The sequence below is a fragment of the Dactylosporangium sp. NPDC051541 genome (genome assembly GCF_044454505.1).
Classification (GTDB): Bacteria; Actinomycetota; Actinomycetes; order Mycobacteriales; family Micromonosporaceae; genus Dactylosporangium.
The window spans coordinates 919199-976869 of sequence record NZ_JBITDU010000002.1; the positions used below are offsets into that span (position 1 = coordinate 919199).

Consider the following 57671-nt stretch of genomic DNA (forward strand, 5'->3'; position numbering starts at 1 on the left):
CGGCGTGACCCGCACCGGCCCGAGCACCGCGACGTCGTCGCGCAGGATCGCCAGGTGGGTCGCGGCGAGCATCGCGCCCGGCTCGACCCCCAGCTCCTCCAGCAGCGCGGTCCGGCCGGCGGCGTAGGCGGCCAGGGCATCGGCCCGGCGGCCCAGCCGGTACAGCACGGTCATGAGCTGGGCCAGGAACCGCTCCCGGGCCGGGTACCGGGCGACCAGCGGCGCGAGCTCGACCGCGAGGCCGTCCAGCCGGTCGGCGGCCAGCGCGGCCGTGAACCGCTCCTCGAGCACGTCGAAGCGCAGCTCGTCGAGGTGGGCGGCGGTGCCCCGGAAGTAGCGGTTGTCGGTGCCGCCGAACGCCGCGCCCCGCCACAGCGCCAGGGCGCGGTCGAACGCGTCGATCGCCTCGGCCGGCCGGTCCGCCGCGAGGGCCTGCCGCCCGGCCCCGGCCAGCCCGAGGAACGCCTGGTGGTCGAGGGCGCCGTCGGGTGGCCGGGCCGCGTAGCCGGCGCCGGTGGTCACGATGGACGGCTCGGCGCCGTGCGGGCGCAGGGCCCGGCGCAGCTGCGAGACGTACGTCTGGATGAGCGCCCGCGCGCTCGGCGGCGGCTCGTCGCTCCAGACGGCGTCGACCAGGCGGTCCGGCGGGACCGTGCGGCCGCGCTCGGCGAGCAGGGCCCCGAGCAGGTAGCGCGGCTTGGGCCCGCCGAGGTCGACCGGGCCGACGTCGTTCCAGACCTCGATCGGTCCGAGTATTCGGTACTCCAGCATGCTGTCCCCGTCGCATCCCCGTCACACGATGTTTTGTCGCGAGCCTGGCACCGCTGGGTATAGGTTCGTCATAGGTCGATGCCCGCCGATATGACGCGGGCGCGCACCACACGGGGAGCACGGTTACGCGATGGCGGACATTCCAGTCTTCGGGCTGCTCGGGCCCCTGACCGTGACGGTCGGCGGGCAGCCCATCACGATCGCCGGGCAGCACACGCGGGTCCTGCTGGCGGCGCTGCTGCTGCACCGCGACCAGGTCGTGGGCGTCGACGCGCTGATCGACGTCTTGTGGGGCGACGCGCCCCCGCGCACGGCCCGGGTCCAGGTCCGCAACCGCACGGCCGGGTTGCGCCAGGCCTTCGCCCGGCACGGCATCGCCGACGTCATCAGCACCCGCGGCAGCGGCTACGTCATCCCGGCCGACCGGGCCGAGCTGGACCTGGACCGCTTCGACGAGCTGCTGACCACGGTGGGTGACGACGACGTGGCCGTGCGGGCCCTCGACGCGGCCCTGGCCCTGTGGCGGGGCCCGGCGCTGGACGGCCTGACCGGCTCCGGCCTGCTCAGCGCGGCCGAGCGGCTCGACGAGCGGCGCACGGACGCGCGGATCCGCCGGGCCGGGCTGCTGCTCGGGCTGGGCCGGGCCCCGGAGGTCATCGGCGAGCTCACCGAGCTGGCCGGCCGGCACCCGTGGGACGAACGGGTCGCGGGCCAGCTGATGACCGCGCTGCGGCTGACCGGCCGGCAGGGCGAGGCCCTGCTCGCGTTCGACCGGCTGCGGCTCGCCCTCGCCGACGAGCTCGGCGTCGACCCCGGCGCGGCCCTGACCGAGCTGCGCAACGAGATCCTGCGGTCCGGCCGCCCCCGCCCGGCCGGCCGCCTGGTCCCCCGCGAGCTGCCCCGGGACATCGCCGCGTTCATCGGCCGCACGGACGCGCTGCACCAGCTCGACGCCGCCCTCGCGGCCGACGGCGCGACCCCGCGGATCACGGTCCTGGAGGGCACGGCCGGGGTCGGCAAGACCACCCTGGCCGTGCACTGGGCGCACCGGGTCGCCAAACGCTTCGACGACGGCCACCTGTACCTCGACCTCGGCGGTTTCGCACCGGGCGGGACAGCGGTCGGCCCGGCGCAGGCGGTCCGGCGCCTGCTGGAGTCGCTGCGTGGCCCGGCGGCCAGACTGCCGTCGGAGCTCGAGGGGCAGATTTCGCTGTACCGCAGCATCATGGCCGAGCGCCGCATGCTGCTCGTGCTCGACAACGCCCGCGACGCCGACCAGGTCCGCCCGCTGCTGCCCGGCGCACCGGGCTGCATGGTCGTCGTCACCAGCCGCAACCAGCTGCTCAGCCTGGCCGTCAAGGACGGCGCGCGGCGGCTGCGCCTGGACGTCATGCCCGCCACCGAGGCCGGCGCCCTGTTCACCGACCGCGTGGGCGCGGACCGGGTGGCCGCCGACCCGGGCGCGGCGAGCACCATCGTGTCCCGCTGCGCCGGCCTCCCCCTGGCCCTGGCCGTGGTCGCGGCGCGGGTCGGCACCCGCCCGGACTTCGCGCTGGCCGGCCTGGCCGCCGATCTGGGCGATGCGCGGGCGGGCCTGGACCCGTTCGACGTGGGCGCCGCGGACACCGACGTACGGGCCGTCTTCTCGTGGTCCTACCGCACGTTGAGCGCCGCACCGGCCCGGATGTTCCGCCTCCTGGGCCTGCACCCGGGCCCCGACGTCTCCCTGGACGCCGCCGCCGGCCTGGCCGCCCTGCCGCCCCGCGAAGCCCGCCAATCCCTGACCGACCTGGCCCGCGCCAACCTGATAGCCCCGAGCGACAACGGCCGTTTCACAAGCCACGACCTGCTCCGGGTGTACTCCCTGGAGCTGGCCCGACAACACGAGCCGCCCGAGGCCAGGCAGGCCGCGGTGCACCGCCTGCTGGACCACTACCGGTCCACCGCGCACGCCGCCGCCGTGGCGTTCCGCCCGCACCGCCGCCCGATCCCCCCGCCGCCGGCCGCGCCGGACGCGGTGCCGAGGGCGTTCACGGGCCACGACGAGGCCGCGGCCTGGTTCACCACCGAACACCAGGTCCTGCTCAACATCCTGCGGCTGGCGGCGACGTCGGGCGGCTGGGACCACGGCTGGCGGCTGGCCTGGTCCCTGTCCGACTTCCTGGACCACCGGGGTCACTGGCCCGACCTCCTGGCCGCCCAGCTGACGGGCTGGCGCTGCGCGAGCCGCACCGCGGACCCCGTGGCGCAGGCCCACGCCCGCGCGGGTCTGGGCCGGGCTTACGCCCGCCAGGGCCACCCGGCCCGCGCCCTGCACCACCTGACCCGGGCCCTGGATCGGTTCACCGAAGCCGGCGACGAACCGGGCCAGGCGTATGTCCACCGCGGCCTGGCCGGCAACCTGGAGGCGCTCAACCGCCTGCCCGAGGCCCTGCACCACGACACGCAGGCCCTGCACCTCTACCGCCGGGCCGCCGACCAGGCCGGCCAGGCCAGCGCGCTGAACGGCATAGGCTGGTCCAACGCCCAGCTGGGCCGCCTGGAGCCGGCGCTGTCGGCCTGCAACGAGGCCCTCGCCCTGCACCGCCAGACCGGCAACCGCCACGGCGAGGCGTCCGCCCTGGACAGCATCGGCTACGTCCACCACCGCCTGGGCGACCGCACCGAGGCCGCCCGCCACTACAACCTGGCCCTGGACCTGTTCCGCGATCTGGGCGACCGCTTCTCCGAGGCCGACACCCTGACCCACATAGCCGACCTCCGCCACGCCGAGGGCAACCACACCGAAGCCGAAGCCGCCTGGCAAGCAGCCGCCGAAATCCTGGACCGCCGCCACCTCAAGCCCGCCCCGACTCTCCCCGCACCACAGTAAGCAGCCGATCGTCAGCCGACGGACCAGCGGCCGTCGGTGATGACGTCGAACGGGATACCCGCGTCGCCGACGTCGAGCGGGAGGTCGAGCTCCGGGCGGAAGACCCCGACGACCCGGTCCCGCCTGATCATCAGCAGCCGGTAGCAGCCGTCGCAGCGCAGCCCGAACAGCCCCGTGCCGTGCAGCGGCGAGAAGCGGTCCCGCACCCAGAACCGGTTGTCCAGTGTCGGCGCGTCGCCCCGGGCGATGTCCTCGGTCTCGCCCATGGCCTCGTCCACCTCCGCCGCCGAGTACAGCCGGAACCCATTCGGGTTGGGCGCCTCCCGGTCCCTGATGACGTTCCCGCAGAAACACAGCCACGTCGACACGGCGTCTCCTCCCGATCTTCAGCACTGCCGGCCAGGCCACGTCGGCACACGGGACGGCGACACGCTACGGTTCCCACTCGGTGAACGATGCGGGGCGGCTCACCGGGCCTGGCCTCGCCACGGGGATTGTGGGGCGGCATGGCGAACGGCAACGAGTGGTCTCCGTGGGCGGTTCCGCCCGGCTCCCCCGCCGGATCGACCACACCGCCCACATCGCCCGCGCCAACCGCCGAGGCCACCGACGCGGTCACCGCCCAGCACACCACGATACCGGCGCCACCGCCGCCCTACGCCCCACCGCCGCCGGCCTTCCCAGCGCCTCCGACGTACGCGCCGCCGGTGCAGTTCACGCCGCCGCCCACCGAGCGCCGCAAGCGCACCTGGTTGATCGTCGCCGCGGCCGGTGCCGCTCTCACGGTCGTGGGCGGGACGGTCGCGGTCGTGGCGTTGCGCGGGTCGGATGACGGCGGTCGTTCGTCGGCGGCGGTTCAGCCGCCGGGTCCGTCCGGCGTGGCCGACGCGAGTGGTGGGGCGTCCGGTGCGGCCGGCGGGCCGGACAACGCGTCGCCGCGGCCGAGTGGCTCCGGGGCGCCGGCGCAGCTCAAGGCCGGGTTCGCGCTCGCCGCCGGACAGGCGCTGCGGTCGCCGAACGGGAAGTACACCCTGATGCAGCAGCAGGACGGGAACCTCGTGCTCGCCGACGAGGCCAAGCGGGTGCAGTGGTCGTCGCAGACGTCGGCCAGTCCGGGGGCGACCGCGAGCCTGGACCGGACCGGGGATCTCGTCGTGTACGCCAAGAATCAGACCGTGCTCTGGCGCAGCTCCACCAACGGGCAGGGTGCGCTGCTCGAAGTGCGCGACGACGGCAACGCCGCCGTGACCAGGACTGACCACCAGGAGGTCTGGTCCAGCAGGAACGAACGGACGCGGCTGTACCCGGGGCAGACGCTGACCGCCGGGCAGCTGCGCCGCACGGCCGACGGGCGCTTCACGCTGGCCCAGAACGCGGACGGCAACCTGGTCGTGGTCAACGCCGACAAGAAGGTCGTCTGGAGCGCGCAGACCAGCGGCCACCAGGGGGCGTACACGTTGATGCAGCCCGATGGCAACCTCGTCGTCTACGGCCCCGACAAGCAGCCCCTGTGGTCGTCCGGGACGTTCGACCACAGTGGAGCGGCCGCGGTCCTCACCGGCGACGGGAACCTGACCCTCGCGGCGGGCGGCACGGTGCTGTGGGGCTCCGCGACCGACGGCACCACCAAGCTCACCGTCGGGCAGCGTCTCGGCGCCGGGCAGTCGCGTTCGGCCCCGAAGGGCGGGTTCGAGCTGCTGATGCAGCCGGACGGCAATCTGGTGCTGCGCAACGCGGCGAAGAGCGTGGTCTGGCGCAGCGGTACCGACGGCCACCCGGGCGCCTCCGCCCGCCTGCAGCCCGACGGCAACCTGGTCATCTACGACGGCGCCGACACCGCGATCTGGAGCACGAAGACCTCCGGCAAGGCCGCCACCGCGCTGCTGGTCCAGGACGACGGCACGGTCGTGCTGCACACGGCGGCCAAACAGGTGATCTGGAAAGCACCATAGCAACATTTTCCAACACATCGACGGTCGAGTCTGTCAAGTATTGACAACTGTCTTAACAGTCGGCGAGCATGCTGAGAGCGCTCTCACACCGCCAGTACGAGCGACCGCCCATGCTCGAGAAGGGGCACAGATCGTCGTGGAAAGTAAACACAAACGCACATGGAAGGTGCTCGCGGCGGCCGCCACGCTCGCGGCCGCCGTCCCTATCGCCGTGCTCGCCACCGCCACGGCGTCGCAGGCCGCCGGGCCGGCGATCCTGCCCGTCACCGTCACCAACAACACTGGCCGCTCCGGGGCCGTCTACCTCTACATGCTCGGCACCAATCTGAACACGGGGCGCCTCGGCTACGTCAACGCGGCCGGCACGTTCAACAACTGGCCGGCCGGCGGGCTGCCGCCCACGCCCGCGCCGGACGTGTCGATCGCCGGGCCCGGCAACGGCGGCTCCGTCACGCTCCAGGTCCCCAAGGGCCTGTCCGGCCGGGTGTACTTCTCGATCGGGCAGAAGATCAACTTCTACCTGACCCCGGACGGGCTCGTGCAGCCGGCGCCGTGGGCGGGCGGCGACTCCAACCGCGACATCCTCTTCGACTGGAGCGAGTTCACCTACAACGTCGACGGCCTGTGGCTCAACAGCTCGCAGGTCGACATGTTCGCGATCCCGCACGCGGTCACAGTCACCAACGGCGGCGGCGCGACCAAGCGGGAAGGTGACCTGGTCGCCGGCGGCCGCGACGCGGTCATCAACGGCATCAAGGCGCAGCCGGGCTGGGCCGGATCGGTGTACACCCGCTCCGACGGCACCGTGCTGCGGGTCCTCGCGCCGAGCAAGGCGGCCGAGGCCGGCGTGTTCAGCAGCACCTACTACGACGGGTACATCAACTCGGCCTGGAGCGCGTACCAGTCCAAGACGCTGACCGTGGTGCCGTTCGGCGACCAGCCGAACACGAAGTACTTCGGCCGCACCTCGGGCACCGTCATGAACTTCACGAACAGCGCCGGGCAGCAGGTCGCCTCGTTCAACCGGCCCTCCAGCGGCGACGTCTGGGGCTGCGCCGGCAACCTCTTCGCGCCCAACGACCAGGTCGTCGGGCCGATCGCCCGCACGCTCTGCGCCGCCCTGATCCGCGGGACGCTCGGCACGATCGACACCCAGCCGAGCACGAACGCGGCCCAGTTCTTCCAGAACAGCCCGGCCGACCAGTACGCGAAGATCATCCACGCGAACATGGTCGACGGTAAGGCCTACGCGTTCCCGTTCGACGACGTCGGCAACTTCGAGTCGCTCGTCAACGACGGCGACCCGCGCTCGGCCGGCATCGTCCTCACCTCGTTCACCGGCGGTGGCGGGACCGGCGGCAGCGGCGCGGCCGCGGGCACGATCGCGGGCCCGGGCGGCAAATGCGTCGACGTTTCCGGCGACGACACAGGCGGCAATGGTACTGCGGTGCAGCTGTGGGACTGCCAATCGCCGGCGGTCGACCAGAAATGGACCCACAACGCCGACAATTCGCTGAGCACTTTGGGCCGATGCCTGGACATCAACGGCAACGGCACCGCCAACGGCACCCAGGTCCAGCTCTGGGACTGCAACGGCGTCGGCGGCCAGAAGTGGGTGCAGCAGGCCGACGGTTCGCTGCGCAACCCGCAGTCCGGTCGCTGCCTCGACTCCCCGAGCGGCGCGACGGCCAACGGCACACGCCTGCAGATCTGGGACTGCAACGGCTCGGCCGCGCAGAAGTTCGCGGTGAACGGCGGCGGCCCGGTGCTGGCCCCGGGCGGCAAATGCGTCGACGTCGCCGGCGATGACAACGGCGGCAATGGTACTGGAGTGCAGCTGTGGGACTGCCAGTCGTACGCGGTGGACCAGCACTGGTTCCACAACGCGAACGGCTCCCTGCGCACCCTCGGCCGCTGCCTCGACATCATCGGCAACGGCACCGCGAACGGCACCCAGGTCGAGCTCTGGGACTGCAACGGCGTCGGCGGCCAGAACTGGCAGCAGCAGGCCGACGGCTCTTTGCGCAACCCGCAGTCGGGCCGCTGCCTGGACGCGCCGAACGGGGCGACCGCCAACGGCACCCGGCTGCAGATCTGGGACTGCAACGGCTCGGCGGCGCAGAAGTTCGCCCTGAGCTGAGCAAAACCCGATGAGACCGGGCGGTGGCCAACCGGCCGCCACCCGGTCGTCGTTCAGCGCTCGGTCGTGGATCAGCGCTCGGTCGTGGATCAGCGCTCGGTCTTCGATCAGCGCTCGGTCGCGGATCAGCGCTCGATCGCGGACCAGCGCTCGGTCTTCGATCAGCGCTCGGTCGTGGATCAGCGCTCCAGCCCGCTCCAGGCGGCGAGGGCGTCTTCGGCGGTGATGTGGTCGAGGCCCATGAGCGCGGCGCCGCGCAGCGGCCCGTCGTCACCGTGCGCGGCCTCGACGATGGCCGGCGGATCGGCCCGATGCCCGCGCATGAGCCCGCCGATGTAGGCGCGTTCGAACACCGGCCCGGCGACGCGGCGAATCACGGGCCCGAGTCCGGCGAACGTGACGAGGCCCGGGTCGCAGATGTTGACGAGCCCGGCGATACCCGAGCCGAGCGCCTCCGCGACAGCGTCGACGGCGGCCCGTTCGGCGCTCCCCCCGACGGCGCCTTCGGCCGCGCGTTCAGTTGCGCGTTCAGACGCTCGCTGCCCGGCACCGTCGAGCGCGCGGTCGGCGGTCCCGTCGTCGGCGGCGGCGGCGCGGGCGAGGACGGCGAGGGCGTAGTCGTAGGGGTTCGCGGGGGCGGGTTCGCCGAGGTGGCGGGCGAGGGCGCGGCCGTCGACCTCGAGGTCCCAGCAGCCGCGGGCGCCGCAGGGGCAGGCCAGCCGGCGGTCGCCGAGCGGCAGGTGGCCGAACTCGCCGGCGGCGCCGTGTGTGCCGGTCAGCGGCTGCCCGTCGACGGTGACGACGCCGCCGATGCCGGTCGTGGTGATCAGGTGCAGGGCGGTGTGGGTGGTGCTCGCGGCGCCGGTGCGGGCCTCGGCGACGCCGGCGAGGGTGGCGTCGTTGCCGACCAGCAGGGGCAGCTCGATGCCGCGGGTGAGCGCGGTCAGGTCGGTCTCGCCCCAGCCGAGGGTGGTGGCCTGGACGAGCCGGTGGTCGCGGACGGTGCCGGCGGCCGCGAGGGCGACGGCCCGCAGGCGGGGCCCGAGCGCCGCCCCGGTCTGGTCGACCACGCCGCGCATGGCGGCGAGCACGGTCGCGGGGTCCCGGTCGCGGTGCCGGTGGGACCGCACGTCGTGGAGCTGCCCGTCGACGGTGACCAGGGCGTGCCGCCAGACGTCCTGGCGCAGCTCGATCGCGAGGACCATCGGCCCGTCCGGGTGCGGCTCCAGCACGGTTGTGGGCCGGCCCCGCCCGGTGGCCGCGGCCGGGGTCTCGGTCAGCAGCCGGGCCTGGCGCATCCGGCTGACCAGCTCGGCGGCGAACCCGCTGGTCAGCTTGAGCTCGCGGGCCAGCGCGGCGCGGGTGATGCCGGGCCGGCGGCGCACGAGCGCGAGCGCCTGGGCCACGGTGTGCCATCGCATCGTGTCGGAGCGAAGCCGAGCCTGGATTGCCATGGAGCCGCACACCGCCTTATCCTCGTGTTACGAGCATATTAGTACCGGTCCGAAAAGGTGACCCCATGGCCAGCCCCACGACCCGCAGCGCCGACCGGCAGGCCGCCGTCGCCCAGGCCGTCCTCGGCGTCGCCCTCTCCGGCCTCGGCGCCTTCCTCGTCCTGGCCGCCCGCGACCTGGACCTGCCGGCGGAGCGCCTCGCGGGCATGTCCGCCAGCGTAGGCCTCGGACTGATCGCCGTCGGCCTGGCCGGCCCGATACTGCTGCGCCGCGGGCCGCACTCCACCCTGCGCGGCGGGGCGATCGTGCTGGCCGCCGGCTGCGTCCTGTTCGCCGTCGCGCCCACGGTGCCGGTCGCGATCGCGGGGGTGCTGCTCCTGGGCGCCGGCACCGCGGCGCTGAACATGGTGACCCCGGCCCTACTCGCCGGCGACCACCTGGCACAGCGCCTGTCCAGGGTGATCGCCGTCGGCAGCATCGTCGCCGTCCTGGCCCCCATGGCCATCGGCGCACTCGACTCCACCGGCGTCACTGGCCGCCTCCTGCTTGTGCCGCTGGTGATACCCCTACTCATGCTGGCCGCGAGCCGACCGGCCCACACCACGGAGCCCTCACCGGCCCGCACCGCCGAACCTCCCCCGGAGTCGCCACAGCGGCCGCGGCTCGGCGCGGTCGCCCGGCGCTGGACCGCAGTCGTGCTGGCCGTCTCGATCGAGTTCTGCTTCACGATCTGGGCGGTGGCCCGGCTGACCGAGGCCGGTGTCTCGGCGTCGGTGGCGGCACTGCTGGGCGCGGCGTTCCCGGCCGGCATGGCGATCGGCCGCATCCTGGCCCCGCCGCTGCTGGCCCGGCTGCCGGCGGTGCCGATCGGCGGTGCGCTCACCGCCGCCGCGGCCGTGGCGGTCGCCGTGATCGAGGAGCCCGTCGGCGTGACCGTGGCCCTGGCCGTCGCCGGGGTCGGGGTGGCGACGCTGTATCCGGTCACCCTGGCCGCTCTCGTGGCGACGCCCGGCTTGTCGGCCCGGCACGCCGTGTCCATCGGTACCGTCGCGTCCGGCACGGCGATCCTGCTCGCCCCCACCGCATTGGCGGCCATCGGCGGCCACACCGGCCTGCGCCTCGCGTTCCTGATCACGGTGCCGCTGATCGTCGCGGTCATCGCCGTGCACGGCCTCCGCCGCACCGCCGGGCCCCAGCCGGCCGGCCCGACTCCGGCCGCCGATCGAGGCCTGGAAGCGCGGCCCGTGAAGTACCGCTAGATGCATCACTAAGGGGTCAGCAGGCACACTGCAAGGATGCGTCGGAACGAAGCGAGTCGATCGATCGCCGTCGTCGCGGCCTGTGCCCTCGCGTTGAGCGGCGCGACCGCGTGCGAGCCGCAGCAGGGCGAACGGTCGGGGACGTTACCCGGCTACGCCAAGCCTCCGAACACCTTCGCCGACGTGCTGGCCCAGTCCGACAGCCGCTCCGTCACCGCCGACGCGCACAGTATCTCCCGCGGCGGGAGCACGACCTCCGCCCGCGTCACCGACAGCCTCGCGCAGGGCGTCGCCCTGCACGACGGCAGCGTCCAGGTCACCGCCCACAGCGCCGGCGGCAGCGGCACCGGCCAGGCGGCGGCCCGGGGTGTCGTGCTGTTCCGCGACGCCGCGCCCGCCACCGACATCGCCCAGCAGGTCGTGGCCGACGAGGCGGTGCGGATCATCTACGTGGTCAAGGGGTCCTCGGCGCCGGCATCGTTCGAGACCACCGTCGCCGGGGCCGCGCCGCGCCTGGCACACGGCGGTGTCGAGCTGTCCCGGGACGGCAAGACCGTCGGCGCGCTGCCGCCGCCGTGGGCCTACGACGCCGACGGCACGGCCGTGCCCGCCCACTACGAGGTCGCCCGGGACAAGGTCCGGCTCGTGGTCGAGCACCGCGGCCGCGACGTCGCCTATCCGGTCGTCGCCGACCCGACGATGGCGCTCGGCGCCGGCGGCCGGCTCATCGGCGCGCAGCTGCTCGGCGGCGTGTTCGAGTGGGCCGCGGTGGGCGCGATCACCTGGGGCGTGGTCAAGTTCGACTCCAACGGCTGCCTGACGCTGAGCACGTTCCTGTCCTGCGCGCTGCACCCGCTGCAGCACGACTGGGGCAACCCGGCCAAACCCAAGGCCGACCAGGTCGACGCGGCGATGCCCGCCCTCACCGGCGTCCGCCTGCCCGACGCCCGCAAGCAGCTCAACGCGCTGAAACTCCGCAACGTCCACCTCGTCGACGACACCGGGCAGAACCGCACCGTGTACGACCCGAAGAACTGGGTTGTGACGTCACAGCGACCGGCCGCGGGGACCACGGTGCACGCCAACACCGAGCTCACCCTGCGCGTGCGCAAACCCTCCGACGGCGCCGGCGGTGGCTCGGCCGACCGCGGCACCGTGCCCGGCGTGGTGTGCATGAACCTGCAGGAGGCCCAGGACAAACTGCGCTCCGGGGGGTACCGCACCGAGTCCCGCGACCACGGCCCCGACCATCGCCGCCAGATCCTGGACCGCAACTGGCTGGTCGTGGCCCAGGACCCGGCGCCGGGCACGGCCACCGCGGCCGGCGCGACGGTGACCCTCGAGGTGCTCAAGTACGGAGAACCGACCGGATCGTCGGGGTGCAAGAGTTGATTTCCCGGCAACTGCCTAGCATCGCCACCCGTACGGATGATCAGCGCCGCCGCTTCGGCCGTGTGCCGCCGACGGAGGTTCCACAGTACGATGACGATCTGGACCACCGGTTGGCCTCGCACCACGGAGAGGTATCCACGATGACCGTTGGGGTCGACGTCTACACGACCTTTCCGCACGCCGGTGACGCATCGACGCACTTCCGGCGGACCACCACCGACACGATCCGCTGGAGCGAAGCGGCCGGCGCCGTCGGCCTTTCATTGTCCGGCGGCCACGACGTCCCGGACCCGTGGGTCGGCGCGCAATATGTCCTGGAGCGCAGCGAAACCCTGGTGCCGTTGATCGCCACCGACGCCGCCGACCTGCACCCGCTGGCCACCGCCCGCAAGATCGCGGCGCTGGCCGCCGTCTACGGCCGCCGCGTCGACCTCGATCTCGTCGCCACCGAGCACCCCGGCGAGCTGCGCGCGCTGGGCATCTTCCTCGACCACCACCAGCGCCACGACCGCCTGGCGGAGTACGGCCAGGTGATCGCCGCACTCCTCTCGCCGGGCGGCGTGCACACCTACCGCGGCAACTACTACGAGATCAGCGGGGCCCGGGTCCACCCGGCCCTGGCCGACGGCTGCGCGCCGCGGCTCTTCGTCACCGGCTCCTCCCCGGCCGCCACGTCGGCCGGGCGGGTCCTCGGCGCGATCCGCATCAGTGACGCGCCGGCTCTGGACGGGGCCGCCCCGGACGCGCAGCGCCCGCACGGTGGCGGGCTGCGGCTGGGGCTGATCGCCCGGGAGACCGCGGCGCAGGCCTGGCGGGAGGCGCACCGGCGGCATCCCGGCGGCGCCGAGCCGGACTCCGTGTTCTGGGCCCATCCCCAGCAGACGCCGGCGGCCCGCTGCCCATACCTGGTCGGCAGCGCCGCCGACGTCGCGCAGGCCCTGGCCCGCTACGTCGACCTGGGCTTGGAGGTGCTGGTCCTCGGGCCGGTGCACGACGAGGACGACCTGCAGGCCGCGATCGGCGCGCTCCGCCTGGCCGAACGCCTCGCCGCCGGCCGCTCGGCGGCACCGATGCGCGGCTGGTCCGTCGACCCGTTGCCCGGACATCACGCGACCGGCCCACTGCGGGCCACCCCGGTCGACAAGTAGGAGCGCCGGCCGCTCGCCCTCCACGGCCGTCACGACCGCCAACGGCGCGACCCCGCGCAAGTCATCGCGGGCCGATCAGGTCCAGCACCGCGCGCAGGCCGCGTTCGCCGGTGCGGTGCTCGGCCGGGAGGATGTAGCAGCGCAGGCCGGCCGCGGCGGCGCCGCCGTCGCGGGCCGGGTTGTCGCCAACCATGAGGGTGGCCCGGGGATCGGCGCCGAGGCCGGCGCACGCCTTGCGGAACAGCTCCGGGTCGGGCTTCTCCCGGCCGGCCTCGAAGGACAGGGCCCAGGCGTCGATGAGGCCGCCGAGGCCGTGCCGGTCGGCGAAGACGCGGATGTCCCAGGCGATGTCGCTGACGACCCCGACCCGCAGGCCGCGCTCGCGCAGGGTGCGCAGGACCGGGGCGGTGTCGGGGTACGGGCGCCACGAGCCGGCGTCGATCATCCGGGCGTGCGCGGCCGGCTCGTGCCCCCGCAGGAACGGGACGGCGGCGAACCAGGCGATCATGGCGTCGCGGTGCGCCGTCATCGAGCGGTCCCGGCCGACCTGGGCCGCGAGCACGTCAGGGCGCTGGTAGGCGGTGGCCAGGTCGGCGACGACGGCCTCGGCCGCGGCCGGGTCGTCCAGGGCGCCGGGCCGGCCGGTGTCGGCCGCGACCAGCCGCAGCCAGTCGGCCACCTCGATCATCTGGAACAGGGTGTTGACGAAGTCGAAGAGGACGGCCTGTATCGGCGGCGGGGGCGCGGCCGACTCGACCCCGCCGATCCCGTATGCGGTCGCGGAGTCGAACAGGGTGTGCATCGACGGCCGGGCGCCGGTCGGCACCGGCTCCGCGCTCACCACGCCTTGGGCCCGCCGCCGGGCAGCAGGTCACGGCAGCGGCGGCGCTGGACCTTGCCACTCGTCGTGCGGGGCAGCGCTCCGGGGCGCAGCAGGATCACGGTGGCGGCGTGGAGCTGGTGCTCCTCGGCGACGGCGCGGCGGACGGCGGACACGATCTCAGCGTAGCCAACCGCCCCGGCGCCGTCGGCGGTCACGTCCCGGGTGACCTTCACCGCCCGGGCCGTCTCGGCGACGATGCCCAGCTGCGGCCGGTCGCCGTACAGGAAAGCGGCCACGAGGTGGGTGGCGATCGCCGGGTGGGCGGCGGCGACGGTGGCCTCCACGTCGCTCGGGTAGTGGTTGCGGCCGTCGACGATGATGAGGTCGTCCCGGCGGCCGAGCACGTACAGCTGACCGTTGTGGACGAAGCCGACGTCGCCGGTGCGCAGGACACCGCCGTCGAACCGGGCCGCGCTCGCCTCGGGCTGGGCCCAGTACCCGGCCGAGACGCTGGGGCCGCCGATCCGGATCTCGCCGCAGCGCCCGTCGGCGACCGGCGCGCCGGTGGCCGGGTCGGCGATGGTGAGCTCGATGTTGCGCGGGATGCGGCCGCAGGCGGTGACGCGCCGGTGGGGCCGGTCCGGCGTCGCCGGGAGTACTTCGTCGCGCTGTTCGAGGGCCTCGGCGTCGACGTCGAGGTAGGGCGGGTCCTGCGGGTCGCGGGCGCCGGTGACGTAGACGACCGACTCCGCCAGCCCGTAGCAGGGGCGGATGCCGTTGGCGGGGAACCCCGCGGCCGCGAAGGTCCGCGTGAAGCGGGCCACGGTGTCGTACCGCACCGGCTCCGCCCCGTTGAGCGCGTACCCCCACGACCGGAGGTCCAGCTGCCCGAGTTGCTCGGCGGTGATCTTCTCGGCGCACAGGTCGAAGGCGAAGTTCGGCGCGGAGGAGACGCGGGCCCGGTATCGGCTGACCGCCCGCAGCCACACGAACGGCCGCATCAGCAGTGCCATCGGCGGCATCAGCACGACCCGCCCGCCGTTGTAGAGCGAGCCGAGGATCTGGGCCAGGCCCATGTCGTGGAACGTCGGCAGCCAGCTGACGCAGACGAACTCGTCGGAGGTGCACTCGTGCGCGCCGGTCTGCACGGCGATCGCGGACAGGTTGGCCAGCACGTTGCCGTGGCTCAGCACGACACCCTTCGGCGCATTGGTGGATCCGGAGGTGTACTGCAACAACGCCGTCGCCTCCGCCCGCACTCCGGGGTCACGCCACAGCGCACCCAGCCCGTCCGGCACGTCGGCGACCACGACCGGCTCGACGGTGCCGAGCTCGCCGGCGAGCGGCGAGCCGGCCAGCTCGGAGGTGGTCAGCAGCAGCACCGGGTCGGCGTCCTTGACGATGCCGGCCAGCCGCCCCAGGGTGCGCCGGCCGCCGTGGACGCCCTCGGGCGACGGCGCCGGCACCGCGATGAGCCCCGCGTAGGCGCAGGCGAAGAACGCCACGACGAAGTCCACGCCGTTGGGCAGCATGAGGATCGCGCGGTCGCCGGGGTTCGTCGTCTGCTGCAGGACGGCGGCGGTGTCGCGGACCCGCTCGTCGAGCTCGGCGTAGCTCAGCGTCGCCAGCTCCGTGCCGTGACTGTCCAGCGCCGTGCAGGCCGGGGCGTCCGGGCGCACCGCGGCCCAGTGCCGCACCAGGTCGCCGACGGTCGCCAACTCGGGCCGCTCCAGCAGCACATGACGGGCGCTCACGCGACAGCCATGATCGGGCGGGCGCCGGGCAGCAGGCCGGCCGCGGTCATCGCATCGGCGGCGCGCACGACGGTGGTGACGATCCGCTCGACATCGGCGTCGGTGTGCGCGGTCGACAGGAAGCAGTTGCGGCCTTCCCAGATGTACAGGCCGGCCTCGACGAGCAGGGTGTGGAAGATCTCGACCCGCTCCGACTGCTGGGGCTCGTCGACCAGGCGCAGCCGGAACAGCGAGCCGAACCGGGCCACCCGGATCGGCACCGACGCCGCCTCGAACATGGCGTCCAGGCCGGCGCCGAGCGCCTCGACCCGGGCGCTGAGGCCGGCCTGCAGGTCCGGGCCGCGTTCGCGCATCTCCCGCAGCACGGCGCGAGCGGCCGCCAGGGCCAGGGGGTGCTTGCAGAAGGTACCGGAGAAGAAGGTCCGCACCGACTGCGGATAGGGCTGGTCGCCGAACTGCCACGCCCCGCCGTCGATGGCGTCGAGGTAGCGCGGGTCCCCGGCGACCAGGCCGATCGGCAGCCCGCCGCCGACGACCTTGCCGTAGGTGGTGATGTCGGCGCTGATGCCCCACAGGGCCTGTACCCCGCCGGGGTGCATCCGGAAGCCGGTGATGACCTCGTCGAAGATCAGCGGCGTGTCGGCGCCGGCGGTGATGGTGCGGACCTCGCGCAGGAACTCGACCGGCTGGATGTCCGGCCGGCGGCTCTGCACCGGCTCGACCAGGACGGCCGCGAGCTCGTGGGCGCGCTCTCGCAGTACCGCCAAGGATGAGGGGTCCCCGTAGGGCAGCACGAGCGCGTTGGCGGCGACCTCGGCCGGGACCCCGGGGGCCATCGGCACCGAGTCGCCGCTGGCGCGGTCGAGGTTCTGGCGGGCCAGGATCGGGTCGGCCGAGCCGTGGTATGCCCCGGCGAACAGCGCGATCCGGTCCCGGCCGGTCACCGCCCGGGCCAGCCGCACGGCGACCATGACGGCCTCGGAGCCCGTGTTGCAGTACACCACCCGCTCCTTGCCGGTGAGGTCTCGCACCAGGCCGGTCACCTCGGGCACCAGTGGAGAGTGCGGGCCGAGCTGCATGCCGTCGGCGAGCTGAGTGCGCACCGCGTCGTCGATGAAGTCCTCGCCGTGGCCGAAGAAGTTGACGCCGAAGCCCATCGTGAGGTCGAGGTACTCGTTGCCGTCGACGTCCCACACCCGCGCTCCCTTCGAGCGGGCGACCACGATCGGGTAGCGGATCTCCTTGAGGTTGAGGTAGGGCTGCGGCGCGTGCCGGACGTCGGCGTGGTGGCCGCGCTCGGCCGCGGCCTGGTCCCGGGAGCCCACGGTGCGGGCCCGGAAGCGCTCGACGAGGTCGGCCACGAACGCGCGCTGGGCCGGGTCGAGGGTGCGCGAGCCGTCCGCCCGGCCGCCGAACGCGACGAACGTGCCGGCCGGGGCGACCGGCACGGCGGTCGGCGACGGAAGCTCTTCCACGAGCCCCGGGCGCTCCGGCTCGGCTCCACCCCGCCGGCGCAACAGTTCGTAGGCCTGGTCCATGACCTGCGAGTGGACCTCGAGGAAGCGCTCGACCGCATTGCCCGGCACCGGCCGCGTCGCGACGACCGGGCGTTCGGGGAGGGCTGCGGGCTCCACAGCCGGGGCGAACCGGGCGGCCAGCAGCGACGGGTCGGCGTTCGAGCGGATGTACCCGGCCAGCCGGCGCAGGGTGTTGACCTCCTCGAACAGCAGCCCGATCGGAATGGTGACGCCGAAGGTGCGCTGCACGGTCTGGATGGTCTGGAACATCGTCATCGAGTCGGCGCCGAGCTCCAGGAACGACATGTCCGGGTCGATCGGCGAGCCGAGCTCGAGCAGGGTCACGACGACGTGCGCGAGATCGGCGAGGATCGGATCTTCCTCGGGCTGCTGCATGCTCTCCTCAACTTCGTCGCGCCCGGCGGGTGCCGCCGGTGCCGGTGGAGCCGCGGCCGGCAGCCAGTGCCGCCGGCGTTCGAACGGGTAGGTGGGCAGCGGCACCCGGCGGCGCCGGTACCCGTCGTGCAGCCCGGACCAGTCCGGGTCGTGGCCGGCGGCGTAGAGCCGGGCCAGGGAGTCGGTGAGCACGACGGCGTCGTCGACGCCCGGGCGCAGCGACGCCAGCCAGCGGGCCCCGGACACGACCCGGCGGCCGGCACCGAGGAGCACCTGGCCCGGCCCGATCTCCACGAAGTTCGCGACACCGGCCCGGCCGAGGGCGGCCACCGCGTCGGCGTAGCGGATCGGCGCGGTCAGGTGCCGGGTCCAGTAGGCGGCGTCGGGGCGATACCGCTCGTCGAAGTACCGCCCGTCGAGGTCGCTCATGAGCGGCACGGCCGGGTCGCGATACTCGACGCCCGCCGCGACCTCGGCGAACGCCGCCGCGGCGGCCTCCAGCAGCGGCGAGTGGAAGGCGAAGCCCGACGCCAGTGAACGGACCTCGATGCCGCGTTCGGCGAGGCGGCGCGCGGCCGCCGCGATCGCCTCTGGGCGGCCGGCCACGGTCACGTTCGTCGGGGCGTTCACGGCGGCGATCGCCACGTCCGGGCCGGCGGCCGCGCGGACCTCGTCCTCGCCCGCGAAGGCGGCCAGCATCGCCCCGGGCGGGCCGAGCTCCTGCACCAGGCGGCCCCGGGCGGCGACCAGGCGCAGCCCGTCCTCCAGCCCGAACACCCCGGCGACGCAGGCCGCGGCCAGCTCGCCGACGCTGTGTCCGAGCAGGTGGCCCGGGTGCACACCCCAGCCGGCCCACAGATCGGCCAGCGCGTATTCGATACTGAACAGTGCCGGCTGCGTGTATCGGGTCTCGCCGAGCAGGTGCCGGTCGGCCGGTGCCGCGAAGATGATCGACGGCAGGCTCCGGCCGAGCTCGGCGCGCAGGATCTCGTCGCAGGACAGCAGTGTCCGCCGGAACCGGGCGTTGGTCACGTACAGCTGCCGGGCCATGTCGGCGTACTGCGAACCCTGCCCGCTGAACAGGAAGGCGACCGGGCCGGGCCCTTCGGCCGGCCGCTGCCCCAGGTGTACCGCCGGATGGCCGACCCCCGCGGCGAGCCGGTCGAGATGCTCGAGCGCCTCGTCGCGGTTGCGGGCGGCGAACGCGGCCCGGTGCTTGAAGTGTGTCCGTCCGGTGTGGACGGACGGGGCGAGGTCACCGAGGGCCGGGGCCGTCTCGGCGCGCAGGGTCTCGGCGTAGCGGCCGGCCAGCGTGGCCAGTGCCGCCGGGCTGCGGGCACTCACGGTGAGCAGGTGGGCCGGGCGCGGGCCGCCCCCGGCCGGGGTGGCTCCGGGCTCGGGCGCGGGCGCGGCCTGCAGCAGGACGTGGGCGTTGGTGCCGCCGAAGCCGAAGGAGCTGACCCCGGCGGTCAGCGGCCCCGGCCGGGCCGTCCACGCCCGGCCGGTCGCCGGGATCTCGAAGGGCGCGTCGGCCGCGATGCGGGGGTTGCGCTCCCGCAGGTGCAGGTGCGCCGGGATCCGGCCGTGGCGCAGCATCTGCACGACCTTGATCACCCCGGCGATGCCCGCGGCGGCCTCCGCGTGGCCGATGTTGGTCTTCACCGAGCCGACGGCGAACCGCTCTCCGGCCGGTCGGTCCGCGCCGAGCACGGCGGCCAGCGCGGCCGCCTCGATCGGGTCGCCGAGCGGTGTGCCGGTGCCGTGGGCCTCGACGTAGCTGACGTCGGCCGGGCGCAGGCCGGCATCGCGCAGCGCCGCGCGCAGCACGTCCTCCTGAGCGCCGCCGTGCGGGGCGGTCAGCCCGTTGCTGCGCCCGTCCTGGTTCACCGCCGAACCGCGGACCACGGCGAGCACCCGGTCGCCGTCGCGCCGCGCGGCGCCGAGCGGCTTGAGCAGGACCAGGCCGCAGCCCTCGGCCCGCACGTACCCGTCGGCGGCGGCGTCGAACGTCTTGCAGCGCCCGTCGGCGGCCATCATCCCGGCCGAGGCGAACACGGCGGTGCCGTCGCCGGACAGCACCAGGTTCACCCCGCCGGCGAGGGCCGCGTCGGCCTCGCCGTTGCGCAGAGCTTGGCAGGCCAGGTGCAGCGCCACCAGCGAGGACGAGCACGCGGTGTCCACGGCCACGCTCGGACCCTTGAGGTCCAGCGCGTAGGAGATGCGGTTGGCGGCGATGCTCAGCGCCTGGCCGGTGCCGGTGTACGGCCCCAGCCGGCCCGGGTCCGCGGCCAGCAGCCGGCCGTAGTCGCTGCTGCTGATGCCGACGAACACGCCGGTGCGGCTCCCGGCCAGGCCGGCCGGCACAACCCCGGCGTCCTCGAACGTCTCCCAGGCCACCTCGAGCAGCAACCGGTGCTGCGGGTCGATGTGGGCGGCCTCGCGGCCGGCGATGGCGAAGAACTCGGCGTCGAACGCGTCGACGTGCGCCAGCAGCCCGTGCGGGCGGCCCATCGGCGGGTGGCCGGGCACGTCACCGCCGACCGCGTCGCGGCCCTCGTCGAGCAGCTGCCAATAGGCGGCCGGGTCGGCGGCGCCCGGGAACCGGCAGCCGACACCGATGACCGCGATGGGCTCCCCCGGCTCGACCGCGCGGGCCTCCGCCGGCGCGGTCGCCGGTGCGGCCCCGGTCAGGTGCCGGGCCAGCAGCCGCGCCGTCGGGTACTGCCAGAAGACCGTGGCCGGGATCGGCCGGCCCAGCCGGTCCTGCAGCTCACCGAGCAGCACGAGCGCGTCGCGCGAGGACAGGCCGAGGTCGGCCAGGACCGAGTCCGGTTCGACGGCCTCCGCGGACACGCCGGCCTTCGCGGCGGCGTGCCGCCGGATCCAGTCCTCCACCGCGGCCGGGTCCGTATCCGCCCCGCCCGATCCGTGCGTCACCGCTGTCACCGGTCGCCCTCCCCTGGTCGGCTATGAGCATGGGCGAGCGTGATTAAGGGAACGCCTAGATTGGCCGGCGCCCGGGCGCGTGGCCGGGCCGGTGCCGGGGCGGCCCGGTACCGTTACGACAGTGAGCGACGTCGAACCCCCACGCCCACCGCGACGGGTCCATCCGCCCATCGCCACCGCCCTGGTGACCCTCGCGACCGCGGCCGGTGCGGCCGCCCAGCTGGCCGATCCCGGCCTGGTGGACCGGTTCCGCCGGGACTACCCCGCCCTGCACGACGGGGAGTGGTGGCGCTGGTTCACCCCGCTGCTGGTCCAGCCGGCGGGCTGGGGCCAGATCGCGTTCAACATCGCCTCGCTGGTCATCGCCGGCGTCATCGCCGAGCGGCGCTTCGGCACCGTGCGCTGGCTGCTGCTGTACCTGGGCACCGGGCTCTTCGGCGAGGCGGTCGTCGGCGAGCGGCTCGACCCGCACGGTGCGGGCAACTCGATCGCCGTCTGCGGGCTCGTCGGCGGCTTGGCCGCGCTGCTGCTCCTGCGCCCGGGCGAGGCGACCCGCCCGCACACGTTCGTGGTCCCGTACTACACCGCGTGCGTGGCCGGGCTCGGCTTCGGCGGGACCGTCGGCGCGTTCGTGGCCCCGACGGTCGTGCTGGTGGTGCTCAGCGTGCTGCTGCGCGGCCGGCGCTACCGGGGCATCGCGTTCGGCGCCGCGATCGTGTCGCTCGTGACGGCCGGACTGCTCGCGGCCCGGCCCGACCAGCACGGCATCGGGCTCGCCGTCGGGGCCGGGTTGGGGCTGCTGCTGGCCGCCACCGTGCGACCGGGGCCGCGGGTGGCGGCCCCGGCTCGCCCTAGTAGCCGATGAGATCGGGCAACGGACGCACGGTGACCGCCGGGCGCCGGGCCGCGACCGCGATCCCGGTCACGAGCAGCCCGCGGCCGATGAGCCAGCGGCCGGAGAAGCCGCTCAGCTCGGTCCCGCCGACGACCGGACCCGGCGCCAGCAGTCGCGCGGCGAACGTCGCCCGGTCGGCGTCGAAGGTCACCGCCGCCTCGTCGAAGTCCAGCCAGCGTTCGGTCAGCGGATACCACGCCTTGAACACGGCCTCCTTGGCGCTGAACAGCAGCCGGTCCCAGTGCACCGCCGGATGCTGCCGGCGCAGCAGCGCCAGGTGCTGCCGCTCGGCCGGCCCGGCGATCGTCTCCAGGATGCCCTCGGGCAGGGGCCCGTTCGGCTCGGCGTCGACGCCCAGGGCCAAGAACTCGCCGGCCCGGGCCACGACCGCGGCCCGATAGCCGGCGCAGTGCGTGATGGCGCCGGTGACCCCCGCGGGCCAGCGCGGCTCGCGGCGCGGCCCGGCCGTGATCGGCCCCGGCGGGCAGCCCAGCAGGCCGAGGGCCTGCCGGGCGCAGCGGCGGGCGGTGGCGAACTCGTCGCGCCGCTTCGCCACGGCGTTGCCCAGCAGCGCCAGCTCTTCCGGATACAGCGGCGCCGGCTCGGCGTCGTCGAACGCCTCGACGGCCGCCACACCGGAAGGGAACAGCGCCTTGATCATGACGACTCGGCGTCCGGCCCGTACACCTCCACGCCGTCACCGGCCCGCCGCACGTGGATGCACGCGCCCGGACACTCCTGGGCCGAGTCGATGACGTCCTTGGCCGCCATCAGCGGGACGAACACCGCCGAGCCGGCGTCGTGGCGCAGCTCGCCGTCGCCGCCCTTGACGTAGGCCAGGCCGTCGACGTCGAGCTCGAACACGTCCGGCGCATACTGGGCGCAGATCCCGTCACCGGTGCACAGGCCCTGGTCGATCCAGACCTCGAGCTGCTCCGTGGCCACCGTCTCCGCGGTCATCCGCGCTCACCTGCCTCGTCTCGTGGATCGCTGTCACGGTTGCGGGAACGCACGCTCACACCCGCATCGGCTGCGGCGTCTCGCGGCGCTGGAGGTCCGGCCCCTCGAACTCGCGGATGATCTCGTATCGGGTGTTGCGCTCCACGGGCCGGAAGCCGGCGTCCCGGATGAGGTCCAGCAGGCTCTCGCGGGTCATCTTGTCCGGGGTCCCGTAGTTGTCGGCGTCGTGGGTGATCTTGTATTCGACAACCGAGCCGTCGATGTCGTCGGCGCCGTGGTTGAGCGCGAGCGAGGCGGTCTGCAGGCCGTGCATGACCCAGAACACCTTGACGTGCTGGACGTTGTCGAACAGCAGCCGGGACACGGCGAACGTCTTGAGCGCCTCGGCGCCGGTGGCCATCGTCGTGCGCGCCATCAGCCGGTTGCGGACCTTGCCGTCCCGGGAGTCGTGGAAGTCGTGCTGGTACCGCAGCGGAATGAAGACCTGGAAACCGCCGGTCTCGTCCTGCAGCTCGCGCAGCCGCAGGACGTGGTCCACCCGGTGGCGGTGCTCCTCGATGTGGCCGTAGAGCATGGTGCAGGGCGTCTTGAGCCCCTTGCTGTGGGCCAGGCTGTGGATGCGCGACCAGTCCTCCCAGTGGCAGGCGTGGTCGACGATGTGCTGGCGGACCTCCCAGTCGAAGATCTCCGCGCCGCCACCGGTCAGCGACTCCAGGCCGGCGTCGATCAGCTCGTCGAGGATCTCACTGGCCGGCCGGCCGGAGATCTTCTCGAACCACTGGATCTCGGTGGCGGTGAAGGCCTTGATGGCCACCGTCGGCGGCAGGGTCTCCTTGAGCGCGCGGATCGAGCGGGGGTAGTACCGCCACGGCAGCGTCGGGTGCAGGCCGTTGACGATGTGCAGCTCGGTGAGCTGCTCGCCCTCCATCTCCTTGGCCAGGCGGACGGCGTCCTCGATCCGCATCGTGTACGCGTCCTTCTCGCCCGGTTTGCGCTGGAACGAGCAGTACGCGCAGGAGGCGGTGCACACGTTGGTCATGTTCAGGTGCCGGTTGATGTTGAAGTGCACGACGTCGCCGTTCTTGCGCGTCCGCACGGAGTGCGCGAGCCCGCCGAGCCACGCCAGGTCGTCGCACGCGTAGAGCGCGAGGCCGTCCTCCCGGCTGAGCCGCTCACCGGCGAAGACCTTGTCCTCCAGCTCCCGCTTCAGACCCGTATCCACGAACCACTCCTCATCTCGGTCGATCTCGGGCGGATGTTCAGTACAGGCCTTCGGGCGTCGCCGAGCTGATCTGCAGCGGCCGCACGTTGGCGACCCCGTCGCACGGCCACTCGCCGCCGGTGTCGAAGCGGATCGCCTGATCGCGCTCCAGGATGTTGGGCAGGAACAGGTCGTCGTGCAGCACGGTGAGCCGGACCCGGCCGACCTCGCCGAAGCCGACCTCGCGGCGCGGGTCGTCCTTGTCCACCACGGCCATCGTGACCTGCGGATAGTTGGGCAGGTACGGCAGGACGGCACCGTCGTTCACGGCCGGCAGGCCCATCGCGCAGCCGAACGTGTTGCCATAGGTGGTGCCGATGACGCCGCCTTCAAGCGCCTCGCGGATTTCGCGGTACATCGGCGGCGTGAGCTGGGTGCCACCGAGCCCGACCCCCTCCAGGCCGGCGACCAGCTCGGGCCGGCGGGCGATGAGGGCCTGCAGAATCGCGGGGGTCGTCTCGAGGTACTGCACCCGCCCGGTCTCCAGCAGGTCCGTCATCTGCTCGATGGTGTGCTCGACGTACAGGTTCATCTCGACGAGCCGGCTGTCCCGGATGAGCCGCTTGATCCACCGGGGATCGAGGTCCATCGTGTAGACCGTCGAGTGGTAGAGCTCCGCGATCTGGTTCGCGCCGCGCCCGACGATGTGCGGACCGCTCGGGCAGGCGTACAGCCACGTCCGCCCGGGCTCGAAGCCGGCCTGGCGCAGCCCGAGCAGGCGCCACTGGGTGTGGTGCTCGGCCATCGAGGGGGTGTGGAAGATGCGGCACGGGCGGCCGGTGGTGCCGCCCGACTCCCAGATCCGCCCGGCCAGCGGACGCGGGATGTCGCCCGGCACGAGCTGCACCGGATCGAGGTCACGCAGCGTGGCCAGCGAGAATGGCTCGAACTGGGCCAGCTGCGCGTACCGGGTGATGTCCAGCGGGTCGAAGCCGAGGTACGGCCGGCGCGACAGCCAGTACGGGCTGCCCGTCCGCGGGTCGAAGTGCCGGCGCACGACCCGGCGCGTCCAGGCGTCGAGGTCCTCGGACAGCCAGGCTTCGGTCAGGTCGGCGGCGTCGGGTTCCATGACGGTCGTCATCGGGCGTCCTTCGGTACCGGAGGGGTGAGCAGCGGTCGGCTCGGCCGTCGCTGCGTCGATCGTGCCGCCGGTGGGATTGGGGAATTCCCCAAACTTGAACCGCGTCAATGGTCAAGGTGTAGTCCGATCGAGCGGAATCACCGTGCCAGCCCTTAGTATTTCGGACACGAACGGATCGGCGATCCAGAGCGGGGGAAAGCTCGATGGGCGAAGCGCTGCGCGTGGCCTACTCGCCGTGCCCGAACGACACCTTCGTCTTCCACGCCTGGACACACGGGCGGCTGCCCGGCGCCCCGGCGGCCGTGGTGACCCACGCCGACATCGACGTCACCAACGGCCTGGCCGGCAGCGACCGGTTCGACGTGCTGAAGATCTCCTACGCGGCGCTGCCGCTGTTCCTGGACCGCTTCGCGCTCGTGCCGTGCGGCGGGGCCCTCGGGCGCGGCTGCGGCCCGCTGCTGCTGGCCCGCCCCGGCACCGGCCTCGGCGCGCTGCCCGGCGCGACGGTCGCGGTGCCCAGCGAGCGCTCGACCGCCTACCTGCTGCTGCGGCTCTGGGCCGCGGCCGCGGTGCCCGGGGGCCTGGGCCGCATCGTCGTGCTGCCGTTCCACGAGATCATGCCGGCCGTGCGCGACGGGGCCGTCGACGCCGGGCTCATCATCCACGAGTCGCGGTTCACCTACCCGCAGTACGGCCTGAGCGAACTCGTCGACCTCGGCCGGTTCTGGGAACAGGACACCAGCCTGCCCATCCCGCTGGGGGCGATCGTCGCCCGCCGCGACCTCGGCGCGCCGGCCCTGGCCGCGCTGGCCGGCACCATCCGGGCGTCGGTGCGGCACGCCTGGCAGCACCCGGACGACTCCCGGGCGTACGTGCGCGAGCACGCCCAGGAGATGGCGCCCGCCGTGACGGAGCAGCACATCGGCCTCTACGTCAACCCGTTCACCGCCGACCTCGGCGCGGAGGGGCTCGCCGCGGTGCGGGCCCTGCTCGACCGGGCGGCGGCCGTGGGCGCCGGCCCCGTCGTGCCACCCGGCGCGCTCGACTTCCCCGCCACACTCTCGGAGGTACACCAGCCATGAAGTCCCCTGCCGCCACCCGGGCGCTCGCGATCGTCGGCGCCGCGATCGGCGCGATCCTCGTCTGGGTCATCGCCGACCAGGCGGTCGGCGACCTCAACGTCAAGACCGGTGACAGCACGCAGACCGTCAGCATCGTGGCGGTCGTCCTGACCGTCGTCTTCGCCGGCCTGATCGGCTGGGGCCTGCTGGCGATCCTCGAACGCGCCACCGCCAAGGCCCGCACCATCTGGACCGTCGTCGCCGTCGTCTTCCTGGTGTTGTCGCTGCTGGGGCCGGTCGGCGCCGTCGGCACCGGCGCGAAGGTCTCGCTCCTGCTGATGCACCTCGTCGCCGGAGCGGTCATCATCCCGCTCTTCGCCCGCAGCACCACGCCCCGCTGACGTCCCGCTCCGGGGCCGGGGCGCGGATCTGGAAGTACCGGCGAAATCGCGTGGATAGGAAGACGTTGCCGATGGTGACGATGCCGATGGCGGCGCCGCCCGGTGAACCGGCCGAGCCCGATCCGGAGGTACCGGCCCGGCCGGAACTGCCCGCGGCGCCCCCCGAACCGGGCGCGCCGCGGGTCGTGCTGATCGCCGGCGCCCCCGGAACGGGCAAGAGCGCCCTGCTCGCGGCGATGGCCGGGAGCGGGTCGCGCACGCTGGGCGCGGTGTGCACCGAGGCACAGGCGGCCGTCGAGTACGGCGCGGCCCGGCAGATGCTGCCGGCGGCCCGCGAACCCGCCCGGCGGCCCGCGACCGCCGGCCGGGCCAACCGCGTGGTCATGGAGCTCTACCGCCGCACGATCGGCCTGCTCGCCCACGGTCCCCTGCTGCTGACCGTGGACGACGTCCACTGGTGCGACGAGGGGACGCTGCGGTGGCTGCACCACCTCCTGCAGCGGGTCGGCGACCGCCCGCTGCAGGTCGTGCTGGCCGGGGTGCCGCGGGAGCACCCGCCGCCCAGCCCCGTCCTGCACGACATCCTGGCCGCCGGCCCGCACGAGATCCTGGACCTGGACCTGGCCGGGCGGGTCGACCGCGCGGCCCGCACCGAGCGGCTGCGCCGGCAGTTCCGCCACCACCCGACACTGGAGCGGGTCGCCGTGGCCGTCGCCCTGCTCCAGCGCACCGACGCCGACCTGGTCGGCCCGCTGGCCGGCCTCCCGCCCGACCTCGTCGCCCCGCCGCTGGACCGGCTGCGGCGCATGGGGCTGGTCACCGACGACCCGCAGCAGCCGATCCTCCCGGCCGTCGCCGAAGGTCTGCTGGCCCTGCTCGACCCGGCCGACCGCCAGGAGCGCCGGACCCACGCCGCCCGCCTGCTCAGCGACGCCGCCGCGCCGACCGGGCGGATCGCCCAGCTGCTGCTGGACGCCGACGCGCTGACCGAGCCGTGGATGCTCGACCTGCTGCGCGACGCCGCCACCGCCGCGCTGCTGCACAGCGCGGCCGACGCCGTGCGGATCCGGGAGCGCATCGTGCGCGCCGAGCCGCAGTCCCCGGCGGCCGTCATCGACTACGCCGAGGCACTGGTCAGCATCGACGCCGCGGCCACCCGCGGGCAGATGCGCCAGGCCCTGCCGCGCACGCTCGACGCCCGGCTCAAGGCGCGCGCGCTGGTCGGGCTGGGCCTGGCCGCGCTCGTCACCGGCCACGAGCCGACCGTGCCGTACCTGCTGCAGGACGCCGTCGAGACGCTCAGGCGCTCGACCGGCGACCCGCCCCGGGTCCGCGACCGCACGCTGCTGGCCGCGGCCGAATCGACGCTCGCCGCCAACGCCGTCGAGGGCGCGGCCACCTTCCAGACCGTGCGCGCCCGCATCGGCGCCGCGCCCGGCCCGGTCGTCGGCACCTCCTCGGCCCACCGGCTGCTGGCCGTGCACGCGCTCACCACGGCCTACGAGGGCACGGGCGTCGAGCGGGCCGTCGGCTACGCCCGGCAGGTGCTCGACGGGCCGGTCCACGGCGAGGGCTGGCCGCGCCTGGCCGCGGCCCGGGTGCTGCTGCTCGCCGACGACACCGCCGGCGCGATCGCCGCCGCCGAGGAGCTCGCGGCTCGCCATCAGAGCCGGGGCGAGCCGTGCGCCGAGGCCGCCGCCCGGGCCGCGCAGGCCCACGCCCGCTGGGAGACCGGAGATCTGGCCGGGGCCGAGCGCGACGCCGCCACCGCGCTGCGCCTCGCCGACGGGCGCGCCTGGTCGGCCGTCACCTGGTCGGCCGGCACCACGCAGGCCGTCGTGCGGGCCGCGGGGTCCCAGGTGGCCGACGCCACCGCGGTCTTCGACGGGCTGCTCGCCCAGGCCGCCGCCATGCCGTTCTGGGAGCAGATCCAGGCCCTCAACGCCGCCGCGACCACCGCCTACTGGGCCTACGAACACGACCAGGCGCTGGCGCTGATGCAGCGGTGCGGGCGGGTCGTCGAGGAGGCCGGCGTGTGCAACCCGGCCGTCAACTCCTGGTGGCTCGACGAGATCATCCTGCTGCACCGCATCGACCGCGACCGCGACGCGCACCTGCGGCTGGAGCAGGTGGAGGAGCAGTGCCGCCGGTGGAGTACGCCGCGCACCCGGGGCATGGCGCTGCTGGCCCGGGCCGCGCTGCTGCCGCACCAGGCCCAGCTGGAGCCGCTGCTGGCCGCGATCCCCGAGCTGGTCGCGTCGCCCGCACCGCTCAATCAGGTCAAGGCGCTGCTCATGCTCGGCCGGGCGCTCACCATCGTCGGGGACCGCGCGGCCGCACGCCGGCATCTTCGCGACGCCATGGTGCTGTCCAACCGCCGGGGGTACACGAAGCTGGCCGTCAACTGCCGCAACGTCCTGGCCGCGGCCGGCGGGCGCACCGGGGCCCAGCTGTCGGCCTGCGGCGACCTGTCCACCAGTGAGCGGGCGGTGGCGCGGCTGGCCGCCGGGGGCGCGACCAACCGGCAGATCGCCGCGGAGCTCTACATCACCGTGCGGACCGTCGAGTTCCACCTCACCAACGTGTATCGGCGCCTCGGGATCCGCCGGCGCGACGCCCTGGCCGACGCGATCGAACCCATGCCGCTCTCCGGCCGCGACGATGCGCGGGAGGGACACGAATGAGCACGCCGGACCTCCTGGTGCCCGGGCCGCTCTTCGGAGCCTCGGCCGGGGCCCGGGCGGCGCTGGAGCGGTGGCGTCTGGCGCTGGCCGAGGCCGGGATTCCCGGTGTCGACGCGGCGGCCGAGGCCCGGCTCGCCGCGGCCGCCGGCGGGGACGCCACGATCCTGGCCGCGGCGCTGCGGCAGTGCGGCGGGCGGCCCCGGATGCTCGAGGAGCTGGAGGCCGTCGTCGGCGACGTCCGCCGGGACCGGCTGACCGCGCGGGTGCGGGCGATGGAGCCGGTCCGGCGGCGGGCGCTGTGCGTGCGCGCCCTGCTCGGGCCGGCCCCCGCCCGCCTCGTCGAACTGGTCGCCGGGGCCCGGGTCACCGACGCCGACCTCGACGAGTTCGACCTCGACGATCCGGCCGTCGCCGACGCCGTCCTGTCCACGCTCGACAGTGCCCGCCGGGCCGAGCTGCGGCGCGATGCCGCGCACGCCGCGCACGCCGACGGGTTCCCGGCCGGGCTGGTCGGGCGGCTCCTGGCCGCGACCGAGCCCGGCTGGCCGGCGTGGGCCGCGGCCGCGCTGCTCACGGCGGCCGGTGAGGCGCGCGACGGGCACCGGTGGGCCGACGCGGTGCTGCTCTTCGAGCGGGCGCTGCGCGAGCCGATCGCGTCCGCGGCCCGCCTCGCGACGACCGTCGCGCTCGGGGAGGTACAGCTGGGCCGGGCTCCGCACGCCGCCGACCGGCGCTTCGCCGAGGTCCTGCGCGACGCCGGGGCGGCCGCCGACGACGGGCACGAGGGCAGTGACGGCCACGAGGGCCAGGACGCCGGCGGCCCCTCATGGCGCACCCTGGCGGCGGACCGGCTGCTCGTGCGCGGCGACGATGCCTTCGCGCGGCGGGAGATCGCCACCGCGTACCGGCGGGCCCGCGGGCCCGAGCGGGCCGCGCTGGGCGCCCTGTACTGGACCGCCGCCGACCGGCTGCAGCCCGCGACCGGCGGGCACGATGCCGCGGTGCCCGCGCCGGAGGAGCTGCCACCCGACGCGTCCGCCCTGGGTGTGCTCGCCTGGCGCACTGCGCTGGCCGGGTGCGACCTGGCCGCGGCCCGGCGGCGAGCGTTCGCCGCGCTCGATGCGCCCTTCGACGACCGCACTCCGGCCGGGCCGCGGCTCGCGGCGGTGCGGGCACTGATCCTCGCCGAGGAGCTGCCGGCGGCCGAGGCCCGGCTCGAACCGCTGCTCGCCCGGCTGCGCCGGGCCGGGGCGGCGGCCGCGCCCGCGCTGCTGCTGCGGGCCGAGCTGTATCTGCGCGACGGGTACATGGACGAGGCCGAGCGCGACCTCGGCGAGGCCCGGATGCGCCTGCCCGACGACGCCTGGCACCCGGCCGCACTGCCACGGGTCCGGTCGATGCAGGTCATGCTGCACCTGGCCACCGGGCGGTCGCAGCAGGCGGCCGCGGTGCTGCGGGCGCCGCTGACCCCGGGGGCCGCCGCCGGGACCGCGTGGACGGAGTTGCTCTACGCCCGGGCCGCCGCCGAGGCCGCCGCCGGGTGCCCGGGCGCCGCCCTGTCGCTGCTGCGCGAGTGCGGGCGGCGCTGTGTCGCGGCCGGCCACGACAACCCGGCACTGCTGCCGTGGCGCTCCCTGGCCGCGCTGTGCGCCCACGCCACGGACCGCCCGGCCGAGGCCGCGCTCCTGCTGGAGCCCGAGCGCGCCGCGACCCAGCGGTGGGGCACACCACGCGCGGTGGCGACCACGCTGCTGCGGGCGGCCCTGGTCGGTGGCGGTCCCGAGGCGGTGACCCGGACCGGCCCGGCGATGGCGCTGCTGCGCGAGCTGCAGGGCGACCGCGGCCACCTGGAGGCCTGGCTGACCTTCGGCATCGTGGCCGCGATCGGCGACCGTGCGGCCGCGGCCGCCGCCGCGACGTGGATGAACGATGCGGCCGGCACCCGCCGCCAGAGCCGCCCCGCGGCCGGAGCGAGACCGCGGACGCCCCGGCCGGACGCCCCGGTCACCCGGGCCAACCTGTTCGAGGTGCTCGGTGCCGCCTACTCGGCCGAGCCGCCCGCCATCCCGGCCGGCCACCGGATCGCCGTCGGCGAGCTGTCACGGGCTCAGCGGCGCGTCGCGGAGCTGGCCGCCGGCGGGCTGCCCAACGCCGCGATCGCCCAGGCGCTCTCGCTCAACAAGCGCACCGTCGAGTTCCACCTCAGCAACATCTACCGCAAGCTCGGCATCGCCGGCCGCGCCGAGCTCACCGGCGCGCTCGGCGGCGCCGGTCCGCGCGGCTGGTCGCCCTGACCCGGCACCGCCGCAAACGGCAAGATTGGCGCCAGATCGATTCGTAGGGTGTATCGACTTGCGTGGCTGGGGAAGACTCTTCTCTGTGCTGATCGAGCGTGAGTCCGAGCTCGAGCGGGTCCGCACCGAGGTGGCGCACGTCGTCGCGGCCACGGGCGGGGCCGTGCGCCTCGTCGCGGTCACCGGCGGTGTCGGCGCCGGGAAGTCCGCACTGCTGGACGAGGCGGCGGGCATCGCGCGGGCCGCCGGTGTCCGCACGGTCCGGGTCGCGGTCGCTCGCACCGAGCAGACCCTGTCGCTCGGCCTCGCCCGGCGGCTGCGCCAGGCCGCCGAGGACACCCCGGGAGCCGCCGGCGGCCCGCCTCGGGTCGTCGTGGTGCTGGACGATCTGCAGTGGGCGGACAGTGAGAGTCTGCGCTGGCTGTGGCGGATGCTGCAGCGGCCGGGCGGCCACTCGGCGCTGATGGTCGCGGCGCTGCTGGACGGGGATCCGGCGGGCGAGCGTGGCGAGGTCCGGACGCTGCGGGACCGGGCCGACGCGACGCTGCGCCCGCGTCCGCTGTCGGCGCGGGGGCTCCGGCGGCTGCTGGAGCCGGCCGTCGCCGCGGCGGACGATCGTGACGGGGATGGCGACCCGCTCGCCGGGGCGGCCCGGTGGTGCCATGAGCTGACGGCCGGTAATCCGGCCCTGGTGCGCGCGGTGGCCGATGATCCCGCGCTGCCGACCGGCGGCATGCCCGACGTCACCGGCGCGCGGTACGCATCGCTGCGCCGGCGGATCGCGGCCGCGCTGGAGTCGCTGCCGGAGGCCGCCCGCGCCTACCTGTGCCGCGGTGTGCTGCTCGGCGCGGACGCCGATCCGCAGGTCGTCGGGCGGTTCGCCGAGCTCGACGAGGTGGACGCCCGGGCCGGGCAGCGCCGGCTGCGGGCGCTCGGGCTGCACGGGGCGGTGCCGGCCGGGCTGCTGCTCGACGCGCTCGTGCGCCACGTCGTGGCCACCACCATGTGCCCGGCCTCCTTCGCCGAGGCGCACCTGGAGGCGGCCCGGCTGCTGTACACCGAGGGCGCGGCCCCCGAAGTCGTCGCCGGGCACCTGGCCCAGGCCGCCGCGACCCCGGAGCCCTTCGCCGGCGCGGCGCTGACCGCGGCCGCGCGCCGCGCGAACGCCCGGCACGACCCGCAGGCGGCGGCGCGATACCTGCGGGTGGCCGTCCGGGCCCGGCCCGCCGGCACGGCCGAGCGGGGCCGCCTGCTGCTCGAGCTGGCCGCGGCGGAGAGCTGCATCGATCCGGGGATCGCCCGGCGGCACGCCCTGCAGGCCCTGCCGCTGCTGCCGGCCGGCACCGAACTGGCCGCCGCGCTCGGCCGTATCCCGCTGCTGAGCCTGCAGGCGGGCACCGAGGACGCGGTCCGGGCCGCGATCGACGACGCCCTGGGCGCCCTCCCGGCCGACGCGGACCTGACCCGCCGGCTCGAAGCCCGGTCCTGGATCTTCGGCTGGCTCGACCCGGCCACCCTGCACGGCGCGGCCGACCGGCTGCGCGCTCTGGGCTGGCTCGGCGCCCCCGCCGGGCCCGCGGGCCAGGCGCCGCGGACCGCCGCCGACCGCGAACTCGCCGGGGTGCTGCTCTTCTGCGCGACCTCGGGCGCCGGCATCGCGGCCGCCGACGCCGCGCGTCTGGCCCAGTCGCTGCTGGAGGCGACACCGACCGATCACGACGCGGCCCGCACGGCGGCGCTCGCCGTCGTCAGCGCGATCACGGCCGAGACGGTGCCGGCCCTGCGGCCGTGGCTGACCGACGCCACCGGGGCCGCGGACGGCGTCGGCTGCGCCCGCAGCGCCGCGCGGCTCTACGCCCAGCAGGCGTTTCTCGAGTACCACAGCGGGCATCCGGGCCGGGCCTGTTCCGCGGCGCTGACCGCGTTCGACCTGGCCCCGGAGGGCTTCGGCGACGACACGTTCACGCTGGCGTTGCTCACGACAGCGGCCGCCGCCGTGCCCGACGAGCGGCTGCGCCGGCTCGCCGCGGTGCACTGCGGGCAGGCGCTGGCCATCAGCGAGACCGGGCTGGTGCCGGTGGTGCACTGCCTGCTGCGGGCGGCGATGCTGTACGGCACCGAGCCCGCGACGGCCCTGGGCCTGCTGACGGAGTGCGAGCAGCGCCTGGCGGTGCACGGCTGGCTCAACCGGGCCCTGTTCCCGACCGGGACGCTCATCGCGCCGCTGCTGCAGCGGCTCGGCCGGCCCGCGGCCGCCCTGGCCTGTATCGAGGACGAGCACAGCCGGGTCGCGGCCTGGGGCGCGCCGACAGCGGTCGGCCGGGTGCTGCGGATCTGGGGCAATCTGAGCCCCGGCCGGTCGGGGCTGCGGCTGCTCGACGACGCGGTCAAGGTGCTCGAGGACTCGGCGAACCGGCTCGAACTGGCGCGGGCGCTGCTGGCCCGGGGCACCCGCCTGCTGGCCGCCGGGCGGCGCGGGGCCGGTGAGGATCTGCGCCGCGGGGAGCAGCTCGCGGCGGCGGCCGGGTTCTCGTGGCTGATGAAGCCGGCGAGCATGGCGCTGGAGGCGCATCAGGAGCGGCTGGTGCCCGGCATCAGCTCCCTCACCCGCTCGGAGCGCACGGTCGCGGAGCTGGCCGCGGGCGGGGCGACGAACGTGGCCATCGCCGAGCGGCTCGGCGTCTCCCAGCGGGCGGTCGAGAAGCATCTCACGAACTGCTACCGCAAGATCGGCATCTCGGACCGGTCACAGCTACGTCAGGCCCTACGGCACGCTACCGAGCGGTAATGCGATCGCGCGCCAGGACCGGCCGCGAGACGTCGCCACCGGTGGTCATCAATCCATCACGCAGCGCCGCGGTTCGGGCCCGAACGGTGGAACCCGGTGGCCCTGGAACCCCAGTTCCGATCTCAAATTTTCGGCAAGATCGCTTGAGGTTTGTATCTGATCGGCCGCGCAAAACGTTGCGGGGCGCGGCCGCTTCGGTACGGGGTCGAGGGTCGCGGCCGCCGCGCCGCACGGCACCGGCATCGCCACCGAGAGTCCGCAACGGCGCCCTCACCTGGACGAACCGCCCAAAGTCGGCACCCGCGGGGCCGAAGCGCTCCAGCGACCGCAGCCGGCCGCGGCGGAACATACCGCAGTTCGGTACGGCAAGCCGAACCAGCCTCGGCCTTACCACAGTCTTTTGCGTCCGTTTTGGCCGCGTTGACCTCCACCTAAAGGCATGCAAGGCTCCCGATGGATCACGGTGATGGAGCATTTGGGAGACGTGTCGATGCTTCTGGTGAGCAATCTGAATGCAGACGTTCGAGACGGAACTCAGGCCGACCCTCTCGCGCGGCCGAACACGCCCGAAACACAAGTGGAACAATGTCGGCAGCCGATGCCTCTGCATCCGGCACTGGTTGCCGCAAGCGAATACGGTGAGCTGTTCCTGACCATTGTCGAACGCACCGGTGTCGGCCTGGTCCTGCTCAGCCCGCAGTTACGCATCCAGCAGACGAACGCGGCATTCCTCGAGCAGTGTGGGCAGCCGCGCTTCGACCTGCAGGGATTCGACTTCCCGGAGCTGCTGCACCCGAGCGTCCGGCAGTACATGCGCCGGCAGTTCGACCGGCTGCTCACCGGGCGCAGCAACCGCTTCGTCGAGCACCTCGCGGCGCTGTGGGCGACCCGGACCGCCTTCACCGGCGCGCTGACCGGCATGGCCGTGCCGAGCGAGGCCGGTCCGCTCAAGACGATCGTCGTGCTGGTCTCCCCGGACAAGGCCGAGGAGGACGAGCGCCGGGTCCTCATCAGCCCGAACAAGATCCTTTCCGAGATCAATGCGAAGATCCTCGAGGGCGTGGCCACCGGAGTGCCCACGGTCCAGCTCGCCGCCCGGCTGTATCTGAGCCGCCAGGGCATCGAGTACCACGTCAGCAACATGCTGCGGCAGTTCAAGGTGCCAAACCGGGCGGCACTGGTCTCCAAGGCGTATTCCATGGGGCTGTTCGGGGTCGGATCCTGGCCACCCAAGGTTCTGCCGGAGTACGTGCGGCGCTGACCCGCGGGATTGCCTATTGATCGTGGCCGGAGGCGCCTGCCGACTCCGGCCACGATCATTTTCGGACGGTGCCTGAATATCCTATTCAGGTTCTTCCTGGAATGGGGATTGCCGACACCGCCGTGCGGTCGGGCCGGGCACTGTACGGGCCCGAACGACCAACCGCAGGCGGGAACGGGCCCGGACACGCCGGTGAACGGCCGCCCGGACCCGCCGAGCTCAGGAAATGCCGAGCTCCCGGTCGATCAGGTCGAACATCTCGTCGTCCGAGGCCGTGTCCAGCTCGTCCGCCGCGCCGTCCGCCCCCGCAGCGTCCTCCCAGCGCCGCAGCAGGCTCCGGAGACGCTCGGCGACCTGGCGGCGCACGGCCGGATCGCGCTGCTCGTCCGGCCTTGCCGCGGCCAGGGCGTCCAGCGCGGCCAGCGGACCCTCCACCGACTCCGGCACCAGCTCGGCGTCGAGGTGCCGGGCCAGTGCCACCGGCGTCGGATGGTCGAACACCACCGTCACCGGCAGCCGCAGCCCTGTGGCGGCGGTCAGCTTGTTGCGCAGGTCCACGGCCGTGAGCGAGTCGAAGCCGAGCTCCCGGAACGGCCGGGAGGCGTGGACCGCCTCCGGGTCGGCATGGCCGAGCGTGCCCGCCGCGTGGCTGCGGACCAGGTGGACCAGCTCCCGGCGGCGGGCCTCGGCGTCCAGGCCCAGCAGCCGCCCCGTCGCCCCGGTCGCCCCGGTCGGCGCCGGCGCGGCCCCCCGCTCCCCCGTCGCCCGGGCCTCGGGCAGCCCCGCGAGCAGCCGATGATGCGCGCCGAGCGCGTACAGGGCCCCGAAGCGCGCCCAGTCCACCCGCGCGACGACGAGGTCCGTCTCGTCGTGTTCGACCGCCTCCACCAGCGCGGCCACGGCGTCCGCGGGGTCCATGCCGAGCACGCCGTGCCGGGCCAGCCGATCGGCCTCGGCCGCGTCGACCAGGCCGCCGCCATCCCAGGCTCCCCAGGCCACGCACAGGGCCGCCAGGCCGAGCGCGCGGCGGTGCCGGGCCAGGGCGGCCAGGTAGGCGTTACCGGCCGCGTAGGCGGCCTGGCCCGCATTGCCCCAGACGCCGGCCCCGGAGGAGAACAGCACGAAGGCGTCGAGCGCCCGGTCGGCGAACAGCTCGTGCAGGTTCGCCGCCCCGGCCGCCTTCGGCCCGAGGATCGCGGCGAGGTCGGCCGGCCCGGTGTCGGCCAGTGCCCGCTCGGCGCCGGTCACGCCGGCGCAGTGCACGACCGCCGTGATCGGCCGGTCGGCGGGCTGGGCGGCGAGCAGGGCCCGCAGCGCCTCCCGGTCGGCGACGTCGCACGCCTCGACGCTCACGTCCGCGCCCTGGGCGGCCAGCTCGGCCGCGAGCTCGGCCGCGCCCGGCGCGGACGGGCCGCGGCGCCCGACCAGCACCAGCCGGGGCGCACCGGCCGCGGCCAGGTACCGCGCCACATGGGCACCGAGCGCGCCGGTGCCGCCGGTGATGAGCACACTGCCGGTGGGCCGCCACGGCGTGCGGGGTGCGGCCGGGTCGAGCGGCGCCCGTTCCAGCCGGCGGCCGGACAGCCCGGTGGTGCGCAGCATCAGCTGCCGCTCGTCCCCGGCCGCCCCGGCCAGCACGGCGCAGAGCCGGTCGCCGGCCGCGTCGTCGAGCTGCGCCGGCACGTCGATGAGGCCGCCGGGCCGGGCCGGGTCGTCCAGGCCGGCGACGATGCCCAGGCCCCACCCCAGCGCCTGCGCCGGTGCCTCCCCGTCGGCACCGCTGGTGAGCCACCACAGCGGCGCGCCGACACCGGCATCGCGCAGCGCCCGCACGAGCGCGACCTCGGCCACGATCCCGGCCGTCAGCCCGGGCCGGCCCGGCGGCGGCGCCTCGTCCGCGCCCAGCAGCGACACCACTCCGGCGACCGGGCCGGCTCCGGCGGCCGCGCGCAGCGCGGCGGTGAACCCGTCCCGGCCGGCATCGGCCCCGGCCGGGCGCAGCACCTCCACCGTGGCGCCGGACCGCTGCAGCGCCGCCGTCAGGGTGCGGATGCGCCCGTCCACGCCGGGAACGCCGAACGGCGGGGCGACGATGAGCCAGCGGCCGTCCAGGCGGGCCCGGTCCGGTTCGGGCAGCGAGGTCCATCGCACCGCGTAGCGCCACGAGTCCAGCCGCTCCCGCCGCTGGGCGCCCGCCCGCCAGCCGCGCAGGCCCGGCAGGACCGCCGCGACCGCGTCCTCGGCCACCCCGAGCGTCCGGGCCAGGCCCGGCACGTCAGCGTCGCGGACCGCGCCCCAGAAGGCCGTGTCCGCCGGATCACTCCCGGCCGGGCGGCCCGGTGCCGGGTCGAGCCAGAAGCGGCGCCGCTGGAAGGCATAGGTCGGCAGGTCCACGCCCGGCCCGGCCGGGCCCAGCACCGGCGACCAGTCCACGTCGACGCCGCGCACGAACAGCTCGGCGGCGGAGGCGGCGAAGCGGGCCAGGCCGCCCTCGTGCCGGCGCAGCGAGCCGGCCACCACGAACGCGCCGCCGCCGGCCACCGCGTCCGCGGTCTCCAGGACGGGCACGGTGAGGACCGGGTGCGGGCTGCACTCGACGAACACCCGGTATCCGTCGGCGACCAGGCGCTCGACGGCGTCGGCGAACCGGACCGGGGCGCGCAGGTTGCGGTACCAGTAGCCGGCGTCCAGCTGGGGGCCGGCCAGCCACTGCCCCGTGGCCGTGGACAGCATCGGCACCGTCCCGGCCGCTCCGGCCAACCCGGCCAGGCCGGCGCGCAGCGTCCCCGCGATCGGCTCGACCCGCGCGGAGTGCGAGGCGTAGTCCACGTCGACCAGGCGGGCTCGGACGTCCTCGGCGGCGACGGCGGCGACGAAGGCCCGCACCGCGGCGACCGGGCCCGAGACCACGACCGCCGCCGGACCGTTGACGACCGCGATCTCCAGCTCGTCGCCCCGGGCCGCGATGCGCCGCCGCACCTCTTCCTCCGGCAGTGATACGGAGGCCATGGCCCCGGTTCCGGCCAGCGCGACGATCGCCCGGCTGCGCACGGCCACGACCCGGGCCGCGTCGTCGAGCGAGAGCATCCCGGCGGCGCAGGCCGCGGCGATCTCGCCCTGGGAGTGGCCGACGACGGCGTCCGGGCGCACGCCGAACGACCGCCACAGTTCGGCGAGTGCGACCATGACGGCCCACGAGGCCGGCTGGACCACGTCGACGCGGTCCAGCCCGGGCGCGCCCGGGGACCCGCGCAGGACCGCGATGAGCGACCACTCGACGTGCGGGGCCAGAGCCCGCTCGCAGTCCTCGATGGCGGCCCGGAACACCGGCGCCTCGTCGAGCAGGCCGGCGGCCATGCCCGCCCACTGGGCGCCCTGGCCGGGGAACACGAACACGGTGCGGCCGTCGACGTCGGCGCGGCCACGCACGATATCGGGCGCGTCGGCCCCGCCGGCCAGAGCGGCCAGGCCCGGGCCGGGGTCGCCGAGCATCACCGCCCGCTCGGGCAGCAGCGAGCGCGTGCTGAGCAGCGACCGGGCCACGTCGGCGGGGGCGAACGGCTCCAGCGCCCGCAGCCGGGCCGCCTGCCCGGCCAGCGCGGCCGGCGTCTGCGCGGTGACCGCCAGCGGCACCAGCGCCGGGGCCGGGCTCGCGGCCGGCTCGGCGGCGGTCGCGGGTGGCTCTTCGAGGATGACGTGCGCGTTGGTGCCGCTGATGCCGAACGACGACACCCCGGCCCGGCGCGGACGCCCGCCGGACGGCCAGTCCCGCGCCCGGGTGAGCAGCTCGACCGCGCCCGCGCTCCAGTCGACGTGCGGCGACGGCTCCTCGGCGTGCAGCGTGCGGGGCAGCCGGGCGTGCCGCATCGCGAGCACCATCTTGATGACGCCGCCGATCCCGGCCGCGGTCTGGGTGTGCCCGATGTTCGACTTGAGCGACCCCAGCCACAGCGGCCGGTCCGGGTCGCGGTCGCGGCCGTAGGTGGCCAGCAGCGCCTGGGCCTCGATCGGATCGCCGAGCAGCGTGCCGGTGCCGTGCGCCTCCACGGCGTCGACGTCCCCGGCACCGAGGCCGGCGGCCGCGAGGGCGTTGCGGATGACCCGCTGCTGCGACGGGCCGTTGGGGGCGGTCAGCCCGTTGGACGCGCCGTCCTGGTTGACGGCGCTGCCGCGGAGCACGGCGAGGACCTGACGGCCGTGGCGGCGGGCGTCGCTGAGCCGCTCCAGCATCACCATGCCGGCGCCCTCGGCCAGGCCGAAGCCGTCGGCGCTGGCCCCGAACGCCTTGCACCGGCCGTCGCGGGCCAGGCCGCGCTGACGGCTGAAGCCGACGAACTGGGCCGGGGTCGACATCACCATCGCCGCGCCGGCCAGGGCCAGGTCGCACTCGCCGCGGCGCAGCGACTCGGCCGCCAGGTGCAGGGCGACCAGCGACGAACTGCACGCGGTGTCGACGGTGACGGCCGGGCCCTCCAGACCCAGGACGTAGCTGATGCGGCCGGAGGCGACGCTTGACGCGCCGCCGGTGACGAGATACCCCTCCAGTCCGTCGGTGCCCTCGGCGCCGGCCTGCAGGCGGCTGCCGTAGGCCTGGTCGGCGAGGCCCACGAACACGCCGGTGCGGCTGCCGCGCAGCGAGGCCGGCGCGATCCGGGCCCGCTCGGCCGTCTCCCAGGCGACCTCCAGCAGCAGCCGCTGCTGCGGGTCCATGGCGAGCGCCTCGCGCGGGCTGATGCCGAACGGGTCGGGGTCGAAGTCGGCCGCGTCGTACAGGAAGCCGCCGTGGCGCACGTAGGTGGTGCCGGACCGGTCGGGGTCCGGGTCGTAGAGGGCGGCCAGGTCCCAGCCCCGGTCGGCGGGCATCGGGCCGACGGCGTCGACCTCGTCGACGAGCAGGCGCCACAGATCCTCGGGGGTACGGACACCGCCCGGGTATCGGCAGCCGAGTCCGACCACGACGACCGGGTCGCTCGCGTCGATCGCGGCGACGGGCGCGGCGGCCGCCGGGGCGGCGGCGTCACCGAAGAGCTCGGTGCGCAGGAACCGGGCCAGGTCGACCGGGGTCGGGTGGTCGAAGACGACGGTGGCCGGCAGGCGCAGCCCGGTGGCCCCGCTGAGCCCGTTGCGCAGCTCGACCGCCGAGAGCGAGTCGAAGCCCAGCTCCATGAAGGCCCGCCGGACCTCGACGGTCTCCGGTGAGCCGTGGCCGAGGACCCGGGCGATCTGGCCGCGCACCAGGTCGAGCAGCACCCGGTCGCGGTCGGCCGGGTCGAGCTCGGCCAGCCCTCCGGTGCCGGCCGCGGGAGCAGAGCCGGTGGCGAGGGCGCGCCGGACCTCGGGCAGTTCGCCGATGAGCGGGCTGGGCCGGGCCGCGCCGAAGACGGCGGCGAACGTCTCCCAGTCGACGTCGGCGACCGCGATCGCGGCGTCGTCGTGGTCGAGCAGCTGCTGCAGCGCGTGCAGGGACGGTTCGGGGTCGATGAGGGGTACGCCGCGGCGGCGCAGGGTCTCGGCCAGCGAGTCGGCGATCATGCCGCCGCCCGCCCACGGTCCCCAGTTCACCGTGTGGACGGCGACACCGGCGGCCCGCTGCCGCTCGGCGAGCGCGTCCAGGTGGGCGTTGGCCGCCGCATAGGCGCCGTGGTCGCCGACGCCCCAGGTCGCGGCGATCGAGGAGAAGTACACCACCGTGTGCACGTCGTCCAGGAGCGCGTCGAGGTGCCGGGCCCCGCCGACCTTGCCCGCGGCCACCCGGGCCAGCCCGGCGACGGTCAGCTCGGCCAGCGGCGCGAGGTCGGCGACGCCGGCGGTGTGCAGCACGGTGCGGATCGGCTCGCCCGCGGCGGCGCAGTCGGCGACGAGCGCCTCGAGGTCGGCCCGGTCGGCGACGTCACAGGCGACCACGCGGACCCGGGCGCCGAGCGCGGTGAGCTCCTCGGTGAGCGCGGCCACGCCCGGTGCCTGCGGGCCCCGCCGGCTGATGAGCACGAGGTGCCGGGCCCCGCCCGCCACCAGCCAGCGGGCCACGTGACCGCCCAGCGCACCGGTGCCGCCGGTGACGAGCACCGTCCCGTCCGGCCGCCAGGTGCGGGGCGGCCTGTCGGCGCCGGTCGCGGCCCGCACGAGCCGCCGGCCGTACGCCCGCCCGGCCCGGATCGCCACCTGGTCCTCGCCGCCGATGCCGGCCAGCACGGCGCACAGCCCGGCCAGTTCGGCCGGTGCCGGCTGCGGCGGCAGGTCGACGAGGCCGCCCCAGCGCTGCGGATACTCCAGGGCCGCGACCCGTCCGAGCCCCCAGGTCTGTGCCTGCTCCGGCGAGACCGGTGCCGCACCGGCGACGCCGACGGCCCCGCGCGTCACGCACCACAGCCGCGCCCGGCTGTCCCGCGCGGTCAGCTCCCGCAGCAGGGCCAGGTTGGCCGCCGTCCCGGCCGGCACCACCGGGTGCTCGGCGTGGGGCCGCTCGTCCAGGGCGAGTAGCGAGACGACCCCGGCGTAGTCACCGCCGTCGAACGCGCCGGCCACATGGACGGTGGCGCCGTGCGCGTCCAGGGCGGTGGCGACCGCGGCCACCAGCGCGTCACCGGACGGACCGGCGACCAGCCAGCGGCCTTCGAGGCGCACGGCCGGAAGATCAAAAGCGTCCCAGCGGATCTGGTACCGCCACCCGTCCACCACACCGCGGACGGCCCGCTGCTCGTGCCACGCCCGCAGCGCCGGCAGCACGGCGGCGACGGCCGCGGGCTCGGCGGCCAGGACCCCGGCCAGCCCTTGCGCGTCGGAGCGCTCGACGGCGGTCCAGAACTCGGCGTCCAGCGTTCCCGCCGGCGTCCGCTCGTCGAGCAGGGGTGCGTCGAGCCAGTACCGATCGCGCTGGAACGGGTATGTCGGCAGGTCGACCGTCCGCCGCCCGGCCCCGAGGACCGCGGCCCAGCCGACCTCGGCTCCGTGCGACCACAGTGCGCCGAGGGAGGTGAGGAAGCGCTCCGGTCCGCCGTCGTCGCGGCGCAGGGTGCCGGTGACGAATCCTTCGCCGCCGAGCTCGTCGAGCACATCGGCGATGCCGACGGTGAGCACCGGGTGCGGGCTGACCTCGACGAACTCGGTCACGCCGCGGGCGGCCAGGGCGCGCACGGCGTCGGCGAAGCGGACGGTGTGGCGCAGGTTGCGATACCAGTACTCGGCCCCGGCGAGCTCGACGCCGGTGAGGTCCGCGCCGACGGTGGAGTGCATCGCGATCGCGCCCGCGCGCGGGGTGACCGGGGCGAGCAGCTCCAGCAGCTCGTCGTGGATCGCCTCGACCTGCTCGCCGTGGGAGGCGTAGTCGACGTCGACCCGGCGGACCCGCGCCCCGTCGGCCTCGGCGGCGGCCTGGAACTCCTCGAGGGCCGCGACCTCGCCGGAGACGACGACCGCGGCCGGCCCGTTGACGGTGGCGATGCCGAGCCGCCCCGCCCACGGCCGGATGCGCTCGGCGACCTCCGGCTCCGGGAGCGCGACGGAGGCCATGCCGCCCCGCCCGGCCAGCGCCGAGAGCGCCCGGCTGCGCAGGATCACGACCCGGGCCGCGTCGGGCAGCGTCAGCACGCCGGCGACGCAGGCGGCGGCGATCTCGCCCTGCGAGTGCCCGACGACCACGGCCGGCTCGACCCCGCGGGCGCGCCACAGCTCGGCCAGCGCCACCATCACCGCGAACAGCACCGGCTGGACGACGTCGACGCGGGTCAGCGGCGCGCCGGAGCGCAGGGCCGCGGTGAGGTCCCAGTCGGTCAGCGGCGCGAACGCGGCCGCGCAGCGCTCGATGGCGGCGGCGAAGACGGGCTCGGTGTCGAGCAGTTCGACGGCCATGCCGGCCCACTGCGAGCCCTGGCCGGGGAAGACGAAGGCCACCTGGCCGCCGGGGCGGGCCGGGCCGGTCAGCGGGGCGTCGGCGGCCAGGTCGAGCAGGCGGGCGCGCAGCTCGTCGCGGTCGCGGCCGACCACGACGGCCCGGTCCGGCAGTGCCGCCCTGGTCGTGGCCAGGGACCAGGCCACGTCGGCCGGGTCCGGCTCCGGGTGGGCCGCGAGGTGCTCGGCGATCCGGCCGGCCTGCGCGCGCAGTGCGGCGGCCCCGCGGGCGGCGAGCGGCATCGCCACGAACGGGGGCGTCGCGGGCGGATCGGCCGCGACGGGCTCGGCCGGGGCCTCCTCGATGATGACGTGCGCGTTGGTACCGCTCACGCCGAACGACGACACCGCGGCCCGGCGCGGCCGGCCCGTCGGCGCCGGCCAGTCCCGGGCCGCGGTGAGCAGCGCGACCGCGCCCGCGGACCAGTCCACGTGGGTCGACGGGGCGCTGACGTGCAGCGTGCGGGGCATCGTGGCCCGGCGGATCGACATGACGGCCTTGATGATGCCGCCCACACCGGCCGCGGCCTGGGTGTGCCCGACGTTGGACTTGAGCGACCCGAGCCACAGCGGCCCCGTGCCCGCCCGCTCCTGGCCGTAGGTGGCCAGCAGCGCCTGGGCCTCGATCGGGTCGCCGAGTGCGGTGCCGGTCCCGTGCGCCTCGACCATGTCCACATCGGACGGTGCCAGTCCGGCGTCGGCCAGCGCGGCCCGGATGACCCGCTGCTGCGACGGGCCGTTGGGGGCGGTGAGGCCGTTGGAGGCACCGTCCTGGTTCAGCGCGGAGCCGCGCACGACGGCGAGGACCCGGTGCCCGGCCCGGCGGGCGGCGGAGAGCCGCTCCAGCGCCAGCATCCCGGCGCCCTCGCCCCAGCCGGTGCCGTCGGCGTCGTCGGAGAAGGCCTTGCAGCGCCCGTCGGGCGACAGGCCGCGCTTGCGGCTGAACTCCATGAGCACGCCCGGCGTGGACATGACCGTGACGCCGCCGGCCAGGGCCAGGTCGCACTCGCCCGAGCGCAGCGCCTGCACGGCCAGGTGCAGGGCGACGAGCGAGGAGGAGCAGGCGGTGTCGACGGTGACGGCCGGGCCCTCCAGGCCCAGCGTGTAGCTGATCCGGCCGGAGGCGACGCTGTTGAGGCTGCCGGTGAGCAGGTACCCGTGCATGCCCTCGGCCGGGCGGTGCAGGGCCGGGCCGTAGTGGGTGTAGGGGACGCCGGCGTAGACCCCGGTGGCCGAGCCGCCGACGGACAGCGGGTCGATGCGGGCCGACTCCAGGGCCTCCCAGGCGACCTCGAGCAGGAGCCGCTGCTGCGGGTCCATGCCGAGCGCCTCGCGCGGGCTGATGCCGAAGAACGCCGGGTCGAACCGGGACGCGTCGTGCAGGAACGAGCCGTGCCGGGTGAGGCAGGTGCCCACGTGGTCGGGGTCCGGGTGGTAGAGCTCGGCGAGGTTCCAGCCGCGGTCGGCGGGGAACGTGCTCACCGCGTCGACGCCGTCGGCGACCAGGCGCCACAGGGCCTCGGGGGTGTCGACGCCGCCCGCGTAGCGGCAGGCCATGCCGACGATGACGACCGGGTCGTCGTGGTCGGCCGGTGCGCGGCCGGGCCGGACTCCCGTCGCGGCGGGCCGGTCACCGAGCAGGCCGTCGCGCAGGAAACCGGCGACGGCACCCGGTGTGGGGTAGTCGAACAGCAGCGTGGCCGGGATGCTCAGCCCCGTCGCGGCGACGAGTGCTTCGCGCAGTGCGGTGCCGATCCCGCGGTACACCCCGATGCTTCGAAATGGTGCCCCGGCGGCGAACGGCCCGGGCTTGCCGGTCGCCGCGGCCACCTCGGCCCGGACCAGGTCGAGCAGTATCCGGTCGCGATCGGTGTCGCCGGCCTCGTGCAGGCGCCGCAGCAACGCTGCCGGGGCGTCGTCGCGCCGGTCGTGGGCGAGGGGTTCCTGCGCCATGGTGTGCACCGCCTTACCAGAGAGAACCCGGGCGGCCGAGTATCACTCGGAACGCGGCCGCCCGGGCCGGTCGGCGGTGCTTCTCTAGTGCTTTTCCCGGGACTATTGCGCGCGCAGCGTTTCGAGCTGCCGGCGCAGGCTCAGCGGGCGCATGTCGGTCCAGACCTCCTCGACGTAGGCCAGGCACTCGGCCTTGGTGCCCGCGCGCCCGGCCTCGCGCCAGCCGCCGGGGATGTCGCGCCCCTCGGGCCAGATCGAGTACTGCTCCTCGTCGTTGACCACCACGGTGTAGCGGCGGTCGTCGTCGTCCTCCATGGGTGTACCTCCTCCATCGTTCCGGTTCAGCGCAGGGCCAGCTCGTCGGCGAGGCGGCCGATGACCGGGGCGGCGTGCGACAGGACGGCGAAGTGGTCGCCGTCGAGCAGGTGCCGCTCGAAGCGTCCGGTGGTGACCTCGGCCCACCCGTCGAGGTCGGCCGGGCCCACGGTGCGGTCCCCGGCGCCGGCATACGCCGTGACCGGGCACGTCAGGGGCGGGCCGGGCGCGGGGCGGTACCCCTCCACCATGGCCATGTCGGCCCGCAGCACCGGCAGGAACACCGCACCGGCCTGCGGGTCGTCGAGGATCGCCGCCGGGATGCCGCCGTGGCGGGCCTGCATGGCCCGGCCGAACGCCAGGTCCTCGAGGTGGCTCAGCGGCTCCAGGTCGGCCGCGCCGCCGGGGCGCCGCGCGGCCGCGACCACCAGCCGCACCGGGGCGAGCAGGTACTCGCGCTGCAGGTGCCGGGCCAGCTCGTAGGCGATGAGTGCGCCCATGCTGTTGCCGAGCAGGGCGAACGGTACGTCGAGCAGCGGCAGCAGCGCCTCGGCCAGCACCGGCACCAGGTCGGTGATGCCGGTCGGCAGCGGGTCGGCGAAGCGGGTCTCGCGCCCGGGCAGCTGGACCGGGCACACCTCGAGGCCGTAGGGCGCCGCGGCCGGCCAGGCGCGGAACGCCGACGCGGCGCCGCCGGCGTGCGGCAGGCAGAACAGCCGCAGCAGCGGCGCGGCGCTGGGGCGGCGCATCGGCAGCCAGGTCTCACTCACCGGCGTTCACCGTCTTCCGGCAGCAGCGGGCGTCGGGATCGGCGGCGACCTGGCCGAGCAGGGCGACGTAGCGGTCCGCGAGGCCCTGGGCGGTCTCGTCGTCGAACAGGTCGGTGCTGTACTCGAGCAGCCCCTCCAGGCCGAGGGCGGCGCCGTCCGGGCCGAGCCGCTCGCGCAGCATCAGGTTGAGGTCGAACTTCGCCGTCACCGACTCGGTCGGCTCGATGCGCACCCGCAGCCCGGGCAGGTCGAGCCGGCCCCGCTCCGGGTCGTCGGCGACGATCATCACCTGGAACAGCGGGTGGCGGGCGCCGGAGCGCGGCGGGTTCAGGGCTCGCACCAGATGCTCGAACGGCAGGTCGGCGTGCTCGAACGCGGCCAGGTCGGCGTCGCGGACCCGCTCCAGCAGCTCGGCGAAGGTCGGGTCCCCGCCGGTGCCGGTGCGCAGCACGACGGTATTGGCCAGGAAGCCGACCAGCGGGGCGAGCGCCGCGTCGCCGCGGCCCGCGACCGGGGTGCCGAGCGGGATGTCGGTGCCGGCCCCGGCCTGGGTCAGCAGGGCCGCCAGCGCGGCCTGGGCGGTCATGAAGACGCTGGCCCGGTGCCGCCGGGCCAGCGCCGCCAGGCCCGCGTGGACCTCGGCCGGCACGGTGAACCGGGTGCCTCGGCCGGCGCCGGAGGGCACCCGCGGCCGCGGCCGGTCGACGGGCAGGGTCAGCTCGGCCGGGGCCCCGGCCAGGGTACGCCGCCAGAAGGCGATCTGCCGGGCCGCGCGGCTGCGCGGGTCCCGTTCGGCGCCGAGCAGCTCGTGGTGCCACTGGGTGTAGTCGGCGTACTGGGCCGGCAACGGCGCCCAGCGCGGCGGCGCCCCGCCGCGGCGGGCGGCGTAGGCCCGGCCCAGGTCGGCGGCGAGCGGTCCGGTCGAGCCGCCGTCGCCGGCGATGTGGTGCAGCACGACGGTCAGCACGTGCTCGGCCGGGCCGAGCCGGAACAGCCAGGCTCGCACGGGCAGGTCGCGTTCGAGCGCGAACGGTGTGGCGACCGCTGCGGCCTGGGCCGCGGCCAGCTCCGCCGGCGAACAGGCGGCGACGGTCAGCTCGGGGCGGGCCTCGGCGGCCGGGCGCACCCGCTGGGCGGCGACGCCGCCGACCTCCTCCACGACGGTGCGCAGGCTCTCGTGCCGGCCCACCACGTCGGCCAGGGCGGCGCCGAGCGCCGCGGCGTCGAGCTCGCCGTGCAGGCGGATCGAGAGCGGGACGTTGTACATCGGGCTCGGCCCGGTCAGCCGGTACAGGAACCACAGCCGCTGCTGGGCGAAGGACAGCGGCACGACGGCGGGGCGGGGCCCGGGCACCAGCGGGGGCCGGGCGGTGCCGGAGCGCCCGCCGTCCGCGGTGGCGGCGGCCGCGGCGAGGGCGGCCGGCGTCGGCGCCTCGAACACGGCCCGAAGCGGCAGTTCGGCGCCGAGGTCGGCGCGGACCCGGGCGACCAGGCGGGCGGCGAGCATCGAGTGGCCGCCGAGGGCGAAGAAGTCGTCCTCGACGCCGATGCCGGGCCGGTCGAGCACCTCCTGCCACAGCCGCAGCATCGCCGCCTCGGCCGGGGTGCGCGGCGCGACGTAGGTGGCCGCGGCCGTGGTGACCGGCAGCGCGGCCAAAGCCCGCAGGTCGGTCTTGCCGCTGGTGAGCCGGGGCAGGGCCGGCTGGACGAGCAGGTGGGCCGGCACCATCGCCGCCGGCAGCAGCTGATGCAGCCGGCGCCGCAGGGCGGCAGCGGCCGGCGCGGGGGCGTCGCCGTGGGCGACGTAGCCGACGAGCCGGGGCTCGCCGTCGACCGGGCGCACCAGCACGGCCGCATCGGTGACACCGGGCTGCTCGCGCAGGACGGCCGCCACCTCGCCCGGCTCGATCCGCACGCCGCGCAGCTTGACCTGGGCGTCGGCCCGCCGGACGAACTCCAGCTCGCCGCCCTCGGTCCAGCGCACCAGGTCGCCGGTGCGGTACAGCCGGCCGCCGGGCGGTCCGAACGGATCGGGGACGAAGGCGGCCGCGGTCGCGCCGGGCCGGCCGAGGTAGCCGCGGGCCAGTCCGGCCCCGCCGAGGTACAGCTCCCCCACGGCCGGTGGCGGCACCGGCCGCAGGCCCTCGTCAAGCACGTAGGCGCGGACGCCGGCGATGGGCCGGCCGATCGGGACGCTCGTGATCGGCTCGCCCCGGCGGGCCCGCCACATCGTCGCCTCGATGGCGGTCTCCGTCGGCCCGTACAGGTTGAACAGCTCGGCGTCGAGGCGGTCGAGGCAGCGCCCGGCCAGCTCCGCGCTGAGCGGTTCGCCGCCGCTGAGCACCCGGCGCAGGCTCGGCAGCCGCCGGTCGCCGAGGGCGTCGAGGAACTCCCGCAGCGTCGTGGGCACGAACTTGGCCGAGGTGACGGCGAAGCGCTCGATCGCGTCGGCGAGGTACGCCGGGTCGCGGTGGCCGTCGGGTTCGGCCAGGACGACGGTGGCCCCGGCGGCGAGGGTGCCGAAGAGCTCCAGCAGCGCCGGGTCGAACGTCATCGGGGTCTTGAACAGCACCCGGTCACCGGCGGTCACCGGCAGGGCGCCGACGTACCAGCGCAGGGTCGCGCAGACGGCGGCGTGGGGCACGACCACTCCCTTGGGCCGGCCGGTCGAGCCGGAGGTGTACAGGACGTACGCCTCGTCGAGCGGGAGCGGCGCCGGCCCGCCGCGGACCGGCCCGTCATCGACCGCGGAAACGTCGACGATCGGATGGCCGGGGAAGGCGTCGCGCCGGGCGGCGTCGGTCACCACCACGGCCGGCCGGGCGTCGTGCAGGAGCCGCTCGATACGGGCCGATGGCGCGTCGAGGTCGACGGGGACGAACGCCGCCCCGGCCTCGGCGGCGGCGAGCGCGGCCACGACCAGGTCGGCCCCGCGTGGCAGGGCGAGCGCGACCCGCCCGGCCCGCCCGGCGCCGCGGCCGCGCAGCCGCCCGGCCAGCGCGGAGGCCCGATCGGCCAGCTCGGCGAAGGTCAGCGGGCCGGCCGCGCCGTCCAGCGCGACCGCACCGGGGCGGGCGAGCGCCTGGCGGGCGACCAGCTCGGGGAGGGTCTGCAGCCCTGGCTCGACCGGCGCGCCGGGGCCCCAGCCGTGCAGGAGCCGGTCCCGCTCGGCCCCGTCGAGCAGGTCGACGGCGCCGCACCGGACGTCCGGGTCGGCGGCGACCGCGCGCAGCAGGCGCTGGAGCCGCTCGGCGAGCTGGGCGGCGTCCGCGGGGCCGAGGCGGCCGGTGTCGTAGCGCAGCTCGGCCTCGATCCCCCGGGCGTCCCCGCCGTCCGCGTAGCGCTCGCGCAGCGCCAGCACGAGGTCGAACTTGGCCGGGCCGGGCGGCACCGGCTCCTCGGCCACGTGCAGCCCGGCGAGGTCGGCGGTGATCCGCGCGGTGTCGTCGGCGACCAGCATGACCTGGAACAGCGGGTGCCGGCCGTCGGCCCGCGGCGGGTTGACGGCCGCCACCACGTGCTCGAACGGGACGTCCTGGTGTTCGAAGGCGGCCAGGTCGGCCGCGCGGACCCGGCCGAGCAGCGCCCGGAACGGGGGGTCGCCGGAGGTGTCGGTGCGCAGGACGAGCGTGTTGACGAAGAAGCCGATGAGCCCGTCGAGAGCCTCGTCGACGCGGCCGGCCACCGGGCTGCCGATCGGGATGTCGGTGCCGGCGCCGAGGCGGGTCAGCAGTGCGGCCAGGGCGGCCTGCAGCACCATGAACACGCTGCCGCGCTCCTGCTCGGCCAGCCGGCCCAGGTCGTTGTGCAGGCCGGCGCCGATCGTGAACCGCACGGCACCGGACGCGCCCGGGGCCGGGGTGCCGGGCAGTTCGAGGGCGGCCGGCGCACCGTCCAGTGTGGACTGCCAGAAGGCCAGCTGGGCGGCGGCCGGGCTCTGCGGGTCGGCCTCGTCGCCGAGCACGCGGCGCTGCCACAGGGTGTAGTCGGCGTACTGCACCGGCAGCGGCGCCCAAGGCGGCGGGGACCCGGCGCGGCGGGCGGCGTACGCGTCGGTCAGGTCGCGGGCCAGCGGGCCGACGGACCAGGCGTCGCCCGCGATGTGGTGCAGCACGGCGACGAGGACGTGCTCGGCCGGGCCGGCCGCGAGCAGGTGCACCCGCAGCGGCAGCTCCGCGGTCAGGTCGAACGGCCGCGCGGCGAGCTCGGCCACGGCCGCGGCCACGCCGCCCGGCTCGACGGCGGTGACGGTGAACGGGACGACGGCCCGGCCCGGTGGCACGGCCCGCTGCAGGGGTGTGCCGGCGACCGAGTCCACGCGGGTGCGCAGCGTCTCGTGCCGGTCGGCGACGTCCTGCACGGCGGCGCGCAGCGCGGCCCGGTCGAGCTTGCCGGTGAGGCGGAGGGCGAGGGGGATGTTGTACGCCGCGCTCGGCCCTTCGAACTCGTGGAGGAACCACAGCCGCTGCTGGGCCGGGGACAGCGGTACCGCGGCCGGCCGGTCGGTGACCGCGGTGAGGGCGGGGCGCACCGGAGCCGGCGCGCCGAGCCGGGCGGCCAGGCCGGCCACCGTCGGCGCCTCGAACAGGTCGCGCAGCGCGGGCTCCCGGCCGAGCTCCGCGCGGATGCGGTTGACCAGCCGGGCGGCGAGCAGGGAGCGGCCGCCGAGGGCGAAGAAGTCGTCGTCGGCCCCGATCCGGTCGCGGCCCAGCACCGCGGACCAGATGGCGGCGAGGCGCTGCTCCAGCTCGGTGCGCGGGGCGACGTACGCGCGGCGGGCGGTGACGGCGGCGTCCGCTCCGGCGGCGAGCAGTGCGGCCCGGTCGAGCTTGCCGCTGCGCCCGGTCGGCAGGGCGTCGTGCAGCACGTACCCCTCCGGCAGCATCGCCCGCGGCAGCCGTTCGGCGAGCCGCTCGTGCCAGCGGGCCAGGGTGGGGCCGTCGGGCCGGGCGACCACGTGGGCGATGAGCCGGTCACCTGATTCCTCGCTCGTGGCCGGGTGGGCCAGCACGGCCACGGCGCTCAGGCCGGTGACGGTGCGCAGCGTCGCCTCGACCTCGCCGAGCTCGATGCGCTGGCCGCGGATCTTGACCTGGGTGTCGCGGCGGCCGAGGAACTCGATGACCGGGCCGGTGTCGCGGCGGCGGTAGCGGGCCAGGTCGCCGGTGCGGTACAGCCGCTGCCCGGGCCGGTCGGCGAACGGATGCGGGACGAACGCGGCCGCGGTGCGCCCCGGCTGCCCGGCGTAGCCACGGGCCAGGCCGCCGCCCACGTAGAGCGTGCCGGCGACGCCCGGGGGCAGCGGCCGGAGGTCGTCGTCGAGCACGTAGGCCTCCGCGCCCGGGTACGGGCCGCCGATGAGGCACACGCCGCCGCGGTCGCCGTCGCCGTGCAGGTGGAAGGTGCTGTCGATCACCGCCTCGGTGAGCCCGTAGGAGTTGACCACCTCCCCGTCCGGGCCGAGCAGGGCCCTGAGCCGGGTCAGGTCGTCGGCGTCGACGTGGTCGGAGCCGACGATGAGCAGCCGGAGGGTGTCGAGGCGCTCCCCCGCGGCGGCGGCGTGCTCGGCGAGGGCGCGGGCGACCAGGGGTACGAACTCGGCGCAGTCGATCTCCTCGCGGCGGATGAGGGCGAGCAGCCCGGCCGGGTCGAGCAGCAGGTCCCGCGGGCACAGCACGAGGCGGGCACCGGAGCACAGGGCGCGGACCAGATCGCCGATGAAGACGTCGAAGCCGAAGTTGGCCAGCTGCAGGATCGAGTGGACCCGGCCGGGCAGGCGGTAGGCCGCTTCCCAGCCGCGGTACACCCGGAGCAACGCGTCGTCGGCGACCATCACACCCTTGGGCCGGCCCGTGGAGCCGGAGGTGTAGACCAGGTACGCCAGCGCGTCCACGGGGCGCGGCGTCCGGCCGGCCGCGGTGTCGCCCGGCTCGCCCGGAACGACGCCGTGCACGCCGGTGCCGTCCAGGTCCGCGGCCAGGTCGGCCGTGGTGACGGCGAGGCGGGCCCCGGCGTCGGCGACGACCTCGCGGCGGCGGGCGGGCGGTGTCTCGGCGTCCAGCGCCACGAACGCCGCCCCGGCCTTCCACACGCCGAGCACCGCCACGACCAGCTCGGGTGAGCGGGGCAGGAGGATCGCGACCCGCGCCTCGGGGCCGGCGCCGAGGGCGCGCAGCCGGTCCGCGAGCGCGTCGGCGCGCGCGTCCAGCTCGGCGTAGGTGAGCCGATCGGTGCCCCACACCACGGCCGGCGCGTCCGGCGCCGCGGCCGCGCGGGCCTCGATCAGCTCCAGCACGTTGCGGCCGGGCCCGGCCGGCGGCCGGGGTGGCCGGGCGGCGGCCAGCAGCGACTCGCGGGCCGCCGGCGCGATCAGGTCCAGCGCGGCCAGCCGGGCTTCGGGCCGGGCCGTCATCTCGTGCAGCAGCCGCATGTACAGCTCGGCGAACGCGGTGACCGTGGCCGGGTCGAACAGGGCCGTGTCGTATTCGAACTGCACGGTCATCGCCGGCCCGATGCACAGCACGTCGACGAACAGGTCGAGCTTGGCCGCCGAGGGCGGCGGGGGCAGTGCGGTGGCCCGGACGCCGGTCGGGTGCGGCATCGCGCGGGCCCGGTCGAGGTTGAAGAACGTGCGGAACAGCGGACCCCGGTCACCGGCGTCCCGGCGCAGCAACTCGGCGCTGAAGTCGGGGTGGTCGTAGGCGTCGATGAGATCGCGCTGGACTCCGCGCAGGTAGTCGCGCACGACAGCGTCCGGTCCGGCCCCGACGCGGATGGGCAGCACGGTGTTGCAGTGCCCGACGAGCCGGTCGGCCCCCGGGTGCTCGCGCTCGGCCACGGGCACGCCGATGACGACGTCGCTCTGGCCGGTGAGCCGCTGCAGCGTGTGCGCATAGGCGCCGAAGAGCACGGTGAAGGCGGTGGTGCCGAGCTGCCGGGCCCGCTCGGCCACCGCGGCGGCGAGCGCCGGTTCGACGGCGATCTCGACGCGGGCGGCCCGGCCGGTGCCGCGGGCCGGGCGCGGGCGGTCCAGCGGCAGCCGCAGCGGCGGGCGGGGGCCGTCGAAGCGCGCGGTCCAGTACGCGGCGGCGGCCTGCCCGGCCGGACCAGCCCGGCGCTCCGCCTGCCGGGCCACGTGGTCGCGGTAGGCGGGCGCGGGGGCCAGACCGGCCGGTGCCCCGGTGCGGTCCTGCTCGTACAGCCGCAGCAGTTCGTCGATGACGACCACGAACGACCAGCCGTCGATGACGCTGTGGTGGACCAGCAGGTGGAGCTGGTGGTGGGTGGGGGCGAGGCGGAGCAGGGCGGCCCGCACGAGCGGGCCCGCGGTCAGGTCGAAACGCTCCTGCACGCGCGCGTCCAGCCAGTCCAGGCGCCGCTGCTCGGGCTCGCCGATGAGGTCGAGCAGCGGAAGTTCCACCGTCGCGGAAGGCCCGACGAGCTGGTGCGAGCCGTCGGCGGCGAAGACGGTACGGAGGCTGTCGTGACGCGCGACGACGGTGTCGAGCGCCCGGTGCAGGGCGTGCGGGTCGAGCGGGCCGGCCAGGTCGAGCAGGACGGCCTCGTTGTAGGCGTGGGACGAGCCGTCGCCGAGCTGCTCCAGGAACCAGATCTCGCGCTGCGTCGCGGACAGCGGGTAGGTGGACGGGGCGTCCGGCGGAGGCGTCGGCGCGGGCGCCGGATCGAGCCGGGAGGGCACGGCCGCGTCGTGCGCGCTCAGGACCTGCCCGTCCGCCTCCAGCAGCAGGGCATGGACCTGCGCCATCACCCGCGCGTGCACGTCGAGCAGCCGGCTGACGGAGCGGTCGAGTGTGTCGCCGGGTTCGTCCGCCCCATCGTCGAATGCGCGCATGAGCTCCCCGTTCCCGCCGTCGTCGCCGGGACCGAAGGTAGGTGGAGCGGCTTAGTGATTTTTCCAGACTTGCTGATCGCGAGCATCGCGGGATCACCCTCCGGTCGTCGTCACCTCCGGGCGTACCGCGTACACCGTGCGATAGTTCAGGTGCGCGAGAGCCTCCGGCGTCTCGACGTTGAGCGCGAAGCCGTGCCCGGCGAGCAGGTCGCGGACCGCTTCGAACATGCCGCCGAGGTCCTGCACCTCGACGACGATCCGGTGGAGTCGCGGCCAGTCGGCCTCGTCGATGCCACCGAGGACCTCCAGCTCCGCGCCCTCGACATCGATCTTGGCCAGGTCGATGGTGGTCAGTTCGGGGTGACCGGCGAGCACGGTGGAGAGGCGCCGCAGGGGTACTTCGACCGCCTGCCCGCCGTACAGGCTGTCGCCGACGCTCGTGCCCCAGTCGGCGCTGATCCGGGCCCGGTCGAACTCCTTGAGCTCGGGGTAGCGCGTCGAGTTGCCCGGGATGTTCGGGTAGAACGTGAACGGCACGCCCGGGTCGTCGACGGCGCCGAGGCCGACGGCGTGCACGGTGACCCCCGCGGCTCCGTGCAACGCCAGGTTGGCCCGCAGCGCCTCGAGGGCGGCCGGGGCCGGCTCGAACGCGTGGATGCGGGCCGAGGGGCAGATCCGCTTGAGCGCGAGGCTGAAGAGCCCCACGTTGGCGCCGATGTCGAGGACCGTCCCGCCCGGCGGCACCGTGACGCCGTGCTGCAGGTACGTGTGGTCGACGAACGTCTCCTGGTGGATGGCCCGCAGCTCGATGATGGCGCCCGGCGTGTTGACGCCGTAGCAGCCGAAGTCCGGTTCGAGCTGCACGAAATCGATGGTCGGCATTGGCTACGGACCCGTCCTCTCCGGTACCCCCGTGGACGATGTGGCTTGACTTCCGTTTGAATTTGCTTTCTCTTTGTTTATGCCCGTCTATGTGGGTGTCCGTCAAGTGGCAAATGTCGCGAGAGCCCGCCGCTCCTAACGAAGTCCCTAGTCCGCGTCGTGTTGCCTGTTTGCATGTCCATAACCTCGAGAGGGATCCGATGACCGCCGGCGTCAGCACCGGGCCCGGGCGCCTGTCGCCGGGCGCGCGCACGGTGCTGGAGCAGCGGCTGGCCCGCCTGGCCGAACTGGCCGGCGGCGACTCCCGGCCGGCCATCCCGCGCGGCTCCGGTCCCCGCCCCGTGTCCCCGGCCCAGCAGCGGATGCTCTTCCTCGAGGAGCTGGACCCCGGCCGGCCGACCTACCACGTGATCTTCAACCTGCGCCTCGACGGCCCGCTGGACGCCGACGCGCTGGAGACAGCGCTGCGGGGCGTCGAGGCGCGGCACGAGATCCTGCGGACGGTGTACCGCCGCGACGGCGCCGGCTATACGCAGGTCACCGGCGACGCCACGCTGCGGCTGCGGCGGCTGGAGCGGCCCGGCGCGACCGACGCCGAGCTCGACGAGCTGGCCCGGGCCGAGTACGGCCGCCCGTTCGACCTCGCCGCCGGACCCGTGTGGCGGGCCGTGCTGGCCCACACCGGCCCGCGGCGGCACCACCTCGTGCTGACGCTGCACCACATCGCCTTCGACGGCTGGTCCGTCGACGTCCTGGCCCGCGAGCTCGCGGCCGGCTACGCCGCCGCGCTCGGCCGCGATCCGGCCCCGGCCGCGCCGCCGGTGCAGTACGCCGACTTCGCCGCCTGGCAGTGTGCCCGCCTCGACGACGGCGGCTACGACGACCAGCTCGACTACTGGACCGACCGGCTGGCCGGCGCGCCGCAGCGCCTGGAGCTGCCGTCCTTCGGACCGGCCGCGGGCGCGGGCGGCGCGGTGGCGCGGGCCCGGGTCGGACCGGCCCTGGCCGCGGCCGTGCGCGACCTCGCCCGGGACCGTGCCGCGACCCCCTTCATGGTGCTGCTCGCCGCCCTGCACGCCCTGCTGCACCGCTACAGCGGCGAGCGTGACGTGCTCGTCGGCACGCCGGTCGCCAACCGCGCGCGGCCCGAGCTGGAGGGACTCATCGGGCTGTTCGTCAACACCGTCGCGATCCGGGCCGACGTGCGGCCGGCCGCGCCCTTCGCCGAACTGCTCGCGGAGGTCCGCGCCGCGGCCGCGGCCGCGCAGGCCCACCAGGACGTGCCCTTCGAGCGGGTCGTCGGCGCGCTGCCGGTGCCGCGGGACGCGCAGGCGAGCCCGCTGTTCCGGGTGCTGTTCGACTGGAACAGTTCGGCCGCCCGCACCGGCACCGCGCTGCGCCTGGGCCCGGTCACGGCGACGCTGGTCGAGCGGTTCCGGCCGGAGACCGCCAAGTTCGACGTGAGCCTGGCCGTCGCCGAGCACGCCGGCGCGTTCGAGCTGGAGCTGGAGTATCGCCGTGACCTGTGGGACGCCGCCGGTGCCGAGCGGGTGCTGGGGCACTACCTGACGCTGCTGAGCGCCGCGGCCGCGGCGCCGGCGACACCGGTCGGGGACCTGCCGCTGCTCGGCGCGGCCGAGACGGCGCTGCTGACGACCGGCTGGCAGGGGCCGGCCCGTGCGCTCGGCGGCCCGCACGACATCACGGCCGCCATCGCCGCGCGGGCCGGCTCGGACGAGGAAGCCCTGGCCAGCGGGGCCGACCGGGTGACGTACCGGGAGCTCAACGCCCGGGTCGACCGGCTCGCCGGGCACCTGCGCGCGGCCGGTGCCGAACCCGACCGGCCGGTCGGCGTGCTGCTGCACCGCGGCATCGACCTGGTCGTCGCGATCGTCGCGGTGGTCCGGGCCGGGGCGCCGTACCTGCCCCTCGACCCCGATCATCCGGCCGAGCGGACCCGCACCGTCCTGCGCGACGCCGGCGCCGCGCTCGTCGTCACCGTCTCGGCGCTGACCGACCGGCTCACGGGCACCGAGACGGCGGTGCGGCTCGACGCGGACGCCGACGCCATCGCGGCGCACCCGCCCGCGGGGCCCGCTGCGACGATCCGGCCGGAGCACCTCGCCTACGTCTTCTACACCTCCGGCTCCACCGGCCGGCCCAAGGGCGTCATGGTCAGTCACCGCGCCGCCCGCAACCAGCTCGCCTGGCAGATCGAGCGGTTCGGCCTTGGCCCCGGCGCGGCCGTGCTGTTCAAGACCAACGTGACCTTCGACGACTCGGTCGTCGAGCTCTTCGCCACCCTCAACGCCGGCGCCCGGCTCGTCATCGCCGCGCCCGGCGGGCACCGCGACCCGGTGTACCTGCGCGACCTGCTGGCGGCCGAGCGGGTCTCGTACGTCCGCTTCGTGCCCACCATGCTCGCCGCGCTGCTCGCACACGGCGGCGACACTCCCCTGCCGCACCTGCGGGTCATCAAGAGCGCCGGGGAGGCCCTCAGCCCCGAGGTCCGGGCCCGCTGCCTGACGACGCTCGACGCGGAGCTGTACAACGCCTACGGCCCCACCGAGACCGCCGTCAACGTCACGGCCGACCGGTGCCGGCTCGACGGCGACCCGCGGGTGCCGATCGGCGCCCCGACCACCAACGTGCGCTGTTACGTCCTCGACGCCGAGCACCGGCTGCAGCCGGTCGGTGTGCCCGGCGAGCTGTGCGTCGGCGGGGTCCAGCTGGCTCGCGGATACCTCGGCCGGCCCGGGCTGACCGCCGACCGGTTCGTCCCCGATCCGTTCGGACCGCCCGGCGGCCGGCTGTACCGCACCGGCGACCTCGTCCGCTGGCGCGCCGACGGCCGCCTGGACTTCCTCGGCCGCCTCGACCGGCAGGTCAAGCTGCGCGGCTT

General features: G+C 75.4%; 29 protein-coding genes (2 of these 29 running past the window's edge). 14 read left to right on the top strand and 15 right to left on the bottom strand.

The window, feature by feature from the left end:
• Positions 1-771, bottom strand: partial view of a BTAD domain-containing putative transcriptional regulator gene (locus tag ACIA8L_RS12310; RefSeq protein ID WP_395903423.1) — the start only. The gene continues 975 nt to the left of window position 1, outside the view; 771 of the gene's 1746 nt are visible here — the first part of the coding sequence; its start codon is at positions 769-771; its stop codon lies beyond the left edge, outside the window.
• Between the two features lie 130 nt (positions 772-901).
• Between ACIA8L_RS12310 and ACIA8L_RS12315 the strand changes: the two genes are divergently transcribed.
• Entirely contained in the window at positions 902-3643 is a 2742-nt protein-coding gene (locus tag ACIA8L_RS12315; protein WP_395903425.1) for a BTAD domain-containing putative transcriptional regulator, read from the top strand.
• Positions 3644-3654: 11 nt separating this feature from the next.
• Here ACIA8L_RS12315 and ACIA8L_RS12320 read toward each other — a convergent pair whose 3' ends face one another.
• Positions 3655-4011 carry a hypothetical protein gene (locus tag ACIA8L_RS12320; protein ID WP_395903427.1) on the bottom strand — a complete coding sequence of 119 codons (357 nt, stop codon included), beginning with the start codon at positions 4009-4011 and terminating at the stop codon, positions 3655-3657.
• Positions 4012-4350: 339 nt separating this feature from the next.
• Between ACIA8L_RS12320 and ACIA8L_RS12325 the strand changes: the two genes are divergently transcribed.
• Positions 4351-5595, top strand: coding sequence for a hypothetical protein (locus tag ACIA8L_RS12325; protein ID WP_395903429.1), 1245 nt, complete (start codon positions 4351-4353; stop codon positions 5593-5595).
• A gap of 136 nt (positions 5596-5731) precedes the next feature.
• Positions 5732-7735, top strand: coding sequence for a beta-1,3-glucanase family protein (locus ACIA8L_RS12330; protein ID WP_395903432.1), 2004 nt, complete (start codon positions 5732-5734; stop codon positions 7733-7735).
• A 179-nt stretch (positions 7736-7914) separates the two neighbouring features.
• Here ACIA8L_RS12330 and ACIA8L_RS12335 read toward each other — a convergent pair whose 3' ends face one another.
• Positions 7915-9156, bottom strand: coding sequence for an ROK family protein (locus tag ACIA8L_RS12335; RefSeq protein WP_395903435.1), 1242 nt, complete (start codon positions 9154-9156; stop codon positions 7915-7917).
• A 98-nt stretch (positions 9157-9254) separates the two neighbouring features.
• Between ACIA8L_RS12335 and ACIA8L_RS12340 the strand changes: the two genes are divergently transcribed.
• The 3 genes from ACIA8L_RS12340 to ACIA8L_RS12350 all read left to right on the top strand — a co-directional run bounded on the left by ACIA8L_RS12340 (position 9255) and on the right by ACIA8L_RS12350 (position 12988).
• Positions 9255-10448 carry an MFS transporter gene (locus tag ACIA8L_RS12340; RefSeq protein ID WP_395903437.1) on the top strand — a complete coding sequence of 398 codons (1194 nt, stop codon included), beginning with the start codon at positions 9255-9257 and terminating at the stop codon, positions 10446-10448.
• A gap of 36 nt (positions 10449-10484) precedes the next feature.
• Positions 10485-11840, top strand: coding sequence for a PASTA domain-containing protein (locus tag ACIA8L_RS12345; protein ID WP_395903439.1), 1356 nt, complete (start codon positions 10485-10487; stop codon positions 11838-11840).
• 140 nt (positions 11841-11980) lie between these two features.
• Entirely contained in the window at positions 11981-12988 is a 1008-nt protein-coding gene (locus ACIA8L_RS12350; RefSeq protein ID WP_395903442.1) for an LLM class flavin-dependent oxidoreductase, read from the top strand.
• Between the two features lie 61 nt (positions 12989-13049).
• Here the strand turns inward: ACIA8L_RS12350 and ACIA8L_RS12355 are convergent, their stop codons facing one another.
• From ACIA8L_RS12355 to ACIA8L_RS12365, 3 genes are read right to left on the bottom strand one after another with little or no spacing between them, the layout of a single operon-like run.
• Positions 13050-13829: an HAD family hydrolase gene (locus ACIA8L_RS12355; protein WP_395903444.1), complete on the bottom strand. Its 780-nt coding sequence runs from the start codon at positions 13827-13829 to the stop codon at positions 13050-13052.
• On the bottom strand, positions 13826-15565 hold the full coding sequence (locus ACIA8L_RS12360) for a fatty acyl-AMP ligase (RefSeq protein ID WP_395903446.1): 1740 nt from the start codon (positions 15563-15565) through the stop codon (positions 13826-13828). Before ACIA8L_RS12360 ends, ACIA8L_RS12355 begins: the two co-directional genes overlap by 4 nt.
• Positions 15562-20415 carry a type I polyketide synthase gene (locus ACIA8L_RS12365; RefSeq protein ID WP_395903449.1) on the bottom strand — a complete coding sequence of 1618 codons (4854 nt, stop codon included), beginning with the start codon at positions 20413-20415 and terminating at the stop codon, positions 15562-15564. The genes ACIA8L_RS12360 and ACIA8L_RS12365 overlap by 4 nt, the downstream gene beginning before the upstream one ends.
• 130 nt (positions 20416-20545) lie before the next feature.
• On the opposite strand from ACIA8L_RS12365, the gene ACIA8L_RS12370 reads away from it, so the two are divergent.
• Positions 20546-21289 carry a rhomboid family intramembrane serine protease gene (locus ACIA8L_RS12370; protein ID WP_395903451.1) on the top strand — a complete coding sequence of 248 codons (744 nt, stop codon included), beginning with the start codon at positions 20546-20548 and terminating at the stop codon, positions 21287-21289.
• On the opposite strand, the gene ACIA8L_RS12375 is transcribed toward ACIA8L_RS12370, so the two are convergent.
• From ACIA8L_RS12375 to ACIA8L_RS12390, 4 genes are read right to left on the bottom strand one after another with little or no spacing between them, the layout of a single operon-like run.
• A complete protein-coding gene (locus tag ACIA8L_RS12375) occupies positions 21276-21980 on the bottom strand; it encodes a 4'-phosphopantetheinyl transferase (RefSeq protein ID WP_395903453.1) in 705 nt (234 codons plus the stop codon). The genes ACIA8L_RS12370 and ACIA8L_RS12375 overlap by 14 nt on opposite strands.
• Complete coding sequence (locus ACIA8L_RS12380; protein WP_395903456.1) at positions 21977-22279, bottom strand: ferredoxin; 303 nt, start codon at positions 22277-22279, stop codon at positions 21977-21979. Before ACIA8L_RS12380 ends, ACIA8L_RS12375 begins: the two co-directional genes overlap by 4 nt.
• A 55-nt stretch (positions 22280-22334) precedes the next feature.
• Complete coding sequence (mqnE, locus tag ACIA8L_RS12385; protein WP_395903458.1) at positions 22335-23501, bottom strand: aminofutalosine synthase MqnE; 1167 nt, start codon at positions 23499-23501, stop codon at positions 22335-22337.
• 37 nt (positions 23502-23538) lie between these two features.
• Entirely contained in the window at positions 23539-24621 is a 1083-nt protein-coding gene (locus ACIA8L_RS12390) for a hypothetical protein (RefSeq protein ID WP_395903460.1), read from the bottom strand.
• A gap of 203 nt (positions 24622-24824) precedes the next feature.
• On the opposite strand from ACIA8L_RS12390, the gene ACIA8L_RS12395 reads away from it, so the two are divergent.
• From ACIA8L_RS12395 to ACIA8L_RS12420, 6 genes are all read left to right on the top strand, one after another.
• Positions 24825-25703, top strand: coding sequence for a 1,4-dihydroxy-6-naphthoate synthase (locus ACIA8L_RS12395; protein WP_395903463.1), 879 nt, complete (start codon positions 24825-24827; stop codon positions 25701-25703).
• Positions 25700-26083 carry a DUF6069 family protein gene (locus ACIA8L_RS12400; protein ID WP_395903466.1) on the top strand — a complete coding sequence of 128 codons (384 nt, stop codon included), beginning with the start codon at positions 25700-25702 and terminating at the stop codon, positions 26081-26083. Before ACIA8L_RS12395 ends, ACIA8L_RS12400 begins: the two co-directional genes overlap by 4 nt.
• A gap of 71 nt (positions 26084-26154) precedes the next feature.
• Positions 26155-28767, top strand: a complete 2613-nt coding sequence (locus ACIA8L_RS12405; RefSeq protein WP_395903468.1) for an AAA family ATPase — start codon at positions 26155-26157, stop codon at positions 28765-28767.
• Positions 28764-31061, top strand: a complete 2298-nt coding sequence (locus tag ACIA8L_RS12410; protein WP_395903470.1) for a LuxR C-terminal-related transcriptional regulator — start codon at positions 28764-28766, stop codon at positions 31059-31061. Before ACIA8L_RS12405 ends, ACIA8L_RS12410 begins: the two co-directional genes overlap by 4 nt.
• A gap of 85 nt (positions 31062-31146) precedes the next feature.
• The gene (locus ACIA8L_RS12415) at positions 31147-33849 is read left to right on the top strand and encodes a LuxR C-terminal-related transcriptional regulator (protein ID WP_395903472.1); all 2703 of its coding nucleotides are present in this window, start codon (positions 31147-31149) and stop codon (positions 33847-33849) included.
• Between the two features lie 490 nt (positions 33850-34339).
• A complete protein-coding gene (locus ACIA8L_RS12420; protein ID WP_395904198.1) occupies positions 34340-35110 on the top strand; it encodes a LuxR C-terminal-related transcriptional regulator in 771 nt (256 codons plus the stop codon).
• 219 nt (positions 35111-35329) lie between these two features.
• On the opposite strand, the gene ACIA8L_RS12425 is transcribed toward ACIA8L_RS12420, so the two are convergent.
• The 5 genes from ACIA8L_RS12425 to ACIA8L_RS12445 all read right to left on the bottom strand — a co-directional run bounded on the left by ACIA8L_RS12425 (position 35330) and on the right by ACIA8L_RS12445 (position 54769).
• The gene (locus ACIA8L_RS12425; protein ID WP_395903474.1) at positions 35330-44950 is read right to left on the bottom strand and encodes a type I polyketide synthase; all 9621 of its coding nucleotides are present in this window, start codon (positions 44948-44950) and stop codon (positions 35330-35332) included.
• 102 nt (positions 44951-45052) lie between these two features.
• Positions 45053-45265, bottom strand: coding sequence for an MbtH family protein (locus ACIA8L_RS12430; protein ID WP_395903476.1), 213 nt, complete (start codon positions 45263-45265; stop codon positions 45053-45055).
• Positions 45266-45291: 26 nt separating this feature from the next.
• Positions 45292-46035, bottom strand: coding sequence for a thioesterase II family protein (locus ACIA8L_RS12435; RefSeq protein WP_395903478.1), 744 nt, complete (start codon positions 46033-46035; stop codon positions 45292-45294).
• Positions 46028-53887: an amino acid adenylation domain-containing protein gene (locus ACIA8L_RS12440; protein ID WP_395903480.1), complete on the bottom strand. Its 7860-nt coding sequence runs from the start codon at positions 53885-53887 to the stop codon at positions 46028-46030. Before ACIA8L_RS12440 ends, ACIA8L_RS12435 begins: the two co-directional genes overlap by 8 nt.
• 93 nt (positions 53888-53980) lie before the next feature.
• On the bottom strand, positions 53981-54769 hold the full coding sequence (locus ACIA8L_RS12445; protein ID WP_395903482.1) for an FkbM family methyltransferase: 789 nt from the start codon (positions 54767-54769) through the stop codon (positions 53981-53983).
• A gap of 200 nt (positions 54770-54969) precedes the next feature.
• Here ACIA8L_RS12445 and ACIA8L_RS12450 point away from each other — a divergent pair, with 200 nt between their 5' ends.
• Positions 54970-57671, top strand: partial view of an amino acid adenylation domain-containing protein gene (locus tag ACIA8L_RS12450; RefSeq protein WP_395903484.1) — the start only. 4909 nt of this gene lie beyond the right edge of the window; the window shows 2702 of its 7611 coding nt (coding positions 1-2702); it begins with the start codon at positions 54970-54972; its stop codon lies beyond the right edge, outside the window.

Bases quoted from the DNA above. Each gene is read 5' to 3' on its own strand.
- ACIA8L_RS12315 (WP_395903425.1), top strand. From the start codon at position 902: ATGGCGGACATTCCAGTCTTCGGGCTGCTCGGGCCCCTGACCGTGACG.
- ACIA8L_RS12335 (WP_395903435.1), bottom strand. From the start codon at position 9,156: ATGCGATGGCACACCGTGGCCCAGGCGCTCGCGCTCGTGCGCCGCCGG.
- ACIA8L_RS12340 (WP_395903437.1), top strand. From the start codon at position 9,255: ATGGCCAGCCCCACGACCCGCAGCGCCGACCGGCAGGCCGCCGTCGCC.
- ACIA8L_RS12345 (WP_395903439.1), top strand. From the start codon at position 10,485: ATGCGTCGGAACGAAGCGAGTCGATCGATCGCCGTCGTCGCGGCCTGT.
- ACIA8L_RS12350 (WP_395903442.1), top strand. From the start codon at position 11,981: ATGACCGTTGGGGTCGACGTCTACACGACCTTTCCGCACGCCGGTGAC.
- ACIA8L_RS12375 (WP_395903453.1), bottom strand. From the start codon at position 21,980: ATGATCAAGGCGCTGTTCCCTTCCGGTGTGGCGGCCGTCGAGGCGTTC.
- ACIA8L_RS12380 (WP_395903456.1), bottom strand. From the start codon at position 22,279: ATGACCGCGGAGACGGTGGCCACGGAGCAGCTCGAGGTCTGGATCGAC.
- ACIA8L_RS12390 (WP_395903460.1), bottom strand. From the start codon at position 24,621: ATGACGACCGTCATGGAACCCGACGCCGCCGACCTGACCGAAGCCTGG.
- ACIA8L_RS12395 (WP_395903463.1), top strand. From the start codon at position 24,825: ATGGGCGAAGCGCTGCGCGTGGCCTACTCGCCGTGCCCGAACGACACC.
- ACIA8L_RS12400 (WP_395903466.1), top strand. From the start codon at position 25,700: ATGAAGTCCCCTGCCGCCACCCGGGCGCTCGCGATCGTCGGCGCCGCG.
- ACIA8L_RS12405 (WP_395903468.1), top strand. From the start codon at position 26,155: ATGGTGACGATGCCGATGGCGGCGCCGCCCGGTGAACCGGCCGAGCCC.
- ACIA8L_RS12410 (WP_395903470.1), top strand. From the start codon at position 28,764: ATGAGCACGCCGGACCTCCTGGTGCCCGGGCCGCTCTTCGGAGCCTCG.
- ACIA8L_RS12420 (WP_395904198.1), top strand. From the start codon at position 34,340: ATGCTTCTGGTGAGCAATCTGAATGCAGACGTTCGAGACGGAACTCAG.
- ACIA8L_RS12425 (WP_395903474.1), bottom strand. From the start codon at position 44,950: ATGGCGCAGGAACCCCTCGCCCACGACCGGCGCGACGACGCCCCGGCA.
- ACIA8L_RS12430 (WP_395903476.1), bottom strand. From the start codon at position 45,265: ATGGAGGACGACGACGACCGCCGCTACACCGTGGTGGTCAACGACGAG.
- ACIA8L_RS12440 (WP_395903480.1), bottom strand. From the start codon at position 53,887: ATGCGCGCATTCGACGATGGGGCGGACGAACCCGGCGACACACTCGAC.
- ACIA8L_RS12445 (WP_395903482.1), bottom strand. From the start codon at position 54,769: ATGCCGACCATCGATTTCGTGCAGCTCGAACCGGACTTCGGCTGCTAC.